This window comes from Corynebacterium tuberculostearicum (assembly GCF_022347385.1).
Classification (GTDB): Bacteria; Actinomycetota; Actinomycetes; order Mycobacteriales; family Mycobacteriaceae; genus Corynebacterium; species Corynebacterium tuberculostearicum_M.
Genome location: NZ_JAKRDT010000002.1, coordinates 170,387 through 226,621 on the forward strand (window position 1 = coordinate 170,387; position 56,235 = coordinate 226,621).

Sequence of the window (56,235 nt, forward strand, 5' to 3'; positions counted from 1 at the left end):
GGAGACGTGGGAATTCCAGGCGCTCCTTAAAGCGCGCGCTATGACGGGCTACCTCCCGCTAGGCCAGGACTATTTGGACCAGATTCGCCCGATGGTGTGGACGGCGTCGCAGCGCGAGTCCTTTGTTGAGGACGTACAGGCCATGCGCCGCCGCGTGCTGGCCAATGTTCCCGAGGAGCTCAAGCACCGCGAGCTCAAGTTGGGCGTGGGCGGCCTGCGCGATATCGAATTTGCTGTCCAGCTCTTGCAGTTGGTGCACGGGCGCTCCGATGAGACGCTGCGCGCGCTTTCCACGGTGCAGGCGCTGGAGGCGCTGATTTCAGCGGGGTACGTCGGCCGCGAGGATGGCACCCAGCTCATTGAAGCCTATGAATTCTTGCGTTTGCTTGAACACCGCCTGCAATTGGAGCGCTTCCGCCGCACGCACACGCTGCCGGAAAAGGACGATGAAGAGGGGATGAAGTGGCTGGCGCGCATCGCCGGCTTTTATCCGCAGGGCACCAAGTCGGCGGCCGAGCGCATGCTGTCACACCTGCGCCGGATTCGCCTGCGGATCTCCGAGCTGCACTCGCGCCTGTTCTACCGGCCGCTGCTTAATTCCGTGGTCACCATGTCGGCCGATGAGCTTAAGCTTTCGCCGGAGGCCGCCAAGCTGCAGCTGGCCGCGTTGGGCTATAACCACCCCGAGCGCGCATTCGAGCACCTGACCTCCTTGGCGGCGGGAACCTCGCGCAAGGCACGCATTCAGGCAATCTTGCTGCCTACCTTGATGGAATGGCTCGCCGATACCGCAGACCCCGATATGGGCCTGTTGAATTATCGCAAGCTCTCGGAGGCCGCGAACGATAGGTCGTGGTTCTTGCGCATGCTGCGCGATGAAGGAATTGTGGGCCAGCGGCTCATGCATATCCTGGGTACCTCGCCGTTTACCTCTGATCTGATTATTAGCGCACCGGATTCGGTCAAGCAGCTTTCCGACGGCGCCACTGGCCCCAAATTGCTAGAAACCAAGCCCGAACAGGTTTCCAAGGCGCTAGTTAATTCCAGCAAGCGCCACGCCGACCCGGATAAAGCGGTGGCGGTGGCGCGCTCGTTGCGCCGAGTGGAGCTGGCCCGCATCGCCAGTGCGGATTTGTTGGGCTTCATGCCGGTCAAGCAGGTATGTCATGAGCTATCCACAATTTGGGATGCCGTCCTTGAGGCTGCACTTCGCGCCGAGGTGCGCGCGTGGCGCCTTGCCAACGAAGATGCAGAGCCGCCAGCGCGCATCGCCGTCATTGGCATGGGCCGCTTGGGAGGCATGGAGCTGGGATTTGGCTCAGATGCGGATGTGCTTGTGGTGGCAGAACCCAGCGAACCGGCCGATGACTCTGGTGCGGAAGGGGAGGCCGTGAAGTGGGCCATCGGGATCGTCGATAAGCTTCGGCGCCGCCTGTCTAAGCCTTCGGGCGACCCGCCGCTGGACGTCGATTTGGGCCTGCGCCCAGAGGGCCGCTCCGGTGCGGTGGCGCGCACCATCTCCTCCTATGAGCGCTACTACCGCGAGTGGGGCGAGTCTTGGGAGCTGCAGGCATTGTTGCGCGCTGCCTTCGTGGCTGGCGATAGGGAAGTAGGCGAGCGATTTATGTCCATGGTCGATAGCTTCCGCTACCCAGAAGGCGGTGCCAGCGCCTCGACCATTCGCGATATCCGGCGCATGAAGGCGCGCGTGGACAATGAGCGCCTCCCGCGCGGCGCGGACCGCAATACTCATACCAAGCTGGGGCGCGGTGCGCTCTCAGATATTGAATGGACTGTGCAGCTCCTGACCATGATGCATGCCCACGAGTATGCCCAACTGCACGATCCGTCCACACTGCGCGTGCTCGATGCCTTGGAGGAAACCGCAATCCTGTCTGCCGAGCAAGTCTCGGACCTGCGCGAGGCCTGGCTTATGGCTACCGACGCCCGCAATGCACTGGTGCTCGTGCGCGGCAAGCGCGTGGACCAGTTGCCCGGGCCCGGCCCGCAGCTGGCCCAGGTAGCCGGTGCCGCTGGCTGGCCGCCGGAGGAGAACCAAGAGTTTCTAGAAAACTATCTGAAACTTACCCGCCATGCCCGGAAAGTTGTAGATGAGGTCTTCTGGGGCGAGGAGGAATCCTTCGAGCATTCTTAGAGTTAGCCTTGAAAGTCCCCGATGTGCGCACCGCGCCCTTACTTTTTGCACTTTCGGACTCTAAAGTGGGATGGGAAAAAGAAAGGACTGGCTAGTTATGTCTTTTAAGCTGCAACTCGATGTGGACAACGCCACGGTAGGCGAATTATCCGCGCTGCTTTCCGCAGCGCGTGCCGCGGGCGTGCGCGACGGTGACGCCCTCCACCTTGATGGCACTACATTGACCATCGAGGTCTCCACGCCGCGAGAGGAAAAGCCAGCGCCGCCGCGGCCAGAATCAGCACCGCACAATTCTCGCCAGGCCCCTCGCTCGTGGGGGCGCGCCGACCGCATAGGGGAGGCCACCATCCGCTCCATCATCGACGCCCTCAATGATCGCGGCGAGAACCCTCGCGGCAATGACTACGGTTCCTTCGGCGATGGCGCTGGTTACCATGGCTAAAATCAGCGGAGTGTATCGACATAAGCTCATCTACCTGTGGGCCTTTGTAGCCGTGTCCGTCATCGTGGCTATCGCTGTCGGGGTGTGGGCAACCAACCGCGATAATCCCCCCAAGGGGACGAAGACGGTGGGCGAGGCCGTGGCCGGTGGCGTGGTTCAGGAAGACATGCCCGCACAGGTCAATGGTGACATCATGGCCGATGATTCCACCGACGCCAACCGCGTGACCTCCCTGGCGAAGGCCCTGGGCATTCCGCTCAACTCCGTCCCGCGGGATATTACCCAGACTGAAAACGGCAAGTCCGATGTGCGCGTCTACTTGGAACGCGAGCTCAACAGTGCGGTGGAGGCCGGTGACATCAGCGAATCTGATGAAAAGGCCGTTCTCGTAGCTTTTGAGCGAGGCCTTGTCATGCCGGCAAGCGATGGCATTGTGGCCGAGAGCTATCCAGCAAACTAGCCCCCCCTTTATTTCCTCGCGAACTGGGCGCGAAGATTCAGGCAACCCGCAGCTAGGCGGCATGGCCTTGGCAGCAACTCTTCCTAAGGTAAAACATCACAAATCGGTAACGGGCAGGGTGCTCGGTGCCGAAGCCTCTGGAGGAGACTATGACTTTCAAGACCACGCTGTCGACCGCGGCGGGAGTACTCGCCGCCATTGCCATCCCCATCACCGGCGGGGTAGGGGTGGCTTATGCCGTCAATACCGTGCCGGCCGATACCATCGCCCAGTCAGTTCCGGCCGGCGACTTGGGCGGCCACCTGAAAAACTTTGGCGCGGCGGCAGCGCAGGAAGATGCGCTGCGCGTACTCGATGAACTGAATTAACCTAGGGCCCATGCTGGTTGATGCCCTAAGCCTGAAGTTTAAGCCTGATGACTACCGCGCCGAGCTGCCCGTCTTCGACTATTTAGCTGATTTGGGCAGCTTCAAGCTGCGAAGCCCCGTCACCGTCTTTGTAGGAGAAAACGGCATTGGTAAATCGAGCTTGCTCGCTGGCGTGGCTAGCGATTTGGGCTGTTCACCTGCGGGCGGCCGGATGGACGACCCAGATGAAATCGTTCCTCGTAGCCCCATTCGCTGCGATACAGAGGAAGTTATCCAGCGCGCCTACTTCTTGCGCGCCGAAAAGCACGAGTACTTGATTGGACGTGGGGATTCAGCGGCCGAACGTGGCGGCCGTTCGACTCTTTCTCAGAATGTGGATTTGTCCCGCCGCTCGCACGGACAATCCGTCTTCGACCTGCTTTACGAGCACATCAATGGCCAAGGCGTGTACATCCTTGATGAGCCAGAATCAGGTCTGTCCGTTATCCGGCAACTAGCCCTCGTAGGGGAAATTGCCCTAGCGGTTGACCGCGGCGCGCAAGTCATCATCGCCACGCACTCGCCGATTCTTCTTGCCTGCCCTGGTGCGGACATTGTGGAGCTCAACGATACTGGCTTTGAACGCATCGCCTTCGATGAAGCGGAAGCCGTGGCGGCTACCCGGGAGCTTTTGGCAGACCCTGAGGGGACCATTCGCTTCATCCTCAACCCGGAGTAAACATCCGAGGGCTTTTAGGAAACCTCCACGATGGTGACAGAAGGCCCGTCTTCGCCCACGCGACGGCGAAGGAAGTGGGTGATGACCACGCCAATCATGCCTACTACCCAGACGGCTAGCACCGCAGCCGCGGCGGCAGTGAAATCCGGCATGGAGTAATCAGGGGCGTCGGAGGAGTGGTCCAAGACCATGCCGAAGAGCTGCGCACCCAACATGCCGGAGGTAAACCCGCCCATATTGCCTAGGCCCGTAGCGGTGGCCACCACGGAGCGGTCCATGCGCTCACGCACGATATCGAAGCCATAGTTGGCCGTTGGCGTGCAGAGCGCAGTAATGAAGGACACCACCAAAATTGCGGCCAAACCGCTGTCGGTGCCAAAGGCAAAGAAAAGCAACCACGCAAGTACGTGAACCGCGACAAACCCGAGGCTAAGCCATGGGCGGACATGCTGCGCGCGGGAGGAAATTTTGCCGTGCAGGGGGCCGACGAAGACCAAGAATACCGCCAGCAAGGTAAGTACCAGGCTGGACTTAGCCTTGGACATCTCCATGCCCTGGGTCATCATGGGCATGCCCCACAGCATGACAAAAACGATGAGCGGGAGCATGCCGATGTAGTGGATGAAGTAAGCCTGCCAGGCCACCGGGGAGCGGAATACCGTCTTCAAGCGGGCCAGGATGCTGGTGGCCTGCGAGTTGGGTGGTTCCTTCTCCGTGGGAATAATCCCCAACTTCTCTGGTGAGTCTGCCACCGCCACGATAGCGGCGATGGCTACCAAGATTCCTACCGCGCCAAGGGTAACGAAGGCGGCGGTCCATCCGGCCGCACCCAGCAACCACAGGAAGGGCACCGCGGAAATGAACTGGCCCATTTGTCCTAGCGATGACGTCACCTGAGTGAACATGGGGGTGCGGTGCAGTGGGAACCAATAGGGCAGGATGCGCATCACGGAGAGAAATGCCGTGGCATCGCCCGCGCCGATGAGCACGCGCGCGGCAATGGCTACGCCATAGCTGGTGGTAAAGCCCAAGACGACCTGGCCAATGCCCATAATGACGGCGCCGACCACGAGGAGTAAGCGCGGGCCGAACTTATCGATCAAGATGCCGGTGGGGATTTGGGCTAGGGCATATACACCTAGCTGCACTGAGGTAAAGACCGCGATACGGCCGGCATCGACATCGAAGCGCTCAATGGCATCTAACCCGGCCACACCAAAAGAGGTACGGCCGGTAATCGCTACGAGGTAGACCGCCATGGCGGCTACCCAAATGCTTAAAGCCTGAGTGGTAATGACTTCTCTGGGATTCGGCTGCGACATGGCTGATACCTTACGCCTTAACTACTAAGATTCTTTTGTGTGAAGTACATTTCGACCCGCGATACCGCCTGTCAGCCCGCATCTTTTACAGATATTCTCCTCGGCGGGCTTGCCCCCGATGGCGGTTTATACCTGCCGGAGAGCTACCCACAGCTAGATTCCGCCACTTTAAATTCATGGCGCAGGCTCCTAGCGGATAAAGGCTACGCGGCGCTTGCGGCCGAGGTACTTAAGCTTTTCATTGACGATATTCCAGCGCAAGACATCGAGGCCATCGCCGTCCGCGCCTATACCAGCCCTAAGTTCGCGGACCCGGAAATCGTTCCCGTCACCGAACTAGGCGAGGGCCTTTTCATCGGCCATCTATCTGAAGGACCTACTGCGGCATTTAAGGACATGGCCATGCAGCTTTTGGGTGAGCTTTTTGAATATGAGCTCGCCCGCCGCGGCGAGACCCTCAATATTCTGGGCGCTACTTCCGGCGATACGGGGTCCTCTGCGGAGTATGCGATGCGCGGGCGCCACGGCATTCGCGTCTTTATGCTCACCCCAGCCGGCCGCATGACGGCCTTCCAGCAGGCGCAGATGTTTGGGCTGGATGACCCGAATATCTTCAACATCGCCCTCGATGGCGTCTTCGATGATTGCCAGGATGTGGTCAAGGCAGTATCGGGAGATGCTGACTTTAAGGCCACCTACCGCATTGGCGCGGTCAATTCCATTAACTGGGCACGGCTGATGGCCCAGGTGGTCTACTACATCTCCTGCTGGCTCAAGGTCACCGAAACCGCCGATCAGAAGGTTTCCTTTAGCGTTCCCACCGGTAACTTTGGCGATATCTGCGCCGGCCACATTGCCCGCCAGATGGGCCTACCCATCGATCGCCTCATCGTGGCTACCAATGAAAATGACGTCCTGGATGAGTTTTTCCGCACAGGAAACTACCGTCCGCGCCCAGCCGCAGAGACCATGGCAACCTCTTCGCCGTCCATGGATATTTCGCGCGCCTCGAACTTTGAGCGCTTTGCGTTTGACTTGCTCGGCCGCGATGCAGCCGAAACCGCGGAGTTTTTCGGCACCAAGGTGAAAGAGGGCGGCTTTAGCCTCGACCACGACAAGATCGCTGCCGCCCGCGAAGACTATGGTTTCCTGTCCGGTTCCTCCAGCCATGCCGATCGCCTAGCCACCATCAAGGATGTGCACGAGCGCTTTGATTACCTGGCGGATCCGCACACGGCCGACGGCATCAAGGTGGCCCGCGGCGCACAGCGCGAGGGCGTAGAAACGCCAATCGTGTGTCTAGAGACTGCGCTGCCGGTGAAGTTTGCTGAGACCATCACGGAAGCCATCGGCTCCGCACCCGAGCCGCCCGAGCGCTTTGCCGGCATCCTCGATACTGAGCGGCACGTCAAGGACTTGCCTAATGATGCCGCGGCGGTCAAGGATTACATCACCACGTCGATTCAGAAAACGGAGGTTTAGACCATGGCCCTAGAAAATTTTGCCGGCCCGGAACACTACACCGAGTTTGATCCGGAAAAGTTCATCCGCGATCTCAAAGCCCAGGCGGAGATGGATGCGGAAGAAGATAATAAGGAAAACGCCGGGGATGCGGACGCGGAAAGCAACTAGCGTCTTTGTAGCGTGCACGGCCGCGTTTCTTGCGGCCTGCAGCCCGGTGCGGGGTGGGGAAGAGCCAAGTTTCTCCGCCCTGTCTTCTAAAAACCTCATTCCCAATGAGTCCTATTCCCCGGCCACGGCGCCGCTCGCTCCGGGCACCGCCTTGGATCTCTCCGGCGATGAACCGCAGCCGGGTGCCTACTTCAACTACCAGTCTTGCACCGCGGCGTGGTCATTTACGCTTGCCGACGCCCGCACGATCGCCGTCACCGCTTCCCATTGCGGCAAACCCGGCGATAAGGTCTGGGCCGGCACTGCCGACGGCGACTTTAGCTACCCCGCCGAGCCTATCGGCGAGGTCATCTACTCTGATTTTTATGCCGAAGACAGCCACGACCTCGACGTGGCCTTTATCGAGATCACCGGCAGCGCTGACTACTACGTCCCCGGAGCGGTAGACAATAGCGTCGCCACGTCCTTGGCTCACCTGCCGCTTCATGTGTGCAAGCTTGGCCGCGTGACTGATGAGACCTGCGGCACGCTTATCCATGGTGCGGCGATGGCGCAGCTGAACTCGGGGGGACTCCAGCGGGATTCGATCGCCGCTAGGGCGCGCGTATGCAGTACCAATGGTGACTCCGGTGGTCCGGTGTATGGCGAAGTAGAAGGAAAACAAACCATCGTGGGCGTGGTCTCCGGAACGACGCAACGCCTCGAAGAAGGCCACACCTGCGAGACCACGCAGACGGACATGGAGCTGTCTTTCACGTTGGCCACCGATATTCAGGTTCTAGCTAAAGAGGTCTTGGGACCCATGGCCTAAGTGCGCCGCACTGGTCTACGCTAGGTGGCATGCCGACTCCAGATTTTATTGTTCAGCTGCGCGAAAAGATTGGCCATGATCAGATCTTTGTGCCAGCCTGCAGCGCCATCATCATTCGCGATGTGCCGGCAGACGCCGCGCTGTGGGAAGTCCCCTCCGTACTGCTAGTAAAGCGTTCCGATAACGGTACGTGGACCCCGGTGGAAGGAATCTGCGAGCCAGGCGAGGAAATTACTACCACCGCGCTGCGAGAAATCAAAGAGGAAGTCGGTCTCGATGCCAAGGTGGAAGCGCTATTAGGCGTGGGGCAGTCCGGACCAGTGACCTACCCCAACGGCGATGAGTGCACCTTCATGGGAACCGCACTGCGCGTATCAGTAGCGGATGGCGCAGAGCCGGTCATCAGCGATGAAGAAAATACCGAGGCTGGGTGGTTCTCCGTGGCAAAGCTTCCCGATAGCGTTTCGCGCCGCCACCGCCTCATGATTGCCGACGCCGTAGCCCAAATGAAGCATCCCCGCGGCTTTGCCCCGCGCATGGGCTGGATGAAGCGCAGCGAACGACCGGGACTGTAGGGCTAGACTTCTGCGGCGTCGGCAAGCAGCCCGCACAAGTGCTGTGGATCCTGGGCGGCGATGAGTTTTTGTGCAATGCCAGCGCGCGCATCGGCAATGTCGTCTTGGTCGCCGCAGGCAAGCACGGTATCGCTGATAGTAAGCAAGAGCTTCCCGCGCCGGGCTAGGTCATAAAAGAGCGCGCAGTCTTGTGCGTCCCAGCGCCAGGCAGTGGCGTAGAAGTCCCGCGCGCCTGAGCCAAGCCACGACGTCTCCAAGAGCAGGTGGCCGCGGCGCAGGTAGATGCCGTCTCGCTGCAGGCTGGCGAGTACGTCTCTCACCGCAGCCAGGTTGGCGCGGTCCCAGGCGATGAAGGTGATAGGGGAGCTATTATGCATTAGCGGCGCCGGCGACGATTGCCATCTGCGCGGCCGCCGGAATAGGCGCGCACGGAATTCTCGCCGCCCTCGGGCCCCAAGTCATCTATGCCCCAGGAATCTTCCGCATAGATTGCGTATTCCCTGCTCCAGTGCTCGCGTCGCGGTCGCGCCTCACGCGTACGGCGGCGTGTGCGGCGCTTGCCTCGTTCGAAGCTGGCGTCTCGCATAGTGGCTGCGCCTCCTTGCTACCTTTAGGGCCCAGTCTTAATGAGTGGCTCTTCAGGGCCGGTTTCCTTCTTTCCTTCCCACACCCAGCTGAGGAAGCGGGTGGAGCATAGTATCCAGTGGGCGGTGAGGAGGACGGGGATGGTGAGCGCAATGGCGTCGATAAGCTCGGAGCCATTGACTAATGCCAGCTGGTGGCCGCCCATGCTCACGGTTCCTGGCGGGAACGTGCAAGACCACCACGCCGGGGAGTACGGAACCCACCGAGCCACATTGGGATAGAAGGTAAACATCGCGTAGATGGACAGCGGAATGGCGATAATAAGCGCCGTAACGCCGTAATAGATGGATACCGTGCCGGGGAAGAGAATCTGCATTGCCGTGGTGGACTGGCCCACTACACCTAGCGGGACCCATGCGGTGGCTGATTTCGCGCCGGTGAAATCCACCTTGCCATGCCATGCGGCCCAGTACACGCGGGCGAAGGTGGGCACCGCCGTCACCAGTGACATGAAGAAAAATACCGTACCCATCACGTGGTAGAGCGGGCCGTAATCATTAGCTAGCCAACCGGAAACGGAAGCCGAAATCATAGGGCCGACCAGCGGCAGGCCCCAGGTGAACTTCGGCTCGCCATGAAAGCGCGTGAGTTGGATAGCCCACGTAATCACCGTAACCGGGCCACCGATCCAAAAGCCCACGAGGCGGAATGTAGGGATATCCGTCAGGCCGGAAAGCGCGGCACCGAGCGCCAAGATTCCGATGAAAAACATCGACCACTCCGCCATAGTGGTGCGCTCAAAGCTAGGGTGGCGGTAGCGCAAGAAGCCCGCGGTGAGAACGACAAAGATGACGCACGCGATGGCGGCAAAAATGCCGGCCAGGATCATCATGCCTTCTTCCACGAGCAGGCGCGAAACGATGGAGGTGCCCATGAGGCTGCCTCCCCACGCGGGGCCAGGGGCTGGGAGTTGGCGGAATCTATTAGTCACACCCACATGTTAATTTCTTTCGGTCGGGTTATCAGAATTTTGCTGTCGTTTTTGCTGGTGAGAACTCTCGCTAAGCGTGCATTTAGGGGCGGGGGTCAAACCCACGTGAATGTGTGTCTGGGGTCGCAAGAAAAGGGCTGGAATACCATTGCGTGTTCATACAGCGAGGAGGCTATGAATGATGAGGATTCGCTATACCTTGGTGGAAATCCGGATTTCGTTCGACCAGCTTCATATACTCATCCAAAAATCCATCCCACGAATTTGTAAGGAAGAGAAAGTTATCAAGGGCTACAATTACTGCTAGTAGTGAGTTCTCGCCATAATTTTGACCTAAAATTTTCTCAGCACGCCGCTTCGTGGCATTGGATACTGCAGGTTGGTCCAAAACGAAACTATTCCATAGCCGAGCTGAGTGAGCGCACTTATTTCTCACGAATGTAAAAGAGCGCAATTGGCGCGCTAAATATTGTTTCTTTACGCCAAGAATGGAACAAGTCTTTGCGTAAATTTGGTTGTCGTCGTTTCGGAAGCTTATTGCTTTCGACAACGTACCAAAGGACAATGCCTCGACGGCCACCCAAATTGGGACATCGTAAACCCACCTTTCAGTGTCGGACCCTGAGTCCTTTTGGTATTTATGGAGGTATGGTTCCGAGGTATGGTTCCTTAGACCGCTTGAGCTCACTGATAATTAGATCGTGTGTGGGCCGCATGGCCGGACTTGGTGGGCGCCGGTAAGCAGTGGGCTGAAGATACTTCTCATAAGGAGAATGGATTTCACCTTCGCTGAGAGCAAAGGCCGTCCTGGCCGCAAGCTCTGCTTCTTGGAGCCCGCGGAGAAGAAGAGAACGAAGTTCGATGTCCAACCGGTAGATTTTAACTATTTCCTCCCACTGGGTGCCAGGAAAGAATTTGGCTTCGTCACCGGCTATGTCTTCTTGGAAGTACCGCATGTAGCCCGAAAAGCGGTAATAATTTTGACGCTCTAGGAAATTTTCAGCGGATTTTTCGGAAGGAAGGATTAACCCACGGCGTTGAATTAAACTGACTTGCTCTTCAATGCTAAGGAACTTCTTCCTGCGGTTCATTGCTTCAGAATAGCAAAGCCCCCCTCTCATATTGAGCTGTTCCTATGGGAAGCTTGGAGGGGGTATCGGTTGACTAAAGTATAGCTCAAAATGCGCAATCTTAGTAATCATTTGCGCAAGGTTTTGCTCAAGTGCCATGCATCTGAAAACGCTGCGATAGTCAAACAACAAGGAGTGGGGCACCGCCAAGAACCGAGGGCGCTTGTCAATGTTGGGTGCAAAACTTCTGAAGCCAAAGTGCACATAGATCTGCAAGGCCCCCAATCGGCACTCAGCAATTAGGGAGCCTAGGAAGGCGGAAAGCCGGTGGCGAGAGGGGGCGTCGGCAAGCGCAGCTTTAGCAGTCGTAGTACATTTCGAATTCCTGCGGGGTAGGACGCAGGCGGACCGGGTTAATCTCGTTCTCGTACTTGTAGTTGATGTAGGTCTCGATGAGATCCTCGGTGAAGACATCGCCTTCGGTGAGGAAGTCCATGTCCTCCTGCAGGGCCTTCAGGGAAGCCTCGAGGGAGGTCGGCGCCTGCGGGATGGACTCAGCCTCTGCTGGCGGCAGCTCGTAGAGGTCCTTATCAACGGGAGCGTGCGGCTCAATGCGGTTCTTTACGCCGTCGATGCCGGCCATCATCATGGCAGCGAAGCCCAGGTACGGGTTGCCGGATGGGTCCGGTGCGCGGAACTCGATGCGCTTGGCCTTCGGGTTGGAACCGGTAATCGGGATACGGATGGCGGCCGAGCGGTTGCGCTGGGAGTACACCAGGTTAATCGGGGCCTCGAAGCCCGGCACCAGGCGGTGGTAGGAGTTCAGCGTCGGGTTGGTAAACGCGAGAACGGCACCGGCGTGGTGGAGGATACCGCCGATGTAGTAGCGGGCGATATCGGAAAGGCCTGCGTAGCCAGCCTCGTCGTGGAAGAGGGGCTTGCCGTCCTTCCACAGGGACATGTGGGCGTGCATGCCGGAACCATTATCGCCAGCCAGCGGCTTAGGCATGAAGGTTGCGGTCTTGCCCCACTGTGCCGCGGTCTGCTTGACCACGTACTTGAAGGTCTGGATGTCATCGCCCGCGTGCAACATGGAGTTGAAGCGGTAGTTGATCTCATTCTGGCCGGCGCCGACCTCGTGGTGGAAGCGCTCGATTTGGAAGCCAACCTTTTGCAGGTTCTCTACCATGGCATCGCGTACCTCACCGTGCTTGTCATACGGCGCGGTGGGGAAGTAGCCGCCCTTCATGCGGGTCTTGTAGCCGGTGTTCGGAGTGCCGTCGAAGTTGGTCTCGCTATCGCGGTTCCACCAGCCTTCATCGGAATCAACCTCGTAGAAGCCGTGCTGGACGTCGGTGCCAAAGCGCACGGAGTCAAAGAGGTAGAACTCGGCCTCAGCGCCAAAGTTGCAGGTATCGGCAATGCCGGTGGACTGCAGGTACTCTTCTGCCTTGCGCGCGATGTTGCGTGGGTCGCGGGAGAAAGGCTCAAAGGTAAATGGGTCGTGGACGAAGAACTTGATGTTCAGGGTCTTGGCTGTGCGGAACGGATCGATATGCGCGGTGGCTGGATCCGGCAGCAGGGTCATATCGGACTCATCGATGGTGGTGAATCCGCGGATAGAGGAGCCGTCGAAAGCGAGGCCGCTTTCGGCATCTTCTACGGTGAACTCTTCTGCTGGGATGGAAAAGTGGTGCTCGGTGCCTGGGACGTCCGTAAAGCGGATATCGACGAACTTTACGTCCTCGTCCTTAATAAATTGGACGATGTCCTGCACTGTCTCGAAAGACACGTTTGTCTCCTCGTTGTTGACCGGTGAATTGTCTCTCTATAGCCTACTAGGTTCCCATCGTTGGCATCGCGATTCCCCTCGTTTCACATCTCACTTTGTGCCCGCTAGATTGGTGAGCATGGCAGATAAGCGTACGTGGCTCGACGGGCCGAATATTCCGGGCGAATACGATGACATGGAAGGTCCCGGCCGCTGGCCGGGCGAAAAGCTCGGCCTTCCGGAGTCCGGGCCGGGGTCACTGGCCCCCGTTGGCCGCCGCGCCGGCGCCGTGGCCATTGACTGGATCGTGTGCATGCTCATTGCCAACCTCATCCACATGTTCACGACGGAACTCGGCGGTGTGGCCTTCTTGGGCTACGCCCTGTGGGTCATCATGGGCATTGTCTGCGGTTGGCTCTTTGCCCGCACCCCCGGCATGCTGCTGCTGGGTATGGGCGTGGCGCGACTCGACGTCCCCGGCGCTCGCGTGGGCCTATGGCGCGCGGCGCTGCGCACGGTGCTTACCGGTGTGCTGTTCCCGGCAGCCATGGTTGATGCGGATGGACGCGGCATGCACGACCGCGCCACCGGCACCATCGTCATTCGCTCCTAAGCCGCCCGACTTTTCTGGGCATAAGAAAATCCCTGTCACACCTCATAAGGTGCGGCAGGGATTAGCTTTTGGCGCCTACTTATTCTTCTTGCGCTGCTGGGCGCGGCGCATGCGGCGGTTCATGCCGGCCATGTTCTGCGCCTGGTGGGGCATAGGGCCCTTAGGCATGCCCGGGGTGGTACCCGGCATGGAGTCCATGGCCTCGATGCGGCGGATGTTTTCGTAGGTTTCGTTCTTATTGAAGTTGCGCGGCAGCTTCATGACCTTATTGCGCAGCTTGGATACGGGAACCTCGTCCTCGCCGTTGCCCACGAAGATCTCGTAGACGGGAACGCCGCCGGCGATCTTGTCTACACGCTTCTTAAGCTGGTTCAAGGTGGGGCGTACGCGGTTCTTATTGCCCTCGCAAACGAAGATGACGCCGGCGTTGCCGATGACGCGGTGGATAAGATCCTGCTGGCGGGTGGCGGCTACACCGGTCTTCACAGACCACACGATGCCCACGGTATTGCGCAGCTGCTGCTCCAGCGCCCAGCCGGCAGCGCCCGGCTGGTCTTCCACGCGCTTGTACATATCGCGCTCAAGGCGGCGGGTGAAGAGGAACATAGCGAGCAGCGCGCCGATGCCCAAACCGAGGATGAGCATGAACCATTCGCCGCCAAAAAGCATGCCAATGAGGAAGAAGAGCAAGCCCATGCCCAGGAAGGCACCCAGCATGATGGGGATAAGCGCCTTATCCTGCTTGCGCTGCATATTGAATGCTTGCCACATCTGGGACCAGGTTTGCTTACGCTGCTGGCGCTTGGCCGCGCGTTCTTGCTTCTTTGCAGCCTTTAGTGCTGCCTTGTCATCTTTCGCCATGGCTCCTACTTTAAAGGTCAACGGGCATAAATGTTAAAACGGCCCACGCGAAAAGCGCAGGCCGTTATGAAAACGTTCGGTTTAGCGGATGGTGGCCGCCGCCGAATTCGCATTAGCCGGGGTCTTGGCCATGCGGGTGGTCACTGGAGTCTCTTCCGAGGGGCCGTACTTCTCCAGCAGGGTGGAGGCCTCTTGGGCAGTGGCACCCTGGGAGGTCTCGGCCAGGTGCTTGAGGTTTTCTGGCAGCTCGAAGCCGCGCTTTTCCATGGCCTGCACGTAGAGGCGGCCGGCGCGGTAGGACGAGCGCACCAGCGGGCCAGACATGACGCCGCCGAAGCCGAGCTCCTTGGCTAGCTTGGAGTGGGCGACGAACTCCTCTGGGCGCACCCAGCGCTCAATCGGGTGGAAGCGCGGGCCGGGGCGCAGGTACTGGGTGATGGTGATGATATCGCAGCCAGCAGAGCGCAGGTCACGCAATGCTTCCTCGACCTCATCCTCGGTCTCGCCCATGCCCAAAATCAGGTTGGACTTGGTAATCAGGCCATAGTCGTGGGCCTGGCGGATAACGTCCAGGGAGCGCTCGTAGCGGAAGGCCGGGCGGATGCGCTTAAAGATGCGCGGCACGGTTTCCAGGTTGTGGGCAAAGACCTCCGGCTTGGCCTCAAAGACCTCTTCCAAAAGGTCCGGCTTGCCGGAGAAATCCGGGGTGAGGTTTTCCACGCCGGTATGCGGGTTGAGCTCGTGAATCTTGCGCACGACCTCGGCGTAGAGCCAAGCGCCCTCATCAGGAAGATCGTCGCGGGTAACGCCGGTAATGGTGGTGTAGTTAAGGTCCATTTCCCGGATGTTTTCGGCCACGCGGCGCGGCTCGTCGCGGTCTAGTTCTTCCGGCTTGCCGGTGGCAATATCGCAGAAGTCGCAGCGGCGGGTGCACTTATCGCCACCGATAAGGAACGTAGCCTCGCGGGATTCCCAGCACTCGTGGATATTCGGGCAGCCTGCCTCCTGGCACACGGTGTGCAGGGAGGCGCCGGCCACGCGGGACTTCATGTCCTCGTAGCCCGGGCCGGTGCGGACCTGGTTGCGAATCCAGCGTGGCTTTTGTTCGATGGGTGACTCCGCATTCTTCTTTTCAATGCGGAGCATCTTGCGTCCTTCAGGCTTTACAGTCACAAAAACTCACTTTATCGGTTGATGGTGGTGATGGCTAATAGCTCTTCTAGGTATATGTCGCCGCGGTCACATCCTATTCCGCGCCAGCCCCGAACGAGGGCTACTGCTGCGCTTGCCGACGCCTCTCCCGTGCCCTTTCATTAGCCAGCTTCGTGGGATCCGGGGCTGAGCCGAAGGTGTGGTCGGCAACGATGAGGCGGCCCGAGAGGGCATCGTCCAGCGCTTGCAACAGCGGCTGGGTGGCGTCCTCGAGGCTGACCTGGTGGCCCAGTTCTAGAGACAGGGTGGTCACGTCGGCGTCATCGATGCCACAGGCCACGATGTGGTCGTAGTACTCCAGCGTATTGCAGCAATTGAGCGCCAAGCCGTGCATGGTCACCCCGCGGGTAATGCGGATGCCCAGGGCGGCAATCTTGCGGTCGCGCTTCGGGGCAGCCGGATCCTTGGCCTGGGTGGTGGAAGGAACCCAAACCCCCGAGCGGCCATCGATGCGCCCAGCGGTGGTCACCCCCATCTGGCGAACCGTCTGGATGGTGGCTTCCTCCAAGCGGCGTACATAGTCGACGACGTCGACAGGCTCAGCCAGCTTGATAATGGGGTAGATGACCAACTGGCCCTCGCCATGCCAGGTGATGCGCCCGCCGCGGTCCACGGTGATGACGGGCAGGTCGTTATCGGGCATATCCTCTGGCTGGGTGCGTTTGCCGGCGGTATAGATATTGGGGTGCTCAACCACGAGCACCACGTCGCCCTGCTCGCCCTTGGCGCGGGCGGCCGCTACCTCGGCCTGGTAGTCCCACGCCTCTTGGTAGTCCATCCGGCCCAAGAAACGGACCTCTAGTGGCTTATCGGAGGCGCGGATGGAGCGCTCGGCGGGGAAGAAAGGATCGCGTGGTGCAGTCATAGCCTCAAAGTTTCCTCTGGTGCGGCGGGCAAAGCAAAGCGGGAGGATGCGCGTGGCACACCCTCCCGCGTGGGGCTGAATTAGTCCAGGCCGTTAGCGGATGCGTAGGCGGCGGCATCCATGAGCTCGCCTGCCTCATCTACCTCGACCTCGAAGAGCCAGCCCTCACCAAACGGGTCGTTGTTGATGACGGCGTAGTCATCGTGTACGGCCTCGTTGACGGCCTTGACGGTGCCGGTGACAGGGGAGTAGAGGTCAGAGACGGACTTGGTGGATTCGACCTCGCCACAGGACTCGCCGGCGGTCACGGTATCGCCCACCTCCGGTAGCTCGGCGAAGACAACCTCGCCCAGGCGATCGGCAGCGACGGAGGTAATGCCGATGCGCACGGTAGCGCCAGCGACGGCGTCAGCGGTGGCGTTGACCCACTCGTGGTCTTCGGAGTAGGAGAAATCTTGTGGAAGGGTAGCCATGGTGGTGTAGTCCTTTCGGGCTGGTTGAGAAAGTGTTTACTTATCGCGCTTGTAGAACGGCAACGCGGTTACTTCAAAAGGATAGCGCTTGCCGCGGATCTCTACTTCGACTTCGGCGCCGGGCTCGAGTTCGGCGCTGGTTTCCAGCAGCGCGATGGCAACTGGGTGTCCCAGGGTGGGGGAAGGCTGGCCGGAGGTGACGGTTCCGACCTTCTTGTCTCCCACGAATACTTCGGCGCCGGCGCGCGCGGCGCGGCGCTGCGTGGAGGTGAGGCCGGTGATTGCCACCTGTGGGCCGTCGGCGGCGCGCTGGCGGATGACCTCGGCGCCGACGAAATCGGCCTCCTTCTTGGCAAAGGCACGGGCCATGCCCGCCTCTACCGGGGTGATATCGCGAGAGAGTTCGTTGCCGTAGAGCGGCATGCCGGCCTCGAGGCGCAGGGAATCGCGGGCGGCAAGGCCACACGGCTTGATGTCATACTCTTCACCGGCCTTGAGCAATTCCTCCCACAGCTGTGGGGCATCGGAGTTATACACGATGAGCTCGAAGCCATCCTCACCGGTGTAGCCGGTGCGCGCGATAATGGCAAAGGTGCGCGCTACCTTGCCCATGGTGGCAGCGTAGTAGCCGAGGTTATACACCTCGTCCTGCTTATTGTCTTCTACCAGCGGCACGAGGATTTCTGCGGCCTTAGGGCCCTGGACGGCGATCATGGCGACGTCCCGGGACTCGTTCTTCAGAGTCACATCGAAGCCCTCGGCGCGATTGTTGAGCTCGTCCCATACGGTATCGGCGTTGCCGGCATTCGGGACGACGAGGAATTTGTCCTCTTCAAAGCGGTAGGTAATCAGGTCATCGATGATGCCGCCGTCTTCAGCGGTAATCATGGAGTACTTGGCCTTGCCCACCTTGAGGGGCTCGAAGTTGGAGATGAAGGCATAGGACAAGAACTTGCCGGCGTCGGCGCCATTGACCCAGATTTCGCCCATGTGGGATAGGTCAAAGAGGCCAGCGGTGCTGCGCACCGCGCGGTGCTCGTCCAGCTCGTTCTGGTACTTCAAGGGCATGTTCCACGGGCCGAAGGCCGTGAAGGTGGCGCCGAGCTTGTCGTGCTCGGCATGGAGTGGGGAGGTGAGTAGTTCGGTCATGGTTACTCCTCAGAATCGTCGATGTCGAAAGCTTCTGGTGGTGGGCAGCTGCAGACCAGGTTGCGGTCGCCGTAGGCCTCGTCGATGCGGCGCACCGGCGGGAAGTACTTGTAGCTGTGGCGCAGGGATTTCACGGGCCACGCGGCCTTTTCGCGGCTGAAGGAGAACTCCCACGTATCGGAGCCGATGGACTCCGCGGTAAATGGTGCGTGGTGGATAACGGAGCCTTCGTAGGAGACCTCGCCGTCGATGATCTCTTGGATCTCCGCGCGAATGGTGCGCATGGCCTCAATGAAGCGATCCAGCTCGCCCAAGTCTTCAGACTCGGTGGGCTCGACCATGAGGGTGCCAGCCACCGGGAAGGCGAGGGTCGGGGCATGGAAACCAAAGTCCACGAGGCGCTTGGCTACGTCAGCTGCGGTGACCCCGGAGGCGTCGGTAAGCGCGCGCAGATCCAGGATGCATTCGTGCGCCACCAAGCCAGCGTTGCCGGTGTAGAGCACAGGGAAGGAATCTTCCAAGGACTTGGCCAGGTAGTTCGCGCCCAAAATCGCGTGGGCGGAGGCCTGGGCCAGTCCCTGCGCACCGGTCATAGCAAGGTACGCCCAGGAAATCGGCAGCACACCCGCCGAGCCATACTTGGTATTGGTAATTGGTACGCCCTGACCTACCGGGGTAGCGGTGGTGGCATCCAGCTGCGGATCCGCGGCGTTGGTGGGCAGGAAGGGGATGAGGTGCTCGGCCACTGCGACCGGGCCCACGCCTGGGCCGCCACCGCCATGCGGAATGGTAAAGGTCTTGTGCAGGTTGAGGTGGGAAACATCGCCGCCGAACTGGCCGGGGCGGGCCCAGCCGGTCAGCGCGTTCATATTCGCACCGTCGATATAGACCTGGCCGCCCACCGCGTGGACCTTATCGCATACGTCGCGGACCTCGGGGTCAAAGACGCCGTGGGTGGACGGGTAGGTCACCATGATGCCGGCGATGTGGTTGCTGTGCTTGGCAATCTTCTCATCCAAATCCGCCAGGTCAATAGAGCCATCCTCGGCGGTCTTGACCACAACAACGCGCAGGTTAGCCAGCGTTGCTGAGGCTGCATTGGTACCGTGCGCGGAAGCTGGGATGAGCACTACATCGCGCTCGTTATCGCCATTGGCTACGTGGTAGCGGCGGATGGCCAAAAGACCCGCCAGCTCGCCCTGGGAACCGGCATTGGGCTGGATGGAGACCTTGGCGTAGCCGGTAACCTTGGCCAGCCAGCCCTCAATCTCTTCTACCAATGCGCGCCAACCGGCGGTCGTTTCCTCTGGTGCGTAGGGGTGGATTCCGGCAAACTCCGGCCAGGAAATCGGCTCCATGGCGGCGGTGGGGTTGAGCTTCATGGTGCAGGAGCCCAGCGGAATCATGGTGCGGTCGAGCGCCAAGTCCTTATCGGCCAGTTTGCGCAGGTAGCGCAGCATCTGGGTCTCGGAATGGATGCGATTGAAGATCTCGTGCTGGAGTGGCTCCTCGCCGCGCTGCAGGTTCTCCGGCAGGGCAAAGTCGGCCTCAGCAGCTTTGGCGCCGAAGGCCTGGGCGAGCTTGGCGACGTCCTCCTTGGTTGCTGACTCACCAAAGGACACCGATACCTTGTCCTCGCCAATGGTGCGCACGAGGTAGCCCTCCTTCTGGAGGTCAGCCTTGATGGTGGCGGCGTCTACGCCGGCGACGGTAACGGTATCGAAGAAGTCCTCGGAAGTTAGTTGTTTCCCGGCATCCTTGACGGCCTGCGCAAAGGAGGAAGCGAGCGCGTGGACGCGCTGGGCAATGGCCTTGAGACCTTGCGGACCGTGGTAGACGGCGTACATGGAGGCGACATTAGCCAGTAGTGCCTGCGCAGTACAGATATTGGAGGTAGCGCGTTCACGGCGAATGTGCTGCTCGCGGGTCTGCAGCGCTAGGCGGTAAGCGGGGCGACCATCCGCGTCCTTGGACACGCCTACGATGCGGCCAGGCATCTGGCGCTTGAGCTTTTCCGTGACCGCCATGTACGCAGCGTGCGGGCCGCCGAAGAAGAGCGGAACGCCAAAGCGCTGGGAAGAACCGAGCACAATATCGGCGCCCAGCGAGCCAGGTGCCTCCAGCAGGAGCAGCGAAAGCGGGTCGGTGGCCACGGTGGCCAAAGCGCCGCGGGTGTGCAGCTCCTCGATGATGGTGGAGGGGTCAAAGATGTCGCCCTCGGTACCGGTGTAGGCGATTACCGCGCCGATGAGGTCCTCGCCCACGAGGCCTTCGCGCAGGTCCACGATTTCTACCTCAAGGTCAATCGCGCGGGCGCGCTCCGCGGCGACGGTAAGCACCTGCGGGTGCAGGCGAGAATCCAGCACCACGCGGCGACCCTTCTTGACCGCGCGGGACATAAGCCCCACGGCTTCCGCGGTGGCAGAGGCCTCGTCCAGCAAAGAAGCATTCGCGATGGGCAGTCCGGACAGGGACTCAATCATGGTCTGGAAGTTCAACAGCGCTTCAAGACGACCCTGGGAGATCTCTGGCTGATACGGGGTATAGGCGGTGTACCATCCCGCATCCTCCAGTAAACCGCGGCGGATGACCGCGGGGGTGAGGGTGTCAGAAAATCCTTGTCCGTAGAAGGACTTCAGCACCGTGTTCTGGTTGGCGTACTCCCGCAATGTAGCCTGCGCTTCATCTTCCGAGAGCGCCTCAGGAAGCTGAGGCAGTTCTGCGGCGCGGATCTTTGACGGAATGGCGGAATCGACCAGCGCGTCCACGCTGTCGTAGCCTACCTTCGCAAGCATGGTGGCCTGCTCCGCAGAATCCGGCCCTAGGTGGCGGGAGATGAATTCCATGTCAGTGAGACTCCTTAATAGGGGGACAGTGGCTGTAACCGCCCCAATTATATGTTTAACAATGGGTGAGCCGATCCCGCTTTGGAAACTTTTATGCAGCGCGTCACTGTATAGAACTGCACCCAGTGCGCTCACCATGGGCTTAGGGGCAAAGCTCCCTCAACACCTCGAATAAAAGGGGATGGATTAGTCCGGTGTTTTGGGATCCATCACCCCCACTTGGCACCCCAGACATAGCTAAAGCCTCTTAGCCCCGCAGTGGGGCTAAGAGGCTTTAAGCGGCGATAGAACCTTTAGACTTCGAGGTCTGCTTGGAAGTCAGCGGTCTGCAGGCGGTCCTTGATGGTGGTGATGAAGCGGCCTGCGTCCGCACCGTCAACTACCTGGTGATCGTAGGTGAATGGCAGGTAGCACATCTGGCGGATGGCGATGGCGTCCTGGCCGTTCTCGTTGACAACAACCGGGCGCTTCTCAATAGCCGCGGTGCCCAGGATGCCGGCCTGTGGCGGAACCAAGATCGGGGTATCGAGCATGGCGCCCTCGGAACCGATGTTGGTCACGGTGAAGGTAGCACCGGTGAGATCGTTCGGCTTCAGCTTGTTATTGCGGGCCTTATCAGCCAGCTCTGCAATCTGCTGAGCGATCTGCGGCAGGGTCATATTCTGTGCCTTGTGGATGACCGGGGTGAGCAGGCCCTTCGGGGTGTCAACGGCGATAGCGATGTTGACGTCCGAGTGGTAGGTCATCTCCTTGGTCTCTGGGTTGTAGGACGCATTGACGTTCGGGTGGGAGACCAGAGCCTCGGCGGTAGCCTTCACGATGAATGGCAGGAAGGACAGGTTGGCACCGTGCTTGTCGATGAACGCCTGCTTGTTCTTCTTGCGCATATCCCAGATGGCAGTCATGTCGACTTCCTGAACGTGGGTAAGCTGCGCAGAAATCTGCAGCGCCTCGACCATCTTGGCGGCGGTGATTTCGCGGATGCGGTTGACCTTCTGGGTGGTGCCGATGAGCTCCTGCTTGGCCGGATCCACGGACTTGGTGGACCAACGCGCGCGTGGGGAGTTATCAGACTGTGCGCCAGACTTGGCAGGTGCATCGCCTTCTCCAGCAGCGGCGAGCACGTCCTGCTTGCGGATGCGGCCGCCCACGCCGGTGCCCTCAACGGTGTTGAGGTCTACGCCGTGCTTTTCAGCCAGCTTGCGTACCAGTGGGGTGACGTAAGGAACGTTGTCGCCATTGTTGACCTTGGCAGAGGTGTTCAGGGAGGAATCCTGCTTGGACTCCTTCTTTTCCTCAGCCTTCGGTTCTGGCTTCTTGTCTTCCTTTTCTTCGGCCTTGGGCTCTTCCTTCTTTTCTTCCTGTGGCTCTGGCTTGGCCTCGGAGGAGGATGCGGTGGCGTTTTCGTCGCCGATGCGGGCGATGACTTCGCCGACCTCGATGGTGTCGTCCTCGTCGGCGAGGATTTCTACCAGGGTGCCTGCTACGGGGGAAGGAATTTCGGTGTCGACCTTGTCGGTGGAGACCTCGAGCAATGGTTCGTCTACCTCGACGGTGTCGCCGACGGACTTGAGCCACTGGGTGATGGTGCCCTCGGTGACGGACTCGCCGAGTTCTGGCATTTCCACGTCGGCTGCGTCGCCGGAGCCGCCGTTGGAGGAGTCAGCCTTCGGTTCTGGCTTCTTCTCTTCCTTTTCTTCTGCCTTGGGCTCTTCCTTCTTTTCTTCCTGTGGCTCTGGCTTGGCCTCGGAGGAGGATGCGGTGGCGTTTTCGTCGCCGATGCGGGCGATGACTTCGCCGACCTCGATGGTGTCATCCTCGTCGGCGAGGATTTCTACCAGGGTGCCTGCTACGGGGGAAGGAATTTCGGTGTCGACCTTGTCGGTGGAGACCTCGAGCAATGGTTCGTCTACCTCGACGGTGTCGCCAACGGACTTCAGCCACTGGGTGATGGTGCCTTCGGTGACGGATTCGCCGAGTTCTGGCATTTCCACGTCGGCTGCGTCGCCGGAGCCGCCGTTGGAGGAGTCAGCCTTCGGCTCTTCCTTCTTTTCTTCTGCTTCTTCCTCGCCCTTATCAGCGGAGGAGTCGTTGGATGCGGAGCCTGCCTCATCCTCGTCACCGATAATGGCGATGACTTCGCCAACCTCGATGGTGTCATCCTCGTCAGCCTTAATTTCAATAATGGTGCCGGCTACGGGGGAGGGGATTTCGGTATCGACCTTGTCGGTGGAGACCTCGAGCAATGGTTCGTCTACCTCGACGGTATCGCCGACGGACTTGAGCCACTGCGTGATGGTGCCTTCGGTTACGGATTCGCCCAGCTCGGGCATCTCAACGGAGTTCGCCATGAGTTATAAGACTCCTCGAAAGTTGGAAGTGTTCTATCGCTACCCGACAATCTTACAGCGTGATGCTCACCCTCGTGCAGATGTGGGGTTAGTAACTACCCTCCTTCCGGGTAAGCTAGGCAATTATGTTCAACCCTTTCCGCCGCAATAAGTCCAGATCGTCGCTGCGACCACCCCGCGGACCGGGGGAGACCGTCCGCCCGGAAGACGCGCAGGATCTGCAACAGTGGGCCGCCGGAAAGGCTTTTGTAGAAGCCTTTGTGGAGCCGGAAACGGTAGTCAATGAGATGTCCGTTGTTGTTGTGGATGAAAACGGCGAGTTCATTCGCCGTCGTATCGGCGGGCCAAAGGGCATCGATGCGGTGGCCAAACTTTTGAGCTGCGATATTTATGATGTAGAAGAAACCGGCTATCCGCAGCGCATGCGCGATCGCATGGAAAGGCAGCGCATCTTGCGCAAAAGGGAAGAGCAAAGGCAACGCCGCGCCCGATTTGAGCGCGGCGAAAATCCCGATACAGGGCGAGAGCTAAGCTAGGTCAGCATCCTCGCGTACATAAATTTGAGACCCGTTGCGGCGGAATTCGGCGGATTTTTCCTGCATACCTTCCTCAGGTGCTGAGCCGTGGGCTGCCGCGTGGACCTGCTCGCCCAGCGTCGGCATGCCCAGCTCGGCCATTTGCCCGCCGAACATCTCGCGGATGTCTTGGCTAATGCGCATGGAGCAGAACTTCGGCCCACACATGGAACAAAAGTGTGCGGTCTTTGCTGGCTCAGCAGGCAACGTTTCATCGTGATAGGCCTGCGCGGTCTCTGGGTCGAGGGAGAGCGCAAATTGGTCATTCCAGCGAAATTCAAAGCGGGCCTTGCTCATGGCATCGTCCCAAGCGCGGGCGCCTGGATGTCCCTTGGCCACGTCCGCTGAATGCGCCGCAATCTTATAAGTAATGACGCCAGTTTTTACATCATCGCGGTTGGGCAGTCCCAAGTGCTCCTTCGGCGTGACATAGCACAACATGGCTGTACCACCCATTGCGATATGGGCGGCACCGATGGCGGAAGTGATGTGATCATAGCCAGGGGCGATATCGGTAACTAGAGGGCCGAGGGTATAGAAGGGGGCATCTGAAGCCCAGTCCTGTTCGAGTTCGTTGTTTTCTTGAATCATGTTGAGCGGCACGTGTCCGGGGCCTTCCACCATGACTTGGACGTCATACTCCCAGGCGCGGCGGGTAAGCTCGCCGATAGTCTTTAGCTCTGCAAATTGGGCGGCGTCGTTGGCATCGGCAAGGCTGCCGGGGCGCAGGCCGTCGCCAAGCGAAAATGCAACATCGTATTGAGCGAAAATCTCGCACAGCTCATCGAAGTGCTCGTACAGAAATGACTCTTTGTGGTGAGCAAGGCACCATCCCGCCATGATGGAGCCACCGCGGCTGACAATGCCGGTCACGCGATTGCTTGCTAGCGGTACATACGCCAAGAGCACACCGGCGTGAATGGTCATATAGTCCACACCCTGTTCGCATTGCTCGATGACGGTATCGCGGAAGATTTCCCAGGTCAGATCCTCTGCCACGCCATTGACCTTTTCCAATGCTTGGTAAATAGGCACGGTGCCAATGGGAACTGGGGAATTGCGCAGAATCCACTCGCGGGTGGTGTGGATATCGTCACCAGTGGAAAGATCCATTACGGTGTCCGCGCCCCACTGGGTAGCCCAGCGCAGTTTGGACACTTCTTCCTCGATGGAGGAGGTAACCGCGGAGTTACCAATATTGGCGTTGATTTTGGTGAGAAATTTTCGCCCAATGATCATGGGCTCAGACTCGGGGTGGTTGACATTATTAGGGATAATGGCGCGGCCGCGAGCTACCTCAGCGCGAACGAATTCCGGATCGCAGTGCTCACGCAGTGCTACGAATTCCATTTCGCGGGTGATGATTCCTTGGCGAGCGTAGTGCATTTGAGTTACGCGGCGCCCAGGCTGAGCCTTAAGCGGCGGGCGCTTAGAGCCTTTCCACTCTTGGGAAGACGCCCCGCGGCGCTGTGCGGCACGTCCATCGTCAGCCAGCTCGCGGCCGCGACCGGCGTACTCTTTGGTATCTCCGCGCTCGCTAATCCACTCGCTGCGCAGGGTCGGTAGCCCCACTTCAGGTGCGCATTCTGGCCCACGTGTGCGGTAGACGCGGAAGGGCTCATTGGGGCCTTGTGGGGAATCATCCAGTTGGATTTCGGTCTCTGGAACTTCTAGACCGTCGTGGTGAATGGGGGAATAGGAATGCTTAGGGTGGTTTTCTGGGGCAGCCGTCATGGCAAGCGCTCCTCTCTTCCTTCGTAGGTATTAACCAAACAGGTTCGAACGGTCTATGCGCAGCTTTAGCGCACTCTCAGCCCGTGCTCGGGCACCCGTGGGGACGCAGATCACCCTATAACAATCGTCTCGCGTAGCGCAGAGCTTTCGCCAATTTGGTGGAGACGCATTTGCCGAGGTGAGGTAGTAGGAGCCTTGGTGGCACAATTCAACAGGAAACTTTCAGGTACTTGACACCCGGATCCAATATCGGCATTCCATACTTAATTCATGCGTTTGAGAGAGCGCATGCGAGAGAGATAGAGAGAACCCCTCCCGTTTCCAGAGGGCGGCTACTTTAGCCGATACATGGAAACACCTTGTAGAGAGACGCCAGCGGCCCTCGGACCACATTCGGTTCGAGGGCCGTAGGCGTTTTCCTGTGTTTAGCAGATGATGGCGCCGGCGGCGGCCAACTCTTGCAACGCGGCCTCGCCGCGGGCTTCGTCCACTGGGGAGCAATATTCACGCAGTACGCGGACGGAAAAGCCCTCCCTAAGGGCGTCGGCAGCCGTGGCGCGCACGCAGTGATCGGTGGCAATGCCCACGATATCCACGGCGTCAATGTGGCGCTCGCGCAACCAGTCAGCGAGCAAGGTGCCGTTCGCAGCGCCCTCGAATCCGGAGTAGGCGGCGGTGTATTCGCCCTTGCGGAAGTAGGCTTGCGCCGGCCCGATGCCCTCATGCATGGCTGCGCCGTGGGACTCGGCTACGCAGTGCACCGGCCAAGAATCGACAAAATCCGGGTCCTTTGAAAAGTGAGAACCCGGATCGATATGCCAATCCTGCGTGGCTACGACGGTTTCGTAGTCCTGTTGCAGGGAGGCGATTTTTGCAGCAACCTCATTGCCCCGCTCAGTGCCTAAGGCGCCGCCGGGGCAGAAGTCATGTTGTACGTCAACGATGATTAAAGCAGGCTTCATGCCTCTAGGATTCTAAACGCACTAAGCCTGTTGTGGTGCTACTTTGATTCAGCAATCTCGCGCAGGGCGGCAATTACCGTGCGGGTGGGTACGCCGGTGCCCATCTTCGGGGTGTATCCATAAGCGCCCGTGGTGTTGAAGGAAGGGCCTGCCACGTCGATATGAGCCCATTCGATTCCCTCGCCCACGAAGTGCTGGAGGTAGGTGCCGGCGTATTCCATGCCGCCCTCACGCTTGGCGTTGATATTGCGGATATCGGCGCTGGCAGACTTCACGGATTCCTCGTGCTCTTCTAGCAAAGGCATGGCCCAAGCCTTCTCGCCCACCTCGCGGCCAATCTCGGCCATGCGATCGCGGAATTCTTCCGAGCCCATCACGCCGGCGGTGCGCTCACCCAGGGCGACCATCTGGGCACCGGTCAAGGTCGCGGTTTCGATGAGGTAATCGGGCTTGTCCTCGCTGGCGCGCGCAATGGCGTCGGCAAGCACGAGGCGGCCCTCCGCGTCAGTGTTGAGAACCTCGGAGGTAATGCCGCCGTAGTGGGTGATGACGTCACCCGGGCGGGTGGCATCGCTGCCCGGCATGTTTTCTGCCAGCGGCAGGGTAGCGGTGATGCCCACCTTCAGATTCAGCTTTGCCGCAGCGATGATGGCCGCGGCCATTGCAGCGGAACCGCCCATGTCAGAAATCATGTCCCACATCTTGGCGCCCGGCTTGAGGGAAATACCGCCGGTATCGAAAGTGATTCCCTTGCCTACTAGGGCGACGTGGCGCTTGGCCTTCTTCGGCTTCCAGCTCAAGCGGACCAAGCGCGGCGGACGTGCGGACCCACGGCCGACGGCCATGATGCCGCCAAAGCCCTGCTTTTCCAGTGCCTTTTCATCCAACACCTCCACCTCAAGGCCGGCTTCTGCCGCTTGGGCAGACAGGAACGCGGCGTAGGTTTCTGGGTAGAGCAGGTTGGAAGGGGTATTGACTAGGTCGCGGGCGATGAGGACGGACTCGGCGGTAATCTTGGCGCCGTCGAATTCCTCTTGTGCGGACTTCTCCGCCACCACGGTGTAGGTGGTGGTTTCCGCGGCCGATTCAGAGCGCAGGCCAGAGTACTTATAGCCGCCGAGGATGAGGCCTTCCACCACTGGGGTGATACCGAAATCGCCCAGGGAGGTGGCTACGGCCCCCACCTTGGTGATGGAACGCGCGGCCTGGCCGGCAGCGCGGCGCAGCGTCTCATCGTCTACTTCTTCCGCATCGCCCAAGCCAACGGCGATGATGGATGCTACACCCGCCTTGGCTGGGGCTGGCACCCGCGTGACCTCACCGGCCTTGCCAGAGGCCCCGACGGCCACCAGCGCCTCATAAGTGGAGCGCAGCGCTGCGCCCCCAAGTAATTCGGTGCCTGGCAGTTCTAGGCCGCCTTCGCCCTCGAAAGCGGCGATAAGTAGAGCTTCCGCCTTCTTAGGAACCTTCTTTCCCAGCTTTACCTGGGGAAAGTGGCCGCGTGCTGGTAGATCGGACTGTGCCATTGTCTCCTCCTTTATGGAAAGGCTTATCAATCTTCCCACCACTGTACCGCGCAGCGATGAACTTATTCCTGCCTCGCTATAGATAAAGGGGTAGATTGTGGGCATGCTTGATTACACGATTATTCGTTCTGATAACCCCACCTCCGCGGAAGAATTGAGCGATATCCTCGCCAACCCCGGCTTTGGCAAGCACTTTACAGACCACATGGTCACTATTGAGTGGACCGAAGAAAAGGGATGGCACGATGCTCAGGTGCGCCCATACGGACCGATGACCATGGAACCTGCCAGCAACGTATTCCATTATGGGCAGGCTATCTTTGAGGGCATCAAGGCCTACCGTCAGCCGGATGGTTCTATCGCTACTTTCCGGCCGGACCACAATGCGCAGCGCTTTATCAACTCCGCTGAGCGCCTGGCTATGCCCGAGCTTCCGCAGGAGGAGTTTATCGAGTCTCTGCGCCAATTGGTGGAAGCGGATCAGGACTGGGTACCAGAAGCCGGCGGGGAAGCAGCGCTGTACCTGCGCCCGTTTATGATCTCCACCGAGGTCTCCTTGGGCGTTCACCCCGCCAATTCCTACCGCTATGTGCTCATTGCCTCCCCAGCGGGTTCCTACTTCAGCGGCGGGATCAAGCCGGTTTCGGTGTGGCTATCCACCGACTACGTGCGCGCAGCCCCTGGCGGCACCGGCGCGGCCAAGTTTGCGGGCAACTACGCAGGCTCGCTCTTGGCGCAGGCCCAGGCAGATGAAAAGGGCTGTGACCAGGTGGTCTGGTTGGACGCGATTGAGCGCCGTTACATCGAGGAGATGGGCGGAATGAACCTGATGTTTGTGTATGGCTCTGGTGATAGCGCGGAGATTGTTACACCAGAACTATCGGGATCCTTGCTGCCCGGCATTACCCGCGAATCGCTATTGCAGGTAGCGCAGGATTTGGGCTACAAGGTCACCGAGCGCCGCATTACTACCGAAGAGTGGCAGCGCGATGCCGAATCCGGCGAAATGTCGGAGGCCTTTGCTTGTGGCACTGCCGCGGTTATTACGCCGGTGGGTCACGTAATGGGAGATTCTGCGGATTTCCAGGTCAATGGGAATGAAGCGGGTGAGATCACCATGGCCCTGCGCGAGCGCCTCACCGGAATCCAGCGCGGCGCAGTGGAGGATACCCACGGTTGGCTCCATACCCTAGTGAAGTAACCCCTGCTTAGGAGTCCGCGGCGATCTCCACTCCGGTGAGCAGCAGTGGCAGCGCCGCGAGGGCACCGAGCGTAGGTTGTGGCTCCATTCCCAGTTCCAGGAGGGGGTGGAGCCCTAGCTTTTCCAGTGCCAACTTATGCGCAGGGGCAGTGGATAGGGAGGTGGCGAAGAGCCAGTCTTTCACACCGGGATTATCGCGCTCAGCAAGAAGCGCGGCGGTGGCGGTCAAGGGGGCGTCGATAAGCAGGGGCGTACGGCGCTCCGCGGCCCGGGCAATGAACCCCACCGTGGCTGCTAGCACGGTGGACTGGCACGATTCAACCAGCTCCATGCCCTCGAGGTTGCGTGCGCGGAACATGGCGTCCCGGATAGCGCAAACCTCGCGCTTCCAGTCTTCCACGCTGCGCTGCTTGCCGACGATCACTACCGGTTCCGTTTGCGTCATAGTTGCCATTACCACGGCCGGTACTCGGGCGAGCTCTTCGCCGCCGGGGATGAGGAGGTCAGCCCCGGCATCAATTTCCGCATCTGCCGTAGCGGCTCCAAGGCTGTAGGCCTGGGAATAATCCGTCACGGTGACTACATTCAGCCCGGCCTCGGCGCGACGCGCGGCGGTCTCAGCAGCTGAAAGCGAGGTCTCTTGATCCGCGAAAATCACGGCCCGCACGCGCCGCGGCTCATGGGCAGGCGCCGCGCCTTGGCAAGCAGCCAGCCATTGAGCGGCGTCGGTCAGGCGCCCCCAAGGGGCGAGCCGTGCGTCCTGTGCGGTATGTGCCTGCTTATCGGGCTGCGCAATGGCCATGAGTAGCCCTCCCTAAACGTCAGCGCCGAGCTCCACGCGAGGGCGCGGGATGCGCCACTTGCGCGGCTGGCTGGCGCGAGAATACGCATAAAAACCAAGGCTAAAGCCGGCTTCGGTGGTGCCAGGGAATTTGGCGCGCACGGCATTATTGCAGCGGCGGGCCAAAATGACGCCCTCGATGGCGAAGATAACGAGGATAACCATCGCTACCGCATTGATGATCGTCGCAATGCTGGGTACCGCGTAGGTCAAGAACATGACCACGATGAGCACCAAGGCCATCGGCATGACCCAGTTGCTCAGGCTGCGGCGGGCATCCACCCAATCGCGTACATAGGCGCGCACCTCACCCTGGTCGCGCGCGGGCAGGAAGCGCGGATCGCCTTCTGCCATGCGAGCCTGCTGCTCGCGGTTGGCCTGCTGACGCTCTTGGCGCTCCTTCTTCTTATATTCCTTCCACTCGTCCTTGCTCATGGACTTCTTCATGTCCTTGCGGTGCTGGTAGCGCTGCGCATCGGACATGCCATGGGGATCGCGCTTTACGCCGCGTGCAATCTCTTGCTCTGCGCGCTTTGGCGTAGGACGACCCTTCGGTGGGGTATAGCCCTTGCGCTGGGGCACTTCCTGAACTTCTGCCTGAGCTTTGTCCTGTACAGGAGCAGGCTCAGTGGAGGTCTTGTCATCTTTTTGCCACGGGAGTTTCACGCTCCTCACACTACAAGGTTTAGGTGTGAATAGGGGAATAGGCCCGGCGCAGATGGTGTTGAAGGTATGGGCTACCTTTTCCCACCTGAACTAACCGGGTAGGGTAGTGGCAACGAATCCAATACTTATTGAGGAGAAGTGATGACCGCTCCAGCTTCCGCAACCGGCGTCATTCTGACCGAAGCAGCAGCCGCAAAGGCAAAGGCGCTGCTTGATCAGGAGGGCCGCGACGATCTCTCCCTGCGCATTGCCGTACAGCCTGGTGGCTGCGCTGGCCTGCGCTACCAGCTCTACTTTGATGACCGCACCTTGGATGGTGACAAGGTTGACCAGGTAGGCGGCGTAAACCTCGTTGTGGACAAGATGTCCGTTCCCTACCTGACCGGTGCCAAGATTGACTTCGCTGACACCATTGAGTCCCAGGGTTTCACCATTGATAACCCGAATGCCACCGGCTCTTGCGCTTGTGGCGATTCCTTCAACTAAAGAGAAGGAAATACAAAGAGGGTGGGTGCCAGTGGCACCCACCCTCTCTTTTTGTGTGGAAGGCTCTTAGAGCTTGACTGGGTAGTCGCGCTGCTCGATCTGCGGATCGATGCGCTTTTCCACAAAGATGCCGTGCCAGATCATAAAGGACAGGACGGTCCACAAGCGGCGGGAGTGATCGGAAACGCCATCTCGGTGCTCCTTGAGCATCTCGAGAACTTCCTTCTTATTAAAGATGTCCTCGGTCTGGGACTCATTGATGGTGTCCTGGGCCCAGCCGTATAGCTCATCGCCGGCCAGCCAGTGGCGCATCGGCACTGGGAAGCCCAGCTTCTTGCGATGCAGAACATGCGCCGGGACGATCTGCTCCATGGCCTTGCGCAGGGCGTACTTGGTGGTGCCGTGCGAAATCTTCAGGTCATAAGGGATGGACTCGGCAACCTTGAAGACTTCCTTGTCTAGGAATGGCACGCGCAGCTCCAGCGAGTTGGCCATATTGATCTTATCGGCCTTGACCAGGATGTCACCGCGCATCCAAGTGAATAGGTCCAAATGCTGCATGCGTGCGACCGGATCAAAGTCCTCAGACTGGGCGTAGATGGGGGCGGTAACCTCGCGGTGGTCCCATTCGCGCTTTGCCCACGGGATAACGCGCTGCATCTGCTCAAAGTTGAAGGAACGAGCATTGCCGTAGTAACGCTCTTCCATCGTCATCGAACCACGGTTGAGCAGGGACTTGCCCTTCATGCCCTCGGGTAGAACCTGCGAGAGCTTGCCCAGTCCGCGACGCAGTGGGGAAGGGATCTTCTCAAACGGGGCGAGGGACAGTGGTTCCTTGTAGATGGTGTAGCCGCCAAAGAGCTCGTCCGCGCCCTCGCCGGAAAGAACTACCTTGACATGTTTGCGGGCCTCCTGCGCCACAAAGTACAGCGGCACCAGCGAGGGGTCAGCCACCGGATTGTCCAGGTACCACATGATCTTCGGGATGGACTCGGCATATTCTTCGGGGGAGACAATCTTGACGATGTGCTCCACGCCAATAGCTTCCGCGGACTCCGCTGCGACATCGACCTCAGAGTAGCCCTCGCGCTCGAAGCCGGTGGTAAAGGTAAGTAGATCTGGGTTGTGGCGCTTGGCCAGGGTGGCAATAGCGGTGGAGTCAATGCCGCCAGATAGGAAGGAACCCACGGTGACGTCGGCACGCATGTGCTTAGCGACGGAATCTTCCAGCGCCTCCGCAATGCGGTTAAATAGCTGCTGCTCTTCGCCTTGCTTTACCTGCTGTACAGGGAAGCGGGGCTTGAAGTAGCGCTCGGCGACAACATCTTCGCCCGGGCGAAGAGTGACAGTGCAGCCGGATTCAACGCGGCGAATATTCGCGTGGAGGGATTCTGGCTCCGGGACGTATTGCAGGTCCACGTAGTGCTCAATGGCGCGACGGTCAAGGTTGAGAGCTAGACCGAGCTCATCCGCCATCTCCAAGATGCACTTCATCTCCGAAGCGAAAACGGTACCCGCCTCGGTAGTGGCGTAATACAGCGGCTTGATGCCAAATTGGTCGCGAGCGGCAAACATCGTCTTGGTGTGGGTGTCCCAGATGACAATGCCGAACATGCCGCGCAGGTGGTTGACTACGTCCTTGCCCCAGTGGTGGTAGCCCACCACGATGGGCTCGCCATCGCCCTCGGTGTGGAAGGTGTAGCCGAGGCCCTTGAGCTCTTCGCGCAGCTCCACGTAGTTGTAGATTTCGCCGTTAAAGGTCATGGCGTAGCGGTCGGGCTCGTCCTCCGGGCCCCAGCGGAGGGGCTGATGGGAGTGCTCCAAGTCAATAATGGACAGGCGGTTGAAGCCGAAGGCGGCATCGCCGTCATGCCACGTGCCGGCCGCATCTGGGCCGCGGTGGCGCATGCAGGGCAGGGAACGTTCCAGCGCGTCAACGTACTTATCTACGTTGCCTGTGGCGGCGAGCATGCCAAGAAGTCCGCACATGTAAAGATTGCTCCTTATATATAAGCGTCTATTGCTAGTAACCCACTTTACGGCCAGAGAGCGTGAAACCAGAACACGCCACGGCTTAAGGAAACCTGCCGACTGCCTTGGAATTAGCTTCCCCGATAGGGGTGCGAACTTTCGGATGATGGTTCCGTCCGATTCCTGTGAATTGGCGCACATGGATTCTGGGGCTGCTGGGGGTGCGGTTGGAACATTGTGCAGGTGGGGCGGTAACCTACCTGAAGGAGAATATGAAATGAGCGCACTAGGTGCCCTTTTATGCCTTTAAACAGGCTGGGAATCTGGCAATTATCCTCTATTCTGATTGGGTAAGAGTGCTCTGTGAGTATTCGAGAAGTTTTGTGTGGACAGAAAGGCAGAACACACGTGGGACAGCGTAATAAGCGCACCTTTGCCCGCAAGGCGGGCGTAGCTGGCGCACTTGCCCTGGGTGGACTCGCTCTGGCAGGTTGTGACGTTCAGGCGCCAACTGCTGTAGAGAACCTCCTGGGATTCGGTTGGCCGAAGGGCATTACCCCTGAGGCGGAGGCCATGTACAACTTCTGGATTTGGGTCTGGGTTGCCGCATGGATCGTTGGTTTTATTATGTGGGGCCTGTTCCTCACTGCAATCTTCCGCTGGAGCGCGAAGAAGGCAAAGAAGGACGGCAAGGGCGAGTTCCCGCGCCAGATCCAGTACAACGTTCCACTGGAGATGGTTCTGACCATCGTCCCTATCCTCATCATCATGGGCCTGTTCTTCTTTACCGTTCAGACTCAGCAGAAGGTCACCGCCTTGGATAAGGATCCAAAGGTTGTCGTCGACGTCACCGCGTTCCAGTGGAACTGGAAGTTCGGTTACGCCGAGAATCACGTCAATGGTGAGAACTACGACGGCGCCGACAAGGAGCGTCAGGCTGAGGCAGAGAAGACCGCTCACGACCCTGAGGGCGTGGACAACCCGAACCCAATCCACGGGAAGTCCATGGGCGACCTTTCCTACCTGAACTACAACAAGATTGAGACCGTCGGTACCACCGAAGAGGTTCCGGTTCTGGTTCTTCCTTCCGATACTGCGATTGAGTTCCGACTCGCTTCCGGCGACGTGTCCCACGCATTCTGGGTACCGGAGTTCTTGTTCAAGCGCGACGTCTACGCACACCCAGAGGCAAACGCTCAGGAGCGTAGCTTCCAGGTGGAAAAGATTGAGAAGCAGGGCGCATTTGTTGGCCGTTGTGCTGAGATGTGCGGTACCTACCACTCGATGATGAACTTCGAAATCCGCGTTGTCTCTCCGGAGGACTTCAATACCTACCTGAAGTTCCGTGAGGACAACCCAGAGGCCACCAACGCGGAAGCCCTGGAAGAAATCGGCCAGGACCCATATGCGGTAACCACCCACCCGTTCTCCGGCGAGCGTGACACCGCTAAGGGCGACAACTACGTAAACACCGCGGCATAAGAGATAAGGACACAACACAATGCGTGCAACATCGAAAGTCTTTTACTCAATCGCGACGTACCTTCTTGTCTCGCTGATTGTCTACATCTTCGGCGTCACCTTCGTTAAGGACGATGGCTACCTCTACGGTGCCGAGTGGGTTGGCATCGTGGGCATGTTCCTTGCCTTCCTGCTGTGCATGATGCTGGGTGCTTACCTTCACTTCACTGATGACCGCAGTGACATCCTGCCAGAGGATTGGGAAGAGGCAGAAACTGAAGATGCCGCTGGCATCCTTGGCTTCTTCTCCCCAGGCTCCATCTGGCCGCTGGCTATGACTGGCGCCATTGGCCTTCTTGGCTTGGGAATCATCTTCCTCTACTTCTGGCTGATTGCCCTCGGCGCTGTCTGCCTCATCGCGGCCTGCACTGGCCTGTCCCTCCAGTACGGCCTGCCGAAGGAAAAGCACTAATTCCTCGATGTAAAGGAATCCCTGCCTAAAACTTCTCCGCCCTCCTAGCCACTATGGCTAGGAGGGCTTTGGCGATCCAGCGTCGTTCGCGACGCAAGAAAGTTCCCGAGAATTTCAAAAGTTTTACCGGTGGGGGAGGAGTGGCTGATCTTGCTGCATGTTCGCGATGGCGCTTCTTCTGCATTCTGGCACGTAGGAGCCGATTTTTGCGGGGGTCGTTCGAAAGTTGTAAAGCAGGGCGTTTGGGGGGCTCGTGGAGTGTGATTTATCTCTCCAGGCAACGGGGGCGGGTACACGGACTGGTGTATCGATAAGTGGAGGCGTCGGGTGGCCGGGGTGCTTCGGAATTTCAGGGTAGGGCCCGACGTGTGGTGTCACCTGCATCAATGGGACGTCGGAAAGCGGGGCGAAAAGTTCCCGTTTGGAAAAATAAAGTTTTTGACTCTGACTTGCTGGCCTTTTGCTGGACGAAGCATCAAAAAAGAATGGAGAAAGCGGGGGGAATCGAGGTGACTTCAGCGCCCGGAACGGCCATAATAGCCACTGTGACGAGCGTAGTTTCTAACCAAGGTATGACAGCACCACGTGCTGCCTCACTGAACCGACCCAATATGGTCAGTGTCGGCACTATCGTGTTCCTGTCTCAGGAATTGATGTTCTTTGCCGGACTGTTCGCGATGTGGTTTACCTCGCGAGCAAACGGTCAGGAAGGCGATTGGGCGGAGCACACCGCCCATATCAACCTGCCCATGGGTTTCCTCATTACGGCAGTGCTGATTTCTTCTTCTGTGACCTCGCAGTTCGGCGTGTTTGCCGCAGAAAGGGGTGACGTTTACAAGCTTCGACTCTGGTACACCGTGACGCTGGTACTGGGCGTTGTGTTCCTGGGCATCATGGCGTTTGAGTGGACCGAGTTGATTCACGCAGGTGTGACTGTGCAGTCCAGCGTCTTCGGTTCGGTGTTCTACATCATCACCGGCTTCCACGCTGCGCACGTGACCGCGGGTCTGATTTCTTTTGCAATCATTCTCGCGCGCGTTGCTAAGTCCAAGTTCACGCCGGCACAGGCGACCGCAGCAATGGCAGTGTCCTACTACTGGCACTTCGTTGACGTTGTGTGGATCGGCGTTTTCACCGTTATTTACTTGGTCCAGTAGCACTGGCCACAATCCCCAAACAGTCCTCCCGTGTTCGAGTTATCTAAAGGAAAATGATGGATAACAATTCGCAGTCCGTGGCAGTGGAGCAGACCACTGCGGCGGCTAAGAAGACCCGCCGTCGCCGCAAGGCGAAGCGCACCCTTGCCGGTGGCTTCGCTTTGGCGATTGGCCTGTCCGGTGCGGGCGTCTTGGCTTCTGCCTTGACCCCGGACGCACAGGTCGCCACGGCGGAAAAAGATGACCAAGCCCTCGTCCAAGAGGGTAAGGACATCTATGACACCGCTTGTATCACCTGCCACGGTGCCAATCTGCAGGGCATCGAAGGTCGCGGTCCGTCCCTCGTTGGTATCGGTGCTGGTTCCGTGTACTTCCAGGTGCACTCCGGCCGTATGCCGATGATGTCTAACGACGCCCAAGCAGAGCGCAAGGCTCCTCGCTACACCGAGCAGCAGACTCTGGCTCTTGCTGCATATGTTGCAGCCAACGGTGGCGGCGCAGACATTGTCTACAACGACGACGGAAGCGTTGCTCAGGAATCGCTGCGTGGTGCTAACTACAATGGCGAAATCCAGGCAGAAGACGTAGCGAAGGGCTCCGAGCTCTTCCGCATGAACTGCGCTTCCTGCCACAACTTCACCGGCCAGGGCGGCGCTCTGTCCTCCGGTAAGTTCGCTCCGGAGCTGGCTCCGGCAAGCGAGCAGGAAATCTACCAGGCAATGCTGACTGGTCCGCAGAACATGCCTAAGTTCTCCGACCGCCAGCTCACCGCAGATGAGAAGAAGGACATCATTGCCTACCTCAAGTCTGCAAAGGAAACTCCTTCCCCAGCAGGTTGGGACCTCGGCGGTCTTGGCCCAGTAGCGGAAGGCCTGGCAATGTGGATTATCGGCATTAGCGCCCTGTGCGCTGCCGCTATGTGGATTGGATCGCGCTCATGAGCAATGTGAAGAAGAATTACACTAACGCTGAGCTCGACAAGATGAGCAACGATGAACTCGCTGCTCTTGGTACCGAGCTCGACGACGTCACCGTTGCGTTCCGCAAGGAGCGCTTCCCAGTCGAAGGTGACCCGGCTGAAAAGCGCGCTGGACGTAACGTTGCTATCTGGTTGTTCCTGTCCGTCATCGGAGGCCTCGGATTCCTCGGCGTTTACCTGTTCTGGCCGTGGCAGTACAAGCAGCTAGGGGAGGAGGGCCACATTTGGCACACCCTCTACACCCCTCTGCTGGGTATTACTGCAGCCCTCGCAATTTGCGGCTTGGGCATCGCCATCGTTCAGTACGTTAAGAAGATTCTCCCTGAGGAGATTTCCGTTCAGCGTCGTCACGACGGTCCTTCCGAAGAAGTTGACCGCCGTACCCTGACCGCTCTTCTGAACGATTCTTGGAAGACCTCCACTCTGGGTCGCCGCAAGACCGTTCAGGGTCTGTTGGGCGGCGCCGGCGTTCTGTTCGGTCTTACCGTGATTGCTCCGCTGGGCGGCGCAATTAAGAACCCTTGGAAGGTTCGCCACAATATGAACTATGCCGGTGACGGCACTCTGTGGACTTCCGGTTGGACCATGCACAATGAAGGCGTCAAGCTCTACCTGGCGCGCGACACCGGTACTATCGCCGAGAAGCACTCTGGCGAAACCGGTGAGCACTACAGCACCAAGGGTGTTACCCGCTTGGTTCGTGTGCGCCCGGAGGATCTGGCGGCAGGCGGCATGGAGACCGTCTTCCCGCTGGCAGAAGAAGACGTTAACGATGGCGACAAGTACGATGCCGAGCGCGATGTCTACGAGCACCACATGCACTCGATTCACGGCAACCGCAATGCGGTCATGCTGATTCGCCTGCGTCATAATGACGCTCAGAAGGCAATCGAGCGCGAAGGTCAGGAAGACTTCCACCACGGCGATTACTACGCCTACTCCAAGATCTGTACCCACATCGGTTGCCCGACCTCTCTGTATGAGGCGCAGACCAACCGAATCCTGTGCCCGTGCCACCAGTCGCAGTTCGACGCTTTGCACTACGGCAAGCCGGTCTTCGGCCCGGCTGCCCGTGCACTGCCACAGCTGCCTATCACGGTGGATGACGAGGGCTACCTCGTTGCACAGGGCAACTTCATTGAGCCTGTCGGCCCGGCATTCTGGGAGCGTAAGTCATAATGAGCAATAAACTCGCCCAAATGGGCAACAACATGGATGAGCGCTATAGCGCCGCCGGCGTGCTGAGGACTCAGCTGAACAAGGTCTTTCCGACCCACTGGTCCTTCATGCTCGGTGAGATGGCGCTATACAGCTTCATCATTCTTGTACTGACCGGTATCTACCTGGCGCTGTTCTTCGACCCTTCCATCACCAAGGTCATTTACGACGGCACCTATGCACCGCTTAACGGTGTAGAAATGTCCCGCGCATATGCCACCGCGCTGGATATTTCCTTCGAAGTTCGTGGTGGCCTGTTCGTGCGCCAGATGCACCACTGGGCAGCTTTGCTGTTCATGATGTCCATGGTTGCGCACATGCTGCGCATCTTCTTCACCGGCGCATTCCGTCGTCCGCGTGAGGCAAACTGGATCATCGGTTGCGCACTTATTCTGCTGGGCATGATCGAGGGCTTCCTTGGTTACTCCCTGCCGGACGACCTGCTTTCCGGTGTTGGTCTGCGAATCATGTCGGCCATCATCCTGGGCCTGCCGATTATCGGCACCTGGCTGCACTGGGCAATCTTCAGCGGTGACTTCCCGTCTGACCTGATGCTGGATCGTTTCTACATCCTGCACGTTCTGGTTATTCCGGGCATCATCCTTGGCCTGATTGCAGCCCACCTGATTATGGTTTGGTTCCAGAAGCACACCCAGTTCCCTGGACCGGGTCGTGCAGAGAACAACGTGGTTGGCGTCCGCATTATGCCGGTCTTCGCCACCAAGGCTATTGGTATGGGCATGATGGTTGCTGGCGTACTGGCGCTGATGTCTGGTCTGCTGACCATCAACGCCATCTGGACGCTTGGACCTTATAACCCATCCCAGGTTTCCGCTGGTTCTCAGCCGGATATTTACATGCTGTGGACTGACGGTGTTGCCCGTGTCATGCCGGCATGGGAGCTCTACCTCGGTAACTACACCATTCCTTCCGCGTTCTGGGTAGCTCTGCTGTGTGGCCTCATGGTCGTCCTGCTTATGTCTTACCCGTTCTTGGAGAAGAAGTTCACCGGTGACGATGCACACCACAACCTACTGCAGCGTCCGCGCGATGTTCCTACCCGCTCCGCTATTGGTGCGGCTGCCATCGTGTTCTTCCTGCTGGTTACCCTGTCCGGTGGTAACGACCACGTGGCACACTTCTTCCAGATTTCGCTGAACGCAATGACCTGGGTTGGTCGTATCGGCCTCATCGTGCTGCCACCGATTGCGTACTTCATGACCTACCGCATTTGCGTTGGTCTGCAGCGCTCTGACCGTGAGGTGCTGGAGCACGGTATTGAAACCGGCGTTATCAAGCAGATGCCGAATGGTGCCTTCATTGAGGTTCACCAGCCACTCGGCCCGGTTGACGCCGATGGTCACCCGGTTCCGCTCGAGTACGCAGGCGCTCAGGTGCCGAAGCAGCTCAACCAGCTTGGCTTTGCGGACTCCGAGACTCAGGGCACCTTCAGCCCTGATGATCCGGCCCTCATGCACCGAGTGCACGAAATCCACTCGGATAACCACGACGAGGAAGCGGAGATGTTCCGCCGCCTCAACGAGGCTAACCGCCGTGAGGACGAGGAAAACGGCCGCATCTAACCGCTTTTCCTGAGGACTTCTCGAAACACGCTCACAGACCCGCCCTTGCTCCTATTAAAGGAGCAAGGGCGGGTCTTGCGTATATACAGATCAATTCCGAACGCAGTCCTCATTTTTCTGGCTGCTACAAGAGTTGGAGAAGGGGGCGTCGCGTGCCTGAGAATCTTTATGAATCTTGGAGCATCTGAAGAAGTGCTGCTGAAAGTTGTTGTGCAGTCGGTTTAGTACGTGTTCTGGTGCGCGAATTGTCGGTGGTTAGTGGTTCTCTCATGCTTTGTAGCTTTAGGAGCCTAGTGCGTGGGCTCAGATGGGTGTGGATGCCGGAAGTCTTTGTTTGCTGGAAGCACGTTTCGCTCGTCGATTGAGCGCGTTAGGGGGCGTCGGAAAGCGGTTTAGATAGAACCACCGCAAGGAAAGGCGGCAAAGCGGGGCGCAGTTGCGATGAAAACTAGGCTCTAGGCGTGCGGTAGAGGAGTCAATTGGTGGGGAAGAAGGGGCTGCCAAAATGTCTTAGTGCTGAAAGTCACAATTTAGAACTCTCTTAATTGTTAAGCGTTTTCTTAGTAAGGGTAATTCTTGGTCGGGTGTCTGTCATCCTCTGTCGTTTGTGCAGCTTGTGACCTTAAAGCCTCTAATTCTGGTGGGAACTAGCGTCCGTGTGGAGGTTAAATCTCGACAAGGTCAACGGAAGGTAACGAAGCGATAACAAACGTTATTTTGGTGTCGCGAATGGACATTGCTTGTGATGATTTCGTAACCTATTCGAGACATTGAGTTACCGCCCGAAAAGGTGCTCAATCTAAACAGAAGAATTACAGCGCCGCATCTGGCCCCTCCTACTGAGGGGCCGAGCGGAGGAAATCCTAAAGGAACGGATTCCCAACGAACGCTAGTCCCCCAGGGTCAGAGCTTCCTTTACAAGGGGAGTAGGCGCGCAGGAAGATTTGGAGTTTTACTCATGGCACAGCACCGTCGTCAGGGCATGAAGAACACCCGTCGCATCGCATCTACTGCAGCACTGGCTGCAACCGCCGCCGTCGTCGCACCGGGCGTCGCACAGGCAGCAGAGGTCGTCGTACCTAATACTGACTACCGCTTTGAGGTAGCAGGTCTGGAAAACGTCCCGAACATTGACCAGGTTCCGAACATCGACCGCTACGTTCCGTCCCTGGGTAAGGTTTCTAACCAGCAGAACACCAACTACGCAGCAGCTGGCCACAAGCAGGCCGCTCCGGCACAGCAGACCGTTGGCCAGAAGGCACTGGCTGCAGCACGCTCCGTCATCGGCTCCCCGTACGTATACGGCGCCGCTGGCCCGAACGCCTTTGACTGCTCCGGTCTGACCAGCTGGGCATACGCTCAGGCTGGCAAGCAGATTCCGCGTACCTCTCAGGCACAGGCTGCCGCCGGTACCCCGGTACCGCTGGATCAGCTGCAGCCGGGTGACATCATTGCTTACTACGGTGGCGCTTCCCACGTTGGTATCTACACCGGCCACGGCACCATCATCGACGCCCTCAACTCCGGCGTCCCAGTTCAGGAGCGCGACCTGAACTACATGCCGATTCACTCCGCAGTTCGCTTCTAAGAAGCAGCGGATCTAGGCCTCCCCTTCGCGGGGAGGGCTTTGTCGTGCATTAGGGGGTAAAACCCGCTATAGTTAATACGAATTCTAAAATTTTCTTAGTCTAAGGGTCCTTACGTGTCTAAACGAGTACTTCCTGCAGCTGCACTTGTGGCGGCTCTTGCTGTTTCGTCGGTTTCTGGGATTTCGCAGGTTGTTGCGCAGGAGGCGGCTCCACAACAGGAGAGCGCCACCGAAGATGTGGACGCCTTGGTAGAGCGCGTTGGCGAAGTTGCGCGCAAGGTTTCTGCCAAGAATGAAGAAGTAAAAGAGCTCGAGGTCAAGCTCGAGGAAAAGCATGCTGAGGTTGCTGAATCTGAGCAGGCCGCCGCTGAGGCACAAACGCGTGCGGACGAGGCGAAAGGCGATGTTTCCACCCAGCAGGACCGTGTCAATGGCATCGCACAGTCGCGCTACCGTGGTGATTCCCGTTCGGCAGTGTCTGGGGCCTTGGCAGCAGAAGATCCCTCCGATGCCGTAGAGCGCATGGGCTACCTCGGCGCGCTTTCCCGCAAGGCCCAGCGCACTCTTGATGCAAAGGCTAATGCCGCTTCCATGGCGGAAGAGGAAAAGCATAAGGCTGCCGACGCCGCCGCGAAGGTGCGCGAGGAAAAGAAGGCGCTGGAAGAGCAGCGTGAAGAGCTCCTCAAGGAGAAAGAGGAGCTGGAAAAGCAGCAAAAGGACATCGAAAAGCAGGTGGACGCCCTCGATGAACAGCAGCGCGAGGCCTGGGAAGGCCAGTTCGGCGGATCTGATAAGCCGGATATGGATCTGGGCGAGGTCGCAGACGGCGCTGCTTCCGCAGCGTTGTCGAAGCTGGGCGCCCCATATGGCTGGGGTGCGGCTGGCCCCGATCAGTTTGACTGCTCCGGCCTGATGTTCTGGGCGTATCAGCAGATTGGCAAGTCCATTCCGCGTACGTCGCAGGCTCAGATTGCAGGTGGCACATCGGTACCGTTGGAAGACCTACAGCCGGGCGATATCGTGGGCTATTACCCTGGGGTAACTCACGTGGGCATGTACATCGGTAATGGCCAGGTAGTCCATGCCTCTACCTATGGCGTGCCTGTTCAGGTGGTACCGCTAAAGTCCATGCCGATTACCGGAACGGCGCGGTACTAAGTGGCCCGCGTTCTGCTGGTAACCAATGACTTCCCGCCAAAGATTGGCGGGATTCAGTCTTACCTGCGCGATTTCGTAGCAACCTTAGACCCGCGCGACGTCGTGGTCTTCGCCTCAACCCAGGAATCGCCGGCGGAATTCGATGCTGGGGTGGACTACAAGGTCATTCGCTGGCCTCGCCGCGTGATGTTGCCGACGCCCGCCACGGTGCGTCGGATGCAGGAGATCATCCGCGCAGAAAATATTGACATCGTATGGTTTGGTGCAGCCGCGCCCCTTGCTTTGATGGGCAAGGCCGCAAAGGAGGCGGGGGCGACCCGTGTGGTAGCTACGACGCACGGGCACGAAGTGGGGTGGTCAATGGTGCCCGTTGCTCGGCAGTGCCTGCGCCGCATTGGTGACAATGCTGACGTGATTACCTATATTTCCGACTACACCCTACGTCGGTTGCGTCGACCATTTGGACCGAATCCGCGCTGGGAGCACCTGCCTTCCGGAGTGAGCGTGGAAGGTCTTTCTCCAGCCACGCCGGAGCAACGCGCAGCGGCGAAGGCAGAGTTCGGGGTCAGCGGGCCGACCATCGTCTGCATTTCGCGGTTTGTCCCCCGTAAGGGGCAAGACCAGCTGCTCCGCGCTATGCCGCTAGTGCGTGAAGAATTCCCGGATGCACAGCTCCTACTTATTGGGCGCGGACGCTACCGCGCGGCTTTAGAACGGTTGGCGGAAATCTATTGCCCAGACGCAGTGATTCAAGAAGCGGAAAGCATTGAGACTGCTTTGCATGCAGCGGATGTTTTTGCCATGCCGGCCCGCACCCGCGGCGGTGGGCTAGACGTCGAGGGCTTGGGAATCGTCTATTTGGAGGCGCAAGCGTGCGGCCTGCCAGTTGTCGCTGGAGACTCCGGTGGTGCACCGGAGACGGTAACGGGGGAGACGGGGGTCGTCGTCAAGGGCGGAGCTGTGCCGGAACTAGCTGGAGCGTTGAAAGCTCTCTTGGCCGACCCGCAGCGTAGGCTGTGCATGGGGCAGGCGGGGCGTCGCCATGTGGAAGAGAATTGGACGTGGCGGATAATGGGGCAGCGTTTGCGGCAGCTGATGTCTTGATGTGACCCTAACCCGGTTGTCGGTATATTCTGTTATGCATGCTTAAGAACAACTCCGCCGATCTGACTATCGGCTTCGACGTCGGTGGTACCAACGTGCGCGGCGGAGTGATCACTCGGGAGGGTGAGATTCTCGCGAGCCGCACGGTTCCTACTTCCATGGACGCCGAGCAGCTGGAAGCGGATATTGTGGGCATCGTCGATGAGCTGCGCGCTGACTATGAGGTAGACGCCGTTGGCCTCGCCTTGGCGGGATTTTTGGATCCTACATGTGAGGTAGTGCGCTTCGCCCCGCACCTTCCCTGGCGGCACGCCAATGTCCGGGAATCGCTCTCGCAGAAGCTCGGGATGCACGTGCGGTTGGAGCATGATGCAAATTCTGCCGCGTGGGGTGAGTGGTGCTTTGGCGCTGGCCGGGGGGCGGAGGATTGGGTTTTCTTTGCGGTAGGAACTGGTATCGGCGCCACACTGATGACGCATGACACCATCTACCGCGGTGCGTTTGGCACCGCCCCAGAATTTGGGCATATCGTGGTAGTCCCTAATGGCCGGCAGTGCTCCTGCGGCAAGCGCGGCTGCTTGGAACGCTATGCCTCTGGTACCGCGTTGCCGGATACCTGCGCTGATCTGCGTGGGAGCTATGAAACCTCGCTGCCGGCTGAGCCCACCGGTAAGGAAATTACCCAAGCGGCGCGCCGTGGAGATCCGCTTGCCGTAGCGGTAATGGAAGACTTCAGCCGGTGGCTGGGCCAGGGCCTATCCATTGTTGCTGACGTGTTGGATCCGGAGCTCATCGTGCTCGGAGGCGGCGTGTCCCAAGATGCGGACCTCTACCTCGAGGGTGCTGCCCAAGCCATGGGACAGGACATTGTCGGGGCAGGGCATCGCCCCCTCGCACGTGTTGCCACCGCAGAATTAGGGTCGGCAGCGGGTATGATTGGCGTAGCCGATTTGGCCCGCAGCGGCCGTTAAAACTAACAAAGGACGACCTGGCGATGAAAAACAAGTGGTACTGGGCTTTTAAGCACATTTTCTTCGGACCCGCCCTGCGAGTATGGAATCGCCCGTGGAGCGAGGGTATCGAGAAAATCCCCGCTGAAGGCCCTGCGATTTTGGTGTCGAATCACCAGGCCGTCATGGATTCCTTCTTCTTTCCTTTGGTGTGCCCGCGCCAGATCACGTTTCCGGCTAAGTCGGAATACTTCACCACTCCGGGTCTTGTCGGCAGCCTGCAAAAGTGGTTCTTTACCTCGGTAGGCCAGGTCCCCATCGAGCGCGATAGCGAGGACGCTGGCGACGCCATCGTGGAAACCGCAGAAGGCATTTTGTCCCGTGGCGATCTCTTCGGTATCTATCCGGAAGGAACTCGTTCCCCAGATGGCCGCGTGTACAGGGGACGCACCGGCATGGCGCGCATCGCCATGGAGACTAATCAGCCAGTATTTCCCATCGCGATGATCAATTCGCGCAAGGCCAATCCCATTGGCTCGTGGATTCCCCGCCCCTTCAAGGTTGGCGTGCGGGTAGGAGACCCCATCTGGCCGCATGAGTGGGCCAAGGAGCGCGGGATGAATCCGGCCGAGCATGACACTATTCGCGCCTTCACCGACTTTGTGATGCGCAATTTGGCCGAGCTGAGCGATAAGCCTTATGTTGATGTGTACGCCTCCGATGTGAAGGCTTCGCTCAAAGCCGGCCATGGTTACCCCGCCGGCGCTGAATACAAGGGGAGGTAATCACTATTCCCAAGGCCCGCTTAGCTTGGCCAGATACCGCTAAAGGCGTATCCATTATCGGCGTGGTGCTCTTGCACGTCACGCTGGTGGTTCCGGAAGGTGAGCTAACGTGGTTGGCTGACCTAAACGTGTGGCTGGACCCGCTCCGCCTACCCCTGTTTTTCCTCGTATCCGGCTATTTCTCTACCAAGATCTTTCGCTATTCTTTCAGCGAGCTTTTTACCCGCCGCCTGTGGTTTTTCCTCGTGCCCTATACGGTGTGGATGACCGTTGAGCTGTGGACTAAGCGCATCGAGTACCACTGGGTATTTGGTGATCCCTATCTGCAGCTTACTGATCTGCTCTATAACCTGCTGCTGGGCCATACCATGGCGTGGTTCATTCACGCGCTTATCTTTTTCAATATATTTTTGTGGGCCGTACGCAAGTTGCCCGCGTGGGCAGGCATTGGCCTGAGCTTTGCGCCGCTGCTGTTTATAGCGTGGCAGGATCATTATTACTTTATTGGCAAGGCAATCATGTTCTTGCCCATCTTCGTCGGTGCAGCCTATCTCCGCGGGCCTATTACGCGGTTTGCCGACGCCGCCGAAGCACCCTTTAAAGGCACCTTCCGCAAGGGCTCTATGTGGGCATATGGCGCGGCAATCATCAGCTACATCGCGGGACTAACCATCCGGCACACCTGGAATTCCGTCGAAGGCGAGGTAGCGGTGCAGTGGCCTCTGCCAGGTGGGGACATTCTTGGCCGAGGCGATCTAGACCTGTTGATCCGCTTTGCGGAGCAGACGCTTGAAACCCCAGCGGGCATTGTTGGTGCTGTCCTTATTAGCCATATTCCGGCTCTGTCCACTTTTGTAAAGTTCGTGGGCCGGCATACCCTGCCCATTTACTTGGCCCACCCAATCGGCATGACGCTGGGGTACGGCTTCTTCATGGCCCACCGCGATTATGTGGTGAGCCTTGCTGGCCAGTGGCCGATGGAAAACACCTGGTTCTGGATCGGAATGTGCTTCTTCTACTCCGCAGCGGCATCGGTAGCGCTCTGGGTCCTCGGGAAGGTCCCTATCCTTGGCTGGACGCTGGTTCCGCCGCGGATTGATAAGCGCCGGCCCGTCGTAGAGCCAATGGTAGCGAGCAAAGAACCAGCAGAGCGGTAACGATGGCGTAGTCATTGCCCACGATGTGCTGCCACCATGCCCAGTCCAGCTCTTGCTCATTGGCATGGGGGACAAGCCAATGACCGCGGGCCAAAAGCGCCAGCCACGTCAGCGCACCGAGCACCCAGTGGCGCCGCGCCACTAGCAATACGCCCGCCAATACCAACCAGGTGAAGTGGTGTGACCATGACACCGGCGAGCACAGGAGCGATACTGAAGCGGCCAGCAGCATGAGTACCGCCTGGTTCTCGTGGGAGAGGCGCTCCATAGCAAACCACACGATGGCAACGACGAGGACTACGGCTACAAGCCACAGCTTTTCAGCGTGTTCGGGGACTAGGCGGCTAAAGAAACCGCGCAGGGATTGGTTGGAGCTATAGGCAAGTCCACCTATGCGGTTGGAATCGCGCAGCGTTTCGCTCCAGTACTGGATGGAGCTATGCGGATTGCAGGCGAAGGCGATGAGCCCAGCTGCCAGAAAGGAACCCAGGGCGCTGAAAAATGCGCGCCATTCGCGGCGGACGAAAAATACGGCGAGAAATACCGCAGGGGTGAGCTTGATCGCCATAGCGATGCCGGTAAGCACGCCCCTGCCGCGTCCGGGGCGCAGCCAGAGGATATCGACCACGACGAGTGCGGTGAGCAGGATGTTGACCTGCCCGAAGCTAAAGGTCTCCGTTACCGGCTCCGTAAGCATTGCCGCTAGCAGCGCCCAGCCTGCCCAGCCAGGGCAATCAACGGCGCGCAGAACCAAGGCTATGCAGCCCCACAGCGCAAGAAAGGAGGCGATAGAAACCAGGATGCTTGCAGCAGTGAGGGGAATCCAGCTCAGTGGGGCAAAGAGCAGCGCCGCAAAGGGCGGATAGGTGAAGGGAAGAGAGACATCGCGATTGCTGCCAACGAGGTAGTCCTTGGAATAGAGGTCGCTGCCAAAGCCGGCCCCGCCTTCGCGGTAAACGTCCAGGTCAATGTGGTAATACGTGGAAAAATGGCCGGAGAAAAGCTCCGGAATATCAATGAGCCACCAAAGGGCCACGAGGGCAGAGAGGCACAAGGGCAAAGCAGTAAACCACAAAGATTTCTTCACGCCAGAAGTCTACAACCGTCTCTTTAAGGGGCCAATTTATCGCCGCAGACTAGGCGGCACTAGGCTTGGGAGACGTGCGCTACTTCTATGACACCGAATTTATCGAAGATGGACAAACCATTGAATTGGTCTCCATCGGCATCGTCGGTGAGAATGGCAGCGAGTACTACGCCGTGTCTACGGATTTCGATCCGTCCAAGGCCAATTCTTGGGTCAAAGACAATGTACTGGCCAAGCTGCCCAGCCCGCGGGACCCAGTATGGAAGCCTCTGGAGACCATTCGCACGGAGGTCTTCGAGTTCCTGACCCAGAGCTCAACTCCGGTAGAGCTGTGGGCTTGGGTGGGCGCTTATGATCATGTGGTTTTGGCGCAGCTGTGGGGCGATATGGCCGGACTGCCAAAGCGCATGCCACGCTATACCCGCGAGTTGAAGCAGTACTGGGAGTTTGCAGGCCGTCCGAGCCTGCCGGCCGTGCCTAAGGGCAATCACGATGCGCTTGTCGACGCCCGCCATAACCTCGCCAAGTTCCGAGCCTGCGCCCAGGTGCTTCCGCTGTCTAAGGGCAATAGAATTAATATCTAGGATTTAACTAACTCGCGATAGGCGCTTGATGGTTAAATAGCAGTGTGAGTTGGACAGTAGATATTCCGCAAGGCGTTCTCCCAGACCTCCCGCCATTGCCCGCCGGCATCGACGAGGTCTTCCAGGACGTCATCAAGCGTGACGCAAAGCAGCAGCCCAGCTGGGATACTTCCCAGGCCGATAACGTGCGCAAGATTCTCGAGTCCGTGCCGCCCATCGTGGTTGCGCCCGAGATCGAGGCGCTCAAGAAGAAGCTGGCAGACGTTGCCTTGGGTAACGCCTTTTTGCTGCAGGGTGGCGATTGCGCGGAGACCTTTGAGTCCAATACTGAGCCGCATATCCGTGGCAATGTGAAAACGCTGCTGCAGATGGCCGTGGTGTTGACCTATGGCGCATCCGTTCCCGTGGTTAAACTCGGCCGCATCGCTGGCCAGTACGCCAAGCCACGTTCTTCCGATACGGACTCCAATGGTTTGCTGAACTACCGCGGTGACATTGTCAACGCCGTGGAGCCGACCGATGAGGCTCGTCGCCACGACCCAGCCCGAATGATCCGCGCTTACGCGAACTCTTCGGCGGCAATGAACCTCGTGCGTTCTTTGACCTCTTCCGGCACTGCGGATCTCTACCGCCTGCATGAGTGGAACCGCGAGTTCGTGCGCAATTCCCGCGCTGGTGCCCGCTACCAGGACTTGGCCCGGGAGATTGAAAACGGACTGAACTTCATGAATGCCTGCGGCGTGCATGATGACACCCTGCGCTCGGCCGATATCTACTGCTCGCACGAGGCTTTGCTGAAGGACTATGAGCGCTCCATGCTGCGCTTGGGCCAGGACAATAACGGCGATACCAAGCTCTACGATCTCTCCGCACACCAGGTATGGATTGGTGAGCGCACTCGTGGCATCGAAGATTTCCACGTGAACTTTGCGGCGATGATTGGTAACCCAGTGGGCATCAAGCTGGGACCGGGCGTCACCCCGGAGCAGGCCGTGGAGTACGCGGAAAGGCTGGACCCGAACCGCGAGCCGGGGCGCCTGACCATGATCTCGCGCATGGGCCACGATAAGGTGCGCACGGTTCTGCCTGCCATTGTGAAGGCGGTGGAAGACTCCGGCCACAAGGTGGTATGGCAGTCCGATCCGATGCACGGCAATACCTTCACCGCTTCTAATGGCTATAAGACTCGCCACTTTGACAAGATCGTGGATGAGGTCCAAGGCTTCTTCGAGGTTCACCGCGAACTGGGCACCCACCCGGGTGGCGTACACCTTGAGTTCACCGGTGAAGACGTCACCGAGTGCTTGGGCGGCGCCGAGGACATTACCGACGTGGATCTGCCGGGCCGCTACGAGTCGGCTGTGGATCCCCGCCTTAATACGCAGCAGTCGCTCGAGCTGTCCTTCCTTATCGCGGAGATGCTACGTAACTAGATCCACAGGTGCGGCGTCATGCCGTAGAGCGAGGAGCCGAACCACCACCCGCCGATAGCCACTGCGCCCACCGCAATCGCGACCACTACTAAGTACAGCACTAGTGACAGCGGATTGCGGTTGGTCAGCGGACGCTCGGCGGGTTCTTCATGCGCGCTCTGGACCGGCTGCTCGGGGACTGGAGCAGGTACCGGTGCAGGCGCAGAGGCAGCTGCCGGCGCAAATGGTTCGAGTGGGGGCTCGGACGCGGAATACGGCTGTGCCTGGGGTTGTGACAATGATTGCGGCTCCGGTTCTGGAGCGGCCCCGGCCTGTGGCAAATCCAGTTTCGTCTCAAAGCTAAGGCGCTGCGGCGGGATGACTTCAGTCGGGCCGCCGTCGAGATGCTCCGTTTCGCCCTGCGGAATGCTGCGGGTGGGTTCGAAAATTTCCGTGGCTCCAGTGCCCGAAAAATCCGTGGGTGCTTGTGCCGTGCGTGCCGCGGCAGCGTTCCTTGGCACGGGGATGGTCACGTCCGGAAGATCGAGCTCCCGGCAGACATCATCGAGCGCCTCGAGGAATTCTCCGGCGTCGGCGAAGCGCTCGCGGGGATCGCGGGCGGTGGCGGTGGCCACGAGGGCGTCGACAAGCTTGGGCACCCCAGAAATCCGCGAGGACGGCGCGGGGACGTCGGAATCCAAGCGGGCAGTGGCGTGCGCCAGGGGAGTATCCCCCGAAAAAGGAACGGTGCCGGTAAGAAGCTCGAAGAGGACAATGCCGGCTGAATAGACATCCGAGGCCGGTGTAATTTCTTCGCCCGTGACCTGCTCCGGGGCGAGGTAGGATACGGTGCCCACAATCATGTCCGAGGTAGCCTCGGCATTGGTGGCACGCACCAGCCCAAAATCGCCCACCTTTACCCGGTGGTGGGAGGTAATAAGCACATTATCGGGCTTGATGTCGCGGTGGATGAGCCCGGTCGAGTGCACCTCTTCCAAGCCGCGCAGCACATTGCGCAGGGTAGAGGTGGCCGCCTGCACCGGAAAGGGGCCGCCCTCGGCCAGTAGTTCGCGAAGCGTACCGCCATCGATGAGCTCCATGATGAGATAAATGGGCTCGCCGTCGGCGGAAAAATCGTGAATAGCTACGAGATTGGGATGCTGCAGGCGGGCCATGGCGCGAGCCTCGCGAGAAAAACGCTTGATAAAGACGGGGTCATCGGAATAGCGCTCGTCCATGACCTTGGCCGCGACCGCTCGCCCCAGCCGCATGTCCACGCAGCGATAGACGGTAGACATGCCACCGCGGGCAATGGGGCGATCGATCCGGTAACGGTTCTCCAGAACGTCACCAATTTCCAACCTAGTCATGCTTCCCAGTATGGCCGATCATCTAGCCCGCGTTAAAGTAGAAAACGTGACTAACCAAGAAAAATCCCTCGATTCCTTGCTCGTTAACGAAGAACTGCTCAGCATGCAGCAGGTGGCAGAAAAGCTAGACCTGCCCATCACCCGCGCTTATGACCTGCTGCAGGACCGAAAGTTCATTGCCTGGGATTCCCCAGAAGGAAAGCGCGTACCTCTGGCCTTCTTCAACGACAAGGGTGTGATTGCCAAGCATGTAACTGCCGCAATTACCGTGTTGACAGACGGCGGCTATAAGGACGACGAAATCTTCAAGCATCTCTTTACCGAGGATGACTCGCTGCCGGGCCGCCCGATCGATGCCCTGCACGGTCACCTTGCCCGCGAGGTTATTCGCCGCGCGCAGGCTGCCGCTTTTTAGGCACGCCTTCAAAGATCCACTGGGTGGCAAACCACGCCACCACAATCATGCCGATCACCCAGAACCAGTTGTAGAGCTGGTGATTGCCATCGCCGGAGAAAGAGACGCCAATAAACAGGGCCACGCCGGTGGTGAATTTGATGAGCCAGAGCGGCGGCCGGAAGGTGCCCATCAGGGTAAAGATAGAGGCGTAGTACCACGGTAGGGTCACGGCGTTGAAAACAAAGGCAACTTGGTACGCGGCCGCGGTGCCCATAATGGCGTCGCGGTTGTCCTTGCGGCAAAGCCACCACACCGCCACCAGCCCAATGAGCATGCAGGCCATGGCGATGCTGCGCAGGACGGCCAGGATGGCGTTATAGGACGCATCCGGCATAAATATTTGTACCGCCGGGAAGATAACATCGGTGGCCAAGGTGGGACCTGCCAGCGGGTTAATCACCTTGGAATTGCCGCTTACCTGCGATAGCCAGCCCCATGACGTGCCGGAAACCCACGTGATGAGGGCTACTGCGGCGATGATTTCTGCCACTGCGGCGATGCCAGATAACACAAAGACAGCAAGTTGTCGCCACTTACTGGAGCCCTTGGGAGCGTAGTGGTGGAGCATCATCCATACGATAAACGGTGCCGCAATAACCGCAGTTGCCTTCATAGCCACGGCCGTGCCCACGAGGATGAGGGCGGCGTGGAAGCGCTGATGCAATGCCGCTAGCAGGCCGATAGACACGAGCCCTACCATGAGCGACTCATTATGCATGCCGCCGATAAGGTGCACGATAATAACTGGATTAGCTACACCAAGCCACAGTGCTACCGCAGGATCCGCGCCGAGTTTGCGGGCGATGCGGGGGATTGACCAGGCGATGGCAATAAACCCGAGCAGAGAAAGAACCTTATAGATCACCACGCCTGCAGTGACGTTATCTCCTACCAGGCTGGTGACCAGTTCTCCTATCCACAGGTGAAGGGGACCATAAGGTGTGGTGGTATTGCGCCAATCTTGTGATACCTCAAGGAGGAAGGGGCCGGGGTTAACGGCGGCACCTTCGGTATACGGATCGAAGCCATCGCGAACCATTGCACCTTGCATGAGGTAGGAATACACATCGCGTGAGGCCAAAGGCCCGGCTAATAAAAGGGGAGCTACCCAGGCGATGAGAATGCGCTGGATGTCCCGCAAGCCGCCCTCGGGCAGAGGATTTTTGAGCTGCGGGCGAATGATGGTGCGCCCAGCAAGCACCCACGCTGCGGCTAAGAGGAAAATACCCACCCAGTACAGCGCTAGGCCGAGATTGCGCCCGTGCCCATAGGACAAGAAGCCAATATTTAATGTTTCAAGGAGTCCTCCACGGTTGCGGGTGGCGCCGCCAGAGAAGGACGCTAGCAATAAAATGCCGGAGGCAGATAGCCCCAGCGGCAGCGCGCGTGGAATGGGGAAAGAGTACGTTTTTGCCACGGCACAACCTACTTGCGGCGAGCAGTGGCCTTGATCGCCAACTGCTCTAGGGCTTCGGTCACCGCGGGATCCACCTGCGCGGCGTGCAGGTGCTGCAGTCCCGATCGCGTTAGGGCATCGATGCGGCGCTCAATTTCTTCTGGTGCGCCCGAATCAGCGATGATCTGGGCCAGGCGCGATAGCTCCTGGGGATCTGAGGTGTGGCCAATGAGCTTGCGCAGGGTAGCAGCAGCTTGTGGATCGGACTCATCCGCGCGCTGGAGCGCTAGCGCTAAAAGTTCGGTTCGCTTTCCTTCGCGCAGATCATCACCGGCAGGTTTGCCGGTCACCGCGGGATCGCCAAAAACACCCAGCTGATCGTCGCGCAACTGGTAGGCAATGCCTATATCGTGCCCATAGCCGCGGAAGGCTGCGATAAGTTCCTCGCTCGCACCGGCGATGGCGGCGCCCAAGTGCAGCGGGCGTTCAATGGTATAAGCGGCCGTCTTATAGCGGTTGACGGAATTGGCAAGCTCTACCGATTCGGACCCTGCCGCCTCCAAAGAGATGTCCAAGAGCTGTCCACCGATAACCTCAGTGCGCATGCCGCGCCACGGGCTGCGGGCACGGTGCAAAGCGGCCGCACTCAGGCCGGAATCTTGGAACATGTCTTCTGCATACACAAGCGCTAAATCACCCACCAAGATTGCCACGGAGGTGCCGAAGAACTCTGGATCCCCCAAGTATTCCGATTCGCGGTGCAGCTTTTCGACGCCCCGGTGCACCGTAGGATTGCCGCGACGGGTATTTGAAGCATCGATAATGTCATCGTGGATAAGAGCGCAGGCTTGGATAAATTCCAAAGAGGCGGCCGCGCGGAGCATAGCCGCGGGTTCTTCTTCTCCTCGACCTGCAGCAAGGTAGCCCGCCCAAGCATAGGTAGGGCGCACTCGCTTGCCGCCGTCAAGTACGAAGGATTCCAAAAAGCTCACGGCCTTGGTTACCGGGGCACCAATTTCCGCCACCTGCCCTCGGCGTTGATCGAGAAAGGTGGCGAGTTCCTCGCGCACCGCACCGGGGATTTCCGCAAGCTCAGGAATATTCTGCATAGTCACACCCCACACGATACCGGCTAGGCTGCGCAAGAAATAACAGAGGTTTACAGCGGCAGGCTCGCGCCCAATATGGCAAAGGGGCGGGCATCGGCGGGGTAGAGATGATCACGGAGGACATCGAAGAAGCCGGCGGCTCTATAGAGGCGGAAGGCACCGTTATCCTCGTTCGGCACCTCGGGTGTGGACAACAGTGCGTAGCGCGCCGGAGCATTCCATAGCAATCCCTCTAAAAGTTTTCTGCCTAGGCCGTGCCCCTGGTACTGCGGCAAGACGTGGATCTCTGCCAACTCAAAGTAGTTGCGCACAATGTCCCACTGTTCTTCGGTGGGCCCGCCTTGTAGTAGGAGCCCCCGGCGAAGCTCAGCGTCCCACCAGCTATCTGGGGAACCTAAGAACCCATAGGCCACGCCGACGATGCCATTGTCATGGGTGGCAATCTGCGCGCTGAATCCGGGGCGGGTCACGTCATTTCGCCAGCTTGAAATGCGACTATGCAAGATCGCGGGGTTGTAGTGCATTGCCTCGATGTAGATTTCCACCAGTTGCGGGGCTAGCAGGGAGAATTCCGGCGGGGTTAGGCGGCGAATTTCAAAGCTCACACTTCCTATGACACCAGAAGTCTGTGGCGGAGGGGAAAGCAGGGCTCGCTATATTCTTCGAAATTCATAAAAGTGAATCGAACAAGAAGACTGAGGAAAGCGTGTGTCCAGCTATTAACATTGCTCGAATCGAACAGGTGAACTATACTCGGGGTTGAAATGTCTAGCGGCTTACTTAGGGTCAGGGGCAGTTCAACGACGTTATTTATTTAGTTAAGGGCAAAGACAATGGCACAGATTATTTCGGCAACGCGTACCCGTTCTCTTGGGCGAGAAGGTGGCAAGCGGGCACGGTTCCTCTTTCAGGCACGAGAATTATTAGACGCCGCGCGCGGTTATGCGGCTGAGGGGCGATTCGATCAAGCCTTAGAGGTGGCGTACCAATCGGCTCTACGTACTGCTGGCGCACGAGTGGCTGCATCTGTAGTGGCTCGGCGCCGCCGCCTTCCCTCCAGCGCATGGGATCGTTTAGCGCTCGTCGGTGTGGAGGACAAGCGGTGGGCTGAATCCTTTAAGGGGTATTCGCGGACTCGTGCGCGCGTGTCTTCGGGGCTGGATGAAGCGCCGAGCGAGGAATATGTTTATGGCCTCATGCAGCGTGCTGCACAATTTTTGGATGAAAGTGAGGCAGGGACTACTTTCGGCACTTTTGCTGCGTAGTCACTTCGTGGGGGCGCTCACTACCTTTTGGGGAACATACTGATTATTCTGGGCGTTAATATAGATAGAACTATTACCGCCCGAAGCTCAATCCCTAGTTGGAGGAACAGTGTCTCTTTCCGAGCAGGAGCAGCGCACGCTCCGTGAAATTGAGGAATCGTTACTTGCTGACGATCCTAAGTTTGGCGCTTCCGTTTCTGAGCCTACGTCGTTCGGCGGATCTGGCGGTGCGGTAACCCTCCGAGGCGTAGCGCTCGTTGTCGTTGGCCTTTGCATGCTTATCGGCGGTGTTGCTCTCGCACAGCAAAGCCTGTGGTTTATCGTGCTTTCTATCGCGGGCTTTTTGGTGATGTTTGCCGCCGGTGTGTGGATGCTGCGCGGAGATGGATCTGGGCATTCTGCCCAGGGGCATTATTCCAGCGCTCGTGCAAAGAAGTCCGCGTCCCGCAGTGGTGGAGTCAGCGGCAAGTTGGAGGAAAACTTCCGTCGCCGCTTTGAGGAGCGTTAGCGCTTTTTAATTTAGTTCGCCCCGGTTGGCCCAGTGAGGGTCAACCGGGGCATTTTTGTGCCGCGCCAAAATTCCCCACTTTGCCCCACGGATGAGGCGCTGGGTGGGCAATGGTGGGGTGGTTGCCCCATGGGCTTAGATAAAAGTCCTCGATAACACAGCATATGGGGTCGGTGGGTGGGGTGGGGCGCATTATATTGGTG

The 56,235-nt window shown here is 59.0% G+C and carries 55 protein-coding genes and 1 riboswitch (1 of these 56 running past the window's edge); of the genes, 30 read left to right on the forward strand and 25 right to left on the reverse strand.

From position 1 onward, the window contains the following. The 5 genes from MHK00_RS01975 to MHK00_RS01995 all read left to right on the forward strand — a co-directional run. Positions 1 to 2,155, forward strand: partial view of a bifunctional [glutamine synthetase] adenylyltransferase/[glutamine synthetase]-adenylyl-L-tyrosine phosphorylase gene (locus tag MHK00_RS01975; RefSeq protein ID WP_250410197.1) — the 3' portion only. It extends 917 nt beyond the left edge of the window; the window shows 2,155 of its 3,072 coding nt (coding positions 918–3,072); its start codon lies beyond the left edge, outside the window; its stop codon occupies positions 2,153 to 2,155. 97 nt (positions 2,156 to 2,252) lie between these two features. Next, complete coding sequence (locus MHK00_RS01980; RefSeq protein WP_005328146.1) at positions 2,253 to 2,597, forward strand: Cgl2226 family protein; 345 nt, start codon at positions 2,253 to 2,255, stop codon at positions 2,595 to 2,597. 10 nt (positions 2,598 to 2,607) lie between these two features. Next, positions 2,608 to 3,057, forward strand: a complete 450-nt coding sequence (locus MHK00_RS01985; RefSeq protein WP_250410198.1) for a hypothetical protein — start codon at positions 2,608 to 2,610, stop codon at positions 3,055 to 3,057. 149 nt (positions 3,058 to 3,206) lie between these two features. Continuing rightward, the gene (locus MHK00_RS01990; protein WP_040425194.1) at positions 3,207 to 3,425 is read left to right on the forward strand and encodes a hypothetical protein; all 219 of its coding nucleotides are present in this window, start codon (positions 3,207 to 3,209) and stop codon (positions 3,423 to 3,425) included. A gap of 10 nt (positions 3,426 to 3,435) precedes the next feature. Continuing rightward, positions 3,436 to 4,143: an AAA family ATPase gene (locus MHK00_RS01995; protein WP_005324405.1), complete on the forward strand. Its 708-nt coding sequence runs from the start codon at positions 3,436 to 3,438 to the stop codon at positions 4,141 to 4,143. Between the two features lie 14 nt (positions 4,144 to 4,157). Here MHK00_RS01995 and MHK00_RS02000 read toward each other — a convergent pair whose 3' ends face one another. Continuing rightward, positions 4,158 to 5,465 (reverse strand): MFS transporter, encoded by a 1,308-nt coding sequence (locus MHK00_RS02000; RefSeq protein WP_250410199.1) that lies wholly within the window; start codon positions 5,463 to 5,465, stop codon positions 4,158 to 4,160. A 39-nt stretch (positions 5,466 to 5,504) separates the two neighbouring features. On the opposite strand from MHK00_RS02000, the gene thrC reads away from it, so the two are divergent. Genes thrC through MHK00_RS02020 form a run of 4 tightly spaced genes read left to right on the forward strand, consistent with a single transcriptional unit; the run spans position 5,505 to position 8,483 of the window. Further along, positions 5,505 to 6,947: a threonine synthase gene (gene thrC / locus MHK00_RS02005; protein WP_250410200.1), complete on the forward strand. Its 1,443-nt coding sequence runs from the start codon at positions 5,505 to 5,507 to the stop codon at positions 6,945 to 6,947. Between the two features lie 3 nt (positions 6,948 to 6,950). Continuing rightward, complete coding sequence (locus MHK00_RS02010) at positions 6,951 to 7,097, forward strand: hypothetical protein (protein WP_005324410.1); 147 nt, start codon at positions 6,951 to 6,953, stop codon at positions 7,095 to 7,097. Continuing rightward, positions 7,075 to 7,908, forward strand: a complete 834-nt coding sequence (locus tag MHK00_RS02015; RefSeq protein WP_250410201.1) for a trypsin-like serine protease — start codon at positions 7,075 to 7,077, stop codon at positions 7,906 to 7,908. The genes MHK00_RS02010 and MHK00_RS02015 overlap by 23 nt, the downstream gene beginning before the upstream one ends. Before the next feature lie 29 nt (positions 7,909 to 7,937). Next, on the forward strand, positions 7,938 to 8,483 hold the full coding sequence (locus MHK00_RS02020; RefSeq protein ID WP_250410202.1) for an NUDIX hydrolase: 546 nt from the start codon (positions 7,938 to 7,940) through the stop codon (positions 8,481 to 8,483). A 2-nt stretch (positions 8,484 to 8,485) separates the two neighbouring features. Here the strand turns inward: MHK00_RS02020 and MHK00_RS02025 are convergent, their stop codons facing one another. From MHK00_RS02025 to glnA, 6 genes are all read right to left on the reverse strand, one after another. Next, positions 8,486 to 8,860 carry a hypothetical protein gene (locus MHK00_RS02025; RefSeq protein ID WP_250410203.1) on the reverse strand — a complete coding sequence of 125 codons (375 nt, stop codon included), beginning with the start codon at positions 8,858 to 8,860 and terminating at the stop codon, positions 8,486 to 8,488. Then, positions 8,860 to 9,069, reverse strand: a complete 210-nt coding sequence (locus MHK00_RS02030; protein ID WP_200435416.1) for a hypothetical protein — start codon at positions 9,067 to 9,069, stop codon at positions 8,860 to 8,862. Before MHK00_RS02030 ends, MHK00_RS02025 begins: the two co-directional genes overlap by 1 nt. 24 nt (positions 9,070 to 9,093) lie before the next feature. After that, positions 9,094 to 10,059, reverse strand: a complete 966-nt coding sequence (locus MHK00_RS02035; RefSeq protein ID WP_366512254.1) for a TDT family transporter — start codon at positions 10,057 to 10,059, stop codon at positions 9,094 to 9,096. Positions 10,060 to 10,231: 172 nt separating this feature from the next. Next, positions 10,232 to 10,747 (reverse strand): Abi family protein, encoded by a 516-nt coding sequence (locus tag MHK00_RS11870; protein ID WP_366512255.1) that lies wholly within the window; start codon positions 10,745 to 10,747, stop codon positions 10,232 to 10,234. Next, positions 10,698 to 11,150, reverse strand: coding sequence for an Abi family protein (locus MHK00_RS11875; RefSeq protein WP_251068406.1), 453 nt, complete (start codon positions 11,148 to 11,150; stop codon positions 10,698 to 10,700). The genes MHK00_RS11870 and MHK00_RS11875 overlap by 50 nt, the downstream gene beginning before the upstream one ends. A gap of 337 nt (positions 11,151 to 11,487) precedes the next feature. After that, positions 11,488 to 12,921, reverse strand: coding sequence for a type I glutamate--ammonia ligase (glnA, locus tag MHK00_RS02045; protein ID WP_250410204.1), 1,434 nt, complete (start codon positions 12,919 to 12,921; stop codon positions 11,488 to 11,490). Between the two features lie 118 nt (positions 12,922 to 13,039). On the opposite strand from glnA, the gene MHK00_RS02050 reads away from it, so the two are divergent. Further along, complete coding sequence (locus MHK00_RS02050; RefSeq protein WP_049377713.1) at positions 13,040 to 13,513, forward strand: RDD family protein; 474 nt, start codon at positions 13,040 to 13,042, stop codon at positions 13,511 to 13,513. Between the two features lie 75 nt (positions 13,514 to 13,588). On the opposite strand, the gene MHK00_RS02055 is transcribed toward MHK00_RS02050, so the two are convergent. From MHK00_RS02055 to sucB, 7 genes are all read right to left on the reverse strand, one after another. Then, positions 13,589 to 14,374, reverse strand: coding sequence for a DUF4191 domain-containing protein (locus MHK00_RS02055; RefSeq protein WP_250408625.1), 786 nt, complete (start codon positions 14,372 to 14,374; stop codon positions 13,589 to 13,591). A gap of 81 nt (positions 14,375 to 14,455) precedes the next feature. Next, positions 14,456 to 15,520 carry a lipoyl synthase gene (gene lipA, locus MHK00_RS02060; RefSeq protein WP_005327094.1) on the reverse strand — a complete coding sequence of 355 codons (1,065 nt, stop codon included), beginning with the start codon at positions 15,518 to 15,520 and terminating at the stop codon, positions 14,456 to 14,458. A 127-nt stretch (positions 15,521 to 15,647) separates the two neighbouring features. Then, positions 15,648 to 16,451 (reverse strand): lipoyl(octanoyl) transferase LipB, encoded by an 804-nt coding sequence (gene lipB / locus MHK00_RS02065; RefSeq protein WP_250410205.1) that lies wholly within the window; start codon positions 16,449 to 16,451, stop codon positions 15,648 to 15,650. A gap of 80 nt (positions 16,452 to 16,531) precedes the next feature. Then, the gene (gcvH, locus tag MHK00_RS02070) at positions 16,532 to 16,924 is read right to left on the reverse strand and encodes a glycine cleavage system protein GcvH (RefSeq protein ID WP_005324433.1); all 393 of its coding nucleotides are present in this window, start codon (positions 16,922 to 16,924) and stop codon (positions 16,532 to 16,534) included. A 36-nt stretch (positions 16,925 to 16,960) separates the two neighbouring features. Further along, positions 16,961 to 18,073, reverse strand: a complete 1,113-nt coding sequence (gene gcvT, locus MHK00_RS02075) for a glycine cleavage system aminomethyltransferase GcvT (protein ID WP_250410206.1) — start codon at positions 18,071 to 18,073, stop codon at positions 16,961 to 16,963. A 2-nt stretch (positions 18,074 to 18,075) separates the two neighbouring features. Then, positions 18,076 to 20,919 carry an aminomethyl-transferring glycine dehydrogenase gene (gene gcvP / locus MHK00_RS02080; RefSeq protein ID WP_250410207.1) on the reverse strand — a complete coding sequence of 948 codons (2,844 nt, stop codon included), beginning with the start codon at positions 20,917 to 20,919 and terminating at the stop codon, positions 18,076 to 18,078. Positions 20,920 to 21,212: 293 nt separating this feature from the next. Then, complete coding sequence (gene sucB / locus MHK00_RS02085; protein ID WP_250410208.1) at positions 21,213 to 23,270, reverse strand: 2-oxoglutarate dehydrogenase, E2 component, dihydrolipoamide succinyltransferase; 2,058 nt, start codon at positions 23,268 to 23,270, stop codon at positions 21,213 to 21,215. A 125-nt stretch (positions 23,271 to 23,395) separates the two neighbouring features. On the opposite strand from sucB, the gene MHK00_RS02090 reads away from it, so the two are divergent. After that, entirely contained in the window at positions 23,396 to 23,806 is a 411-nt protein-coding gene (locus MHK00_RS02090; RefSeq protein WP_005328980.1) for a hypothetical protein, read from the forward strand. On the opposite strand, the gene thiC is transcribed toward MHK00_RS02090, so the two are convergent. The 3 genes from thiC to MHK00_RS02105 form a co-directional block, all read right to left on the reverse strand. Further along, positions 23,798 to 25,579: a phosphomethylpyrimidine synthase ThiC gene (gene thiC, locus MHK00_RS02095; RefSeq protein WP_250410209.1), complete on the reverse strand. Its 1,782-nt coding sequence runs from the start codon at positions 25,577 to 25,579 to the stop codon at positions 23,798 to 23,800. The genes MHK00_RS02090 and thiC overlap by 9 nt on opposite strands. Beyond that, positions 25,578 to 25,688, reverse strand: a riboswitch (TPP riboswitch). (Overlaps the previous gene by 2 nt.) 316 nt (positions 25,689 to 26,004) lie before the next feature. Next, entirely contained in the window at positions 26,005 to 26,541 is a 537-nt protein-coding gene (locus MHK00_RS02100; protein WP_250410210.1) for an isochorismatase family protein, read from the reverse strand. Positions 26,542 to 26,579: 38 nt separating this feature from the next. Continuing rightward, complete coding sequence (locus tag MHK00_RS02105) at positions 26,580 to 28,067, reverse strand: leucyl aminopeptidase (RefSeq protein ID WP_250410211.1); 1,488 nt, start codon at positions 28,065 to 28,067, stop codon at positions 26,580 to 26,582. A 103-nt stretch (positions 28,068 to 28,170) separates the two neighbouring features. Between MHK00_RS02105 and MHK00_RS02110 the strand changes: the two genes are divergently transcribed. Next, a complete protein-coding gene (locus MHK00_RS02110; RefSeq protein WP_250410212.1) occupies positions 28,171 to 29,268 on the forward strand; it encodes a branched-chain amino acid aminotransferase in 1,098 nt (365 codons plus the stop codon). A gap of 7 nt (positions 29,269 to 29,275) precedes the next feature. Here MHK00_RS02110 and MHK00_RS02115 read toward each other — a convergent pair whose 3' ends face one another. Both MHK00_RS02115 and MHK00_RS02120 read right to left on the reverse strand, forming a co-directional pair. Continuing rightward, on the reverse strand, positions 29,276 to 30,070 hold the full coding sequence (locus MHK00_RS02115) for a nicotinate-nucleotide--dimethylbenzimidazole phosphoribosyltransferase (RefSeq protein ID WP_250410213.1): 795 nt from the start codon (positions 30,068 to 30,070) through the stop codon (positions 29,276 to 29,278). Between the two features lie 12 nt (positions 30,071 to 30,082). Next, positions 30,083 to 30,775, reverse strand: coding sequence for a DUF3043 domain-containing protein (locus MHK00_RS02120; RefSeq protein ID WP_040425198.1), 693 nt, complete (start codon positions 30,773 to 30,775; stop codon positions 30,083 to 30,085). A 141-nt stretch (positions 30,776 to 30,916) separates the two neighbouring features. On the opposite strand from MHK00_RS02120, the gene MHK00_RS02125 reads away from it, so the two are divergent. Then, a complete protein-coding gene (locus MHK00_RS02125) occupies positions 30,917 to 31,261 on the forward strand; it encodes a HesB/IscA family protein (RefSeq protein WP_005324455.1) in 345 nt (114 codons plus the stop codon). A 66-nt stretch (positions 31,262 to 31,327) separates the two neighbouring features. On the opposite strand, the gene asnB is transcribed toward MHK00_RS02125, so the two are convergent. Then, positions 31,328 to 33,250, reverse strand: a complete 1,923-nt coding sequence (gene asnB / locus MHK00_RS02130) for an asparagine synthase (glutamine-hydrolyzing) (protein ID WP_250410214.1) — start codon at positions 33,248 to 33,250, stop codon at positions 31,328 to 31,330. Between the two features lie 390 nt (positions 33,251 to 33,640). Between asnB and ctaC the strand changes: the two genes are divergently transcribed. The 12 genes from ctaC to MHK00_RS02190 all read left to right on the forward strand — a co-directional run bounded on the left by ctaC (position 33,641) and on the right by MHK00_RS02190 (position 46,844). Beyond that, a complete protein-coding gene (gene ctaC / locus MHK00_RS02135; protein ID WP_005324460.1) occupies positions 33,641 to 34,714 on the forward strand; it encodes an aa3-type cytochrome oxidase subunit II in 1,074 nt (357 codons plus the stop codon). Positions 34,715 to 34,733: 19 nt separating this feature from the next. Continuing rightward, positions 34,734 to 35,165, forward strand: a complete 432-nt coding sequence (ctaF, locus tag MHK00_RS02140) for an aa3-type cytochrome oxidase subunit IV (protein WP_250410215.1) — start codon at positions 34,734 to 34,736, stop codon at positions 35,163 to 35,165. Positions 35,166 to 35,710: 545 nt separating this feature from the next. Next, a complete protein-coding gene (gene ctaE, locus MHK00_RS02145; protein WP_430516378.1) occupies positions 35,711 to 36,322 on the forward strand; it encodes an aa3-type cytochrome oxidase subunit III in 612 nt (203 codons plus the stop codon). A gap of 53 nt (positions 36,323 to 36,375) precedes the next feature. Continuing rightward, positions 36,376 to 37,263 carry a cytochrome bc1 complex diheme cytochrome c subunit gene (gene qcrC, locus MHK00_RS02150; RefSeq protein WP_005324465.1) on the forward strand — a complete coding sequence of 296 codons (888 nt, stop codon included), beginning with the start codon at positions 36,376 to 36,378 and terminating at the stop codon, positions 37,261 to 37,263. Then, the gene (gene qcrA, locus MHK00_RS02155) at positions 37,260 to 38,480 is read left to right on the forward strand and encodes a cytochrome bc1 complex Rieske iron-sulfur subunit (protein ID WP_005324466.1); all 1,221 of its coding nucleotides are present in this window, start codon (positions 37,260 to 37,262) and stop codon (positions 38,478 to 38,480) included. The genes qcrC and qcrA overlap by 4 nt, the downstream gene beginning before the upstream one ends. Continuing rightward, entirely contained in the window at positions 38,480 to 40,102 is a 1,623-nt protein-coding gene (qcrB, locus tag MHK00_RS02160; protein ID WP_179386733.1) for a cytochrome bc1 complex cytochrome b subunit, read from the forward strand. The genes qcrA and qcrB overlap by 1 nt, the downstream gene beginning before the upstream one ends. A gap of 958 nt (positions 40,103 to 41,060) precedes the next feature. Beyond that, positions 41,061 to 41,690 (forward strand): C40 family peptidase, encoded by a 630-nt coding sequence (locus MHK00_RS02165; RefSeq protein ID WP_005324468.1) that lies wholly within the window; start codon positions 41,061 to 41,063, stop codon positions 41,688 to 41,690. A 114-nt stretch (positions 41,691 to 41,804) separates the two neighbouring features. After that, positions 41,805 to 42,848 (forward strand): C40 family peptidase, encoded by a 1,044-nt coding sequence (locus MHK00_RS02170; protein WP_250410216.1) that lies wholly within the window; start codon positions 41,805 to 41,807, stop codon positions 42,846 to 42,848. After that, positions 42,849 to 43,952, forward strand: coding sequence for a glycosyltransferase family 4 protein (locus MHK00_RS02175; protein WP_005324470.1), 1,104 nt, complete (start codon positions 42,849 to 42,851; stop codon positions 43,950 to 43,952). It abuts the gene before it with no gap. A gap of 38 nt (positions 43,953 to 43,990) precedes the next feature. Next, positions 43,991 to 44,923: an ROK family protein gene (locus tag MHK00_RS02180; protein ID WP_005324472.1), complete on the forward strand. Its 933-nt coding sequence runs from the start codon at positions 43,991 to 43,993 to the stop codon at positions 44,921 to 44,923. Between the two features lie 23 nt (positions 44,924 to 44,946). Beyond that, positions 44,947 to 45,687 (forward strand): lysophospholipid acyltransferase family protein, encoded by a 741-nt coding sequence (locus tag MHK00_RS02185; protein WP_005324474.1) that lies wholly within the window; start codon positions 44,947 to 44,949, stop codon positions 45,685 to 45,687. Between the two features lie 62 nt (positions 45,688 to 45,749). After that, positions 45,750 to 46,844: a hypothetical protein gene (locus tag MHK00_RS02190; protein ID WP_250410217.1), complete on the forward strand. Its 1,095-nt coding sequence runs from the start codon at positions 45,750 to 45,752 to the stop codon at positions 46,842 to 46,844. Here MHK00_RS02190 and MHK00_RS02195 read toward each other — a convergent pair. Then, a complete protein-coding gene (locus MHK00_RS02195) occupies positions 46,750 to 47,931 on the reverse strand; it encodes a glycosyltransferase 87 family protein (RefSeq protein WP_005328939.1) in 1,182 nt (393 codons plus the stop codon). The two genes, MHK00_RS02190 and MHK00_RS02195, sit on opposite strands and share 95 nt — an antisense overlap. A 74-nt stretch (positions 47,932 to 48,005) precedes the next feature. On the opposite strand from MHK00_RS02195, the gene MHK00_RS02200 reads away from it, so the two are divergent. Both MHK00_RS02200 and MHK00_RS02205 read left to right on the forward strand, forming a co-directional pair. Further along, complete coding sequence (locus MHK00_RS02200) at positions 48,006 to 48,515, forward strand: polyadenylate-specific 3'-exoribonuclease AS (protein ID WP_049377664.1); 510 nt, start codon at positions 48,006 to 48,008, stop codon at positions 48,513 to 48,515. 44 nt (positions 48,516 to 48,559) lie between these two features. After that, positions 48,560 to 49,948, forward strand: a complete 1,389-nt coding sequence (locus tag MHK00_RS02205) for a class II 3-deoxy-7-phosphoheptulonate synthase (RefSeq protein WP_250408646.1) — start codon at positions 48,560 to 48,562, stop codon at positions 49,946 to 49,948. On the opposite strand, the gene MHK00_RS02210 is transcribed toward MHK00_RS02205, so the two are convergent. After that, complete coding sequence (locus tag MHK00_RS02210) at positions 49,945 to 51,297, reverse strand: protein kinase domain-containing protein (protein ID WP_250410218.1); 1,353 nt, start codon at positions 51,295 to 51,297, stop codon at positions 49,945 to 49,947. The genes MHK00_RS02205 and MHK00_RS02210 overlap by 4 nt on opposite strands. 10 nt (positions 51,298 to 51,307) lie before the next feature. Here MHK00_RS02210 and MHK00_RS02215 point away from each other — a divergent pair, with 10 nt between their 5' ends. Further along, complete coding sequence (locus MHK00_RS02215) at positions 51,308 to 51,712, forward strand: Rv2175c family DNA-binding protein (RefSeq protein WP_250410219.1); 405 nt, start codon at positions 51,308 to 51,310, stop codon at positions 51,710 to 51,712. On the opposite strand, the gene MHK00_RS02220 is transcribed toward MHK00_RS02215, so the two are convergent. The 3 genes from MHK00_RS02220 to MHK00_RS02230 are packed head-to-tail and all read right to left on the reverse strand — an operon-like array spanning position 51,681 to position 54,864. Continuing rightward, positions 51,681 to 53,171 (reverse strand): alpha-(1->6)-mannopyranosyltransferase A, encoded by a 1,491-nt coding sequence (locus MHK00_RS02220; protein WP_250410220.1) that lies wholly within the window; start codon positions 53,169 to 53,171, stop codon positions 51,681 to 51,683. The two genes, MHK00_RS02215 and MHK00_RS02220, sit on opposite strands and share 32 nt — an antisense overlap. Before the next feature lie 8 nt (positions 53,172 to 53,179). Continuing rightward, positions 53,180 to 54,259 carry a polyprenyl synthetase family protein gene (locus tag MHK00_RS02225; protein ID WP_049377660.1) on the reverse strand — a complete coding sequence of 360 codons (1,080 nt, stop codon included), beginning with the start codon at positions 54,257 to 54,259 and terminating at the stop codon, positions 53,180 to 53,182. 50 nt (positions 54,260 to 54,309) lie between these two features. Further along, positions 54,310 to 54,864, reverse strand: coding sequence for a GNAT family N-acetyltransferase (locus MHK00_RS02230; protein WP_049377659.1), 555 nt, complete (start codon positions 54,862 to 54,864; stop codon positions 54,310 to 54,312). A gap of 228 nt (positions 54,865 to 55,092) precedes the next feature. Here MHK00_RS02230 and MHK00_RS02235 point away from each other — a divergent pair, with 228 nt between their 5' ends. Together MHK00_RS02235 and MHK00_RS02240 are read left to right on the forward strand one after the other, a co-directional pair. Continuing rightward, the gene (locus tag MHK00_RS02235; RefSeq protein ID WP_080970386.1) at positions 55,093 to 55,524 is read left to right on the forward strand and encodes an SAV_6107 family HEPN domain-containing protein; all 432 of its coding nucleotides are present in this window, start codon (positions 55,093 to 55,095) and stop codon (positions 55,522 to 55,524) included. A 109-nt stretch (positions 55,525 to 55,633) separates the two neighbouring features. Further along, entirely contained in the window at positions 55,634 to 56,032 is a 399-nt protein-coding gene (locus tag MHK00_RS02240) for a DUF3040 domain-containing protein (protein WP_005328929.1), read from the forward strand. Positions 56,033 to 56,235 lie beyond the last annotated feature (203 nt).

Excerpts from the sequence above, each read along its gene's own strand:
- MHK00_RS01980 (WP_005328146.1), top strand. The coding sequence starts at position 2,253 with ATGTCTTTTAAGCTGCAACTCGATGTGGACAACGCCACGGTAGGCGAA.
- MHK00_RS01990 (WP_040425194.1), top strand. The coding sequence starts at position 3,207 with ATGACTTTCAAGACCACGCTGTCGACCGCGGCGGGAGTACTCGCCGCC.
- MHK00_RS01995 (WP_005324405.1), top strand. The coding sequence starts at position 3,436 with ATGCTGGTTGATGCCCTAAGCCTGAAGTTTAAGCCTGATGACTACCGC.
- MHK00_RS02000 (WP_250410199.1), bottom strand. The coding sequence starts at position 5,465 with ATGTCGCAGCCGAATCCCAGAGAAGTCATTACCACTCAGGCTTTAAGC.
- MHK00_RS02010 (WP_005324410.1), top strand. The coding sequence starts at position 6,951 with ATGGCCCTAGAAAATTTTGCCGGCCCGGAACACTACACCGAGTTTGAT.
- MHK00_RS02015 (WP_250410201.1), top strand. The coding sequence starts at position 7,075 with ATGCGGACGCGGAAAGCAACTAGCGTCTTTGTAGCGTGCACGGCCGCG.
- MHK00_RS02020 (WP_250410202.1), top strand. The coding sequence starts at position 7,938 with ATGCCGACTCCAGATTTTATTGTTCAGCTGCGCGAAAAGATTGGCCAT.
- MHK00_RS02025 (WP_250410203.1), bottom strand. The coding sequence starts at position 8,860 with ATGCATAATAGCTCCCCTATCACCTTCATCGCCTGGGACCGCGCCAAC.
- MHK00_RS02030 (WP_200435416.1), bottom strand. The coding sequence starts at position 9,069 with ATGCGAGACGCCAGCTTCGAACGAGGCAAGCGCCGCACACGCCGCCGT.
- MHK00_RS11875 (WP_251068406.1), bottom strand. The coding sequence starts at position 11,150 with ATGAACCGCAGGAAGAAGTTCCTTAGCATTGAAGAGCAAGTCAGTTTA.
- MHK00_RS02050 (WP_049377713.1), top strand. The coding sequence starts at position 13,040 with ATGGCAGATAAGCGTACGTGGCTCGACGGGCCGAATATTCCGGGCGAA.
- MHK00_RS02055 (WP_250408625.1), bottom strand. The coding sequence starts at position 14,374 with ATGGCGAAAGATGACAAGGCAGCACTAAAGGCTGCAAAGAAGCAAGAA.
- lipA (WP_005327094.1), bottom strand. The coding sequence starts at position 15,520 with ATGCTCCGCATTGAAAAGAAGAATGCGGAGTCACCCATCGAACAAAAG.
- lipB (WP_250410205.1), bottom strand. The coding sequence starts at position 16,451 with ATGACTGCACCACGCGATCCTTTCTTCCCCGCCGAGCGCTCCATCCGC.
- gcvH (WP_005324433.1), bottom strand. The coding sequence starts at position 16,924 with ATGGCTACCCTTCCACAAGATTTCTCCTACTCCGAAGACCACGAGTGG.
- gcvT (WP_250410206.1), bottom strand. The coding sequence starts at position 18,073 with ATGACCGAACTACTCACCTCCCCACTCCATGCCGAGCACGACAAGCTC.
- gcvP (WP_250410207.1), bottom strand. The coding sequence starts at position 20,919 with ATGGAATTCATCTCCCGCCACCTAGGGCCGGATTCTGCGGAGCAGGCC.
- sucB (WP_250410208.1), bottom strand. The coding sequence starts at position 23,270 with ATGGCGAACTCCGTTGAGATGCCCGAGCTGGGCGAATCCGTAACCGAA.
- MHK00_RS02090 (WP_005328980.1), top strand. The coding sequence starts at position 23,396 with ATGTTCAACCCTTTCCGCCGCAATAAGTCCAGATCGTCGCTGCGACCA.
- thiC (WP_250410209.1), bottom strand. The coding sequence starts at position 25,579 with ATGACGGCTGCCCCAGAAAACCACCCTAAGCATTCCTATTCCCCCATT.
- MHK00_RS02100 (WP_250410210.1), bottom strand. The coding sequence starts at position 26,541 with ATGAAGCCTGCTTTAATCATCGTTGACGTACAACATGACTTCTGCCCC.
- MHK00_RS02105 (WP_250410211.1), bottom strand. The coding sequence starts at position 28,067 with ATGGCACAGTCCGATCTACCAGCACGCGGCCACTTTCCCCAGGTAAAG.
- MHK00_RS02110 (WP_250410212.1), top strand. The coding sequence starts at position 28,171 with ATGCTTGATTACACGATTATTCGTTCTGATAACCCCACCTCCGCGGAA.
- MHK00_RS02115 (WP_250410213.1), bottom strand. The coding sequence starts at position 30,070 with ATGGCCATTGCGCAGCCCGATAAGCAGGCACATACCGCACAGGACGCA.
- MHK00_RS02125 (WP_005324455.1), top strand. The coding sequence starts at position 30,917 with ATGACCGCTCCAGCTTCCGCAACCGGCGTCATTCTGACCGAAGCAGCA.
- asnB (WP_250410214.1), bottom strand. The coding sequence starts at position 33,250 with ATGTGCGGACTTCTTGGCATGCTCGCCGCCACAGGCAACGTAGATAAG.
- ctaF (WP_250410215.1), top strand. The coding sequence starts at position 34,734 with ATGCGTGCAACATCGAAAGTCTTTTACTCAATCGCGACGTACCTTCTT.
- qcrC (WP_005324465.1), top strand. The coding sequence starts at position 36,376 with ATGATGGATAACAATTCGCAGTCCGTGGCAGTGGAGCAGACCACTGCG.
- qcrA (WP_005324466.1), top strand. The coding sequence starts at position 37,260 with ATGAGCAATGTGAAGAAGAATTACACTAACGCTGAGCTCGACAAGATG.
- qcrB (WP_179386733.1), top strand. The coding sequence starts at position 38,480 with ATGAGCAATAAACTCGCCCAAATGGGCAACAACATGGATGAGCGCTAT.
- MHK00_RS02165 (WP_005324468.1), top strand. The coding sequence starts at position 41,061 with ATGGCACAGCACCGTCGTCAGGGCATGAAGAACACCCGTCGCATCGCA.
- MHK00_RS02180 (WP_005324472.1), top strand. The coding sequence starts at position 43,991 with ATGCTTAAGAACAACTCCGCCGATCTGACTATCGGCTTCGACGTCGGT.
- MHK00_RS02185 (WP_005324474.1), top strand. The coding sequence starts at position 44,947 with ATGAAAAACAAGTGGTACTGGGCTTTTAAGCACATTTTCTTCGGACCC.
- MHK00_RS02210 (WP_250410218.1), bottom strand. The coding sequence starts at position 51,297 with ATGACTAGGTTGGAAATTGGTGACGTTCTGGAGAACCGTTACCGGATC.
- MHK00_RS02215 (WP_250410219.1), top strand. The coding sequence starts at position 51,308 with ATGGCCGATCATCTAGCCCGCGTTAAAGTAGAAAACGTGACTAACCAA.
- MHK00_RS02225 (WP_049377660.1), bottom strand. The coding sequence starts at position 54,259 with ATGCAGAATATTCCTGAGCTTGCGGAAATCCCCGGTGCGGTGCGCGAG.
- MHK00_RS02235 (WP_080970386.1), top strand. The coding sequence starts at position 55,093 with ATGGCACAGATTATTTCGGCAACGCGTACCCGTTCTCTTGGGCGAGAA.